Source organism: Streptomyces sp. NPDC004629, from assembly GCF_042873595.1.
GTDB lineage: Bacteria > Actinomycetota > Actinomycetes > Streptomycetales > Streptomycetaceae > Streptomyces.
Map to the genome: position 1 here is coordinate 1 of NZ_JBIALO010000011.1, position 55837 is coordinate 55837.

Here is a 55837-nt window from a genome sequence, read left to right on the forward strand (position 1 = left end):
CTCGATCTGCCACAGGAGCCGGAAGCCCACGTCCTCGGGCCGGACCCGGCATGCGTGACCGAGCCCCGACTCGAACTGGACCTGGCCGAGGCAGGTGTCACCTCGATCGTCTGGGCGACGGGTTTCGCCGCCGACTACGGCTGGTTGGAGGTCGACGCGTTCGACGAGAACGGCCGGCCCGAGCAGCGCAGAGGAGTGTCCTCCGAACCCGGGGTCTACTTCCTGGGCTTGCCCTGGCTGTCCCGCCGCGGGTCGAGCTTCATCTGGGGTGTGTGGCACGACGCCAGATACGTCGCCGACCACATCACGACCCGGCGGAGCTACCTCGCGTACGGCACCGAGGACCGGCCCGACGCCACACCGGCAGCGCAGAAGAACTGAGGAGCAGTCATGACCTCCACCAGCGAGGGCCGCCAGGTGAAGGACCCGATCGTCGCGGGCGGGCACACCAGGATCCGGCCGTTCAACACCCGCGACACCTATCCCGAGCAGAACCTCGCCAACGACCTCTGTCAGGCCGTCGTCGCGGGGAACACCGTGTATGTCCGGGGGCAGATCGGCCAGGACCTCGACGGGGAGCCTTCACCGGGGTGGACCTCGTGATGATGGTGCACCCGGCGCCGGTCGACGTCGCCGAGGCCCGCCCCTTCGCGGTCAGCCACTCCAAGATCTCCTACACCGGCAAGTCGGCGCACGCCGCGGCTTATCCGGAGACCGGAATCAACGCCGCCGACGCCTTCACCGTGGCCCAGGTCGCCATCGGCCTGCTGCGCCAGCAGTTGCCGGCCTCGGCCAGGGTGCACGGGGTGGTGACGCACGCCGGGGACGCCCCGAACGCCATCCCGGAGCGGTCGAGCGGCCGGTGGTACGTGCGGGCGGAGACGCTGGCCGAGCTGGCCGAGCTGGAGCCACGGGTCATGCGGGCCTTCGAGGCCGGTGCCCTGGCGACCGGCAGCGAGCTGGAGATCCAGCCGGAGAGCAAACCGTACGCGGAGTTCCGCGCGGACGAGACCGCCCTCGCGCACTACCGTGCGAACCCCCTCGCGCTGGGCCGGGAGTTCGCGCCGCCCGGCCAGGCCGCACGGATGAACCGTGCCTCCACCGACATGGGTAACGTCTCGCAGGTGGTACCGGCCATCCACCCCTACATCGGCATCGGTTCCCTGCCCGCCACCAACCACCAGCACGAGTTCGCCGCGCACTGTGTGGGCGGGACGGCGCAGCGGGCGCTGCTCGACGGGGCCCTCGCGCTGGCCTGGACCGGCGTGGACCGAAGCGTGTCGGGCCGGGGAGCGGTGACGTGACCGCGACAGCCGCCGCGTGGACCGGTCATGCGGTGCGGAAGCCGGCGGGCGCGTTCGCCGGCGAGGTGCCGAGGGAGCGCACGGGTGCGCGGGCGGTCTTCGGCGTTCCGGACATCCAGGCCCCCACCCGGATCCACACCCAGAGCACCAACGACGTGTATCCGACGGCGGTGAAGCCGGCGATCGAGGCGGCCCGGCGCTCAGCCCCGCGCTCGGTTACGAGGCCGCCCGCGCCTGCCCTCTGAGGGCCCGGCGCCGAGACATCCGTACAGCTCCGTTTTCCCCACCCATCCTCACCAGGAGGCGCGTATGCGCACCTTTGACAGCGGCGCCACGACAACCGAGGTCGAGGTGGCCACCGATGTGATCTCACTGCGCAGGAGCGTTGCTGCGGGAGCCGTGGGCGTGTTCGTGCACTGGTTCGACTGGGCTGCCTATGCCTACCTCGCGGGTACGGTCGCCACCGTGTTCTTCCCGGCCGAGGACAGTACGACGGGACTGCTCGCCGTGTTCGGGGTGTTCGCGGTGTCCTTCGGCATTCGGCCGGTCGGTGCGCTGGTGTTCGGCCCGCTCGGCGACCGGATCGGCCGCAAACGCACCCTGTCGCTGGTCATCTTCATGATGTCCGGCGCGACCCTGACCATCGGTCTGCTTCCCGGCTACGCGTCGATCGGTGTGGCCGCCCCGGTGCTCCTTGTGGTCCTCCGTCTGATCCAAGGCTTCGCGGCCGGCGGCGAGTTCGGCAGCGCGGCCAGCTTCCTCGCGGAGAGCGCACCCCGGCGCCGTCGCGGATTCGGCGTCAGCTGGCTGGAGGTCGGCTCCCTGCTGGGCTTCCTCGCAGGGTCGTTCGTCTTCCTGCTGCTGTCGACGGGGCTGGACAACGACCAGCTGACCTCCTGGGGCTGGCGCATCCCCTTCCTGATCGCCGCGCCGCTCGGCGTCATCGGCTTCATCATCCGCAACAAGATCGAGGACACCCCGGAGTACCGGGCCATGGAGGCGAACGACACCGTCCCGCGCAGTCCCGTGCGGGAGCTGCTGCGCTCCCACAAGAGACAGCTGCTCCAGGCGGCGGGTCTGATGGCGGCCATGCACGTGCCTTTCTATGCGGTGCTGACGTACCTCGTCACCTACGAGACCGACCACCTGGGGCACTCGGCCGACAGCGCCGCCCTGCTGTCCACCGTGATATCGCTCCTGGGGCTGGCGCTTGTGCCACTGTTCGGGCTGCTGTCCGACCGGGTGGGACGCAAGCCGGTGTTCGTCGGGGCGACAGCGGCCCTGCTGGTGCTCTCCACCCCGGCCTTCCTTCTGATGCGGACCGGACTCGCCGGGACCTGGGTCGCCGGTCTGCTGCTCGGTGTGATCCTGGCGGCGATCCTCGGCACGTACGCGGTGTGGTCGGCGGAAACCTTCCCGACCCGCACACGTCAGAGCGGCCTGTCCATCTCGTACAACGTCACCGCGGCCCTGTTCGCCGGCACGGTGCCGTACCTGATGACCGTGCTCATCTCCGCGACCGGCAGCACCTTGGTGCCCGGCCCGTACCTGATGGTGTTCGCCGCCGGTGGTCTCGTCGCCGCCCTGTCCCTGCCGGAGACCGCAGGTGCCGGCTTGCTGCGTACCGCGGACGTCTGCGACCTGCCTGCCGGAGCGCCCTCGGGCAACTCCGTCTAGGGTCGGGACAGGCACAGATCACCATGCGCAAGGGCCACGTATGACGTCACCGGTGGGCTTCACCCTCGTTCAGCTCCGTTACTTCCTCGTCGCCGCCGAGCACGGTTCGATGACGGAGGCGTCGGCGGAGCTGCACATTGCGCAGTCCGCCGTCTCCGCGGCCGTCTACAACCTGGAGCGGGACCTGCAGGTGCAGCTGTTCATCCGCCGACGGGGCCGGGGGCTGACCCTCACACCCGCCGGGGAAAGGCTCCAGCAGCAGGCGCGGGATCTGCTGGCGCGCGCCCGCGAGGTCGAACGGGAGGCAAGGGGAAACGGTGAGACCATCTGCGGACCGGTGGCCGTCGGCTGTTTCGTGACCCTGGTCCCCTTCTACCTGCCGCCCCTGTTCAGCGCGTGCACCCGCCGCTATCCGGGCATCGAGCTCGACGTGGTGGAGGCGGAGACGGACCAGCTCGTCCATGCCCTGGCGGCAGGACGCATCGACTTCGCCCTCACCTACGACCTCGGTCTGACAACCGAGCCTGCCCTGCGCGGCGAGACGATTGCCCGCGCCCCGGCCTATGTCATCGTGTCGGCCGACCACCCGCTGGCCGGTCAGGGCAGTGTGGAGCTGGCTGAACTGTCCACCGAACCGCTCGTTCTGCTGGACCTCCCGCACAGCCGTGACTACTTCCGCTCGCTGGTGGCTGCCACGGGCACTGCTCCCGATGTCCGCTACCGCACCCAGAGCTACGAGACCGTGCGCTCCCTGGTGGCCCGAGGACTCGGTTTCTCCGTGCTGAACCAGCGGCCGACCACCGGCCACACCTACGGCGGCGGCGAGATCGCGGAACTGAAGCTGCGGGACGTCAGTGCGCTCGAAGTGAAGCTCGCCTCCGTGGAGGGCATGACACAAAGCGCCCGGTCCCGGGCGGTGATGGAGTTGCTGCGGGAGATCGCTGCCCGCCCCACCGAGGTCTGAGCCGGCCTCCTCTGAGCGGTCGAAGGCACCCCGGGCAGATGGAGTGCTCTCTCGCTGCGGTCAGGAGCCGGTTCGGGGGACGCCTGCGATGGCGTCCAGACGTAGCGGCCTGCCGGAATTTTCCATCTCGTACAGCGTGGGGCAGATCCACCCTCCCTCAAGGTTCTCGTTCCAGGCGTAGATGAGCACGCAGTTGGCCGGGGTGTTCGCTGGGTGGGTGTTGCTCCAGCGGATCGCTTCGTGCAGGTGCGCTGCGATCTCGGCGGGCGTCGCCTGCTGGGTCCAGTTGTCCTTGTCTGCGAGGTAGTCCGCGGACGGCTGCGGCCCCCAGGGCGGCGGGTATTCATATCGGGGGCGTGCGTCCCAACCGGTTGTCACGGTCGGAATGACCTGCCCAGCCGCGGCCGCGTAGTCCGACCACAAGGTGGTTTCCGAGGCGGTGAGCGACGAATACGCCGCCCCGGACTGTGCTCCCGTCGCATAGCGGCTCACCGCGTCGGCCCCGGCTGTGGTCTTCGCGTCCGCCGCGCTCTGCGCGGTCCACCTCATGACCACGATGTACGGATCGGGCAGCCCCGCCTCGGCCGCCTGAGCCCGCATTTTGGTGACACGGGCAGCAGTGGCATTGGAGAAGAAGTAGACCAGAGGGCGACCGCCGAGCACCTTCTGATAGTTCGACTCGCCGAACCGCGTGATCAGTTCCGGGAATTTCGCGTCCTCTTCCGCGCTCCCGAACAATATTACGCACCATTTGACTTGATTCTTGTACGCGCTGGACAGGTACAAGTCCCTGGCTTGCCTCAGCTCGGGGTTCTCGTAGTAGTCGAAGGCCCAGTAGTCGATTCCTGCTGCTGCGGCGTACCGGATCTGCCGGTCCATTTCCTCCTGGCTGGTCTCGTCGCAATCGACCGACTCGGTCACCACGACGCTCACGTTGTCGACATAAAGATCGAGGGGCTTGCTCGGGTTGGTCTGGAAGGTGAGTCCGTCGAGCGTGGCGGGGGAACCGAGGAGCGGGAGGTGATACGCCTTGCGGACCCCGTCAACGAAGATGTCCACCCACGGCGTCGCCCCCGCGGGCGGGGCCGGATCGACGACGACTCTGATCGAGTACCAGGTGTTGTCGGCGATGGTCTGGAGGACCTGCCACGTACCGGAAGGGGTGCGGCACACAAGGTGCGTGCCGCCGGCATCCCGCAGGGTGGCGATGTCGACCACCGTGGTCGGTCCACCCACGACCAGCGCTCGGGCCCAGCCGCCGGCGGCTGTCTCCTTCCAGTCCCACCGCAGGGTGACGGCTCGCTCCTGGGCGGCGAAGGTGCGGCTCATGGATGCCATCCCGGTGGTGGACGTGTCGTGCAGGAGCACGCTCCTGCCCGCGCCGTCCGGCACCTGCACCACCGACACCTTTGTGCCGACGCCCGCCGACACCGTCCAGCCGGACGGGGCGGCACCGATTGTCTCCGAGTCGAAGTCCTGGTCGACCAGCACCGGTTGAGGAACGGTGATCTTGGAGTAGTACGGCATCCGGAAGTGATACTTCTCCGGAGACAACATGCGGTTCGTGCCCATGCCATGTCGGGTGTCCCGGCCCGTATAGGCATCCCAGCGGATCGCCCCGACCAACGTACGAGCGGCACGCGGCTGCCTACCGGCAGCCGTGGCCTCGATGGCGGTCGACAGGCCCAACGCGGCCCCGCCCGTCACCGCCGCGGCCACCTTGAGGACATCCCGGCGACTCGCGCCACCCCCACCTGGACCTGAATTCGACCTGTGGACAGACATAACTGGCCTCCACCAATCCGACACGGATGACACTCTGATCGCAGAACCGGTCACGGCTACGCACGACAGCGGCATGTAGCCCGGGTGAATTTCGTGTCAGGAATACTAAGCCGCGCACAATAACTGCGGCTGGGACCAGGTTGAGCGATAGTTGGACGATTGTGCCCTTCAGCGATGCGAAAGCGCGTTATCGTTCGGAGTGTGTCTCCGGTTGCCGGAGGCCGGCGGACTCAGACCGGCACTTGCCGCCGACGACGTCGCCCGAGCCGAAGAGGTTGACGCCTCCGTGAGACACCGCTGGGCGTCACTGAGACTTCGCCGCGGAGCCGGGGCTGGATCAGGTGCTCCCTGGAAGGTGCTTCCCTGGTCGAGAAAGTAGTATTTTTAGGTGATTAGGGGTGAATTCACCACTTGCTACCGTATGTACAGGATCGTGCTCCAGGAGTAAGCAGGAGACGAGTTGACACCTCCGCCAGCCAAAGCCGGGAGCCACCCCCAGCAGTCGGGACTGAGGTTCCCCTCGCCTGCGAATGACTCGCCTACGTCGGATACAGCGCTGCGAGGCGCGGAGACGCTGACGCTGGTTCTCAATGCCGTGGAGGGGCTGGGGGCCTTCCTGCACTGGTGCGATCCTGGTGATCGTCGGTTGCGCCTGGCCGCAGCCTGCGGATTGCCCGCGCACAGCACGGAGGCGTTGGCAAGCCTCTCCGATGAGCAGGACATGGCGCCGGTGCTCGCCATGCGGCGCGGTGACTATGCCTGGGTGGCCGGGGACAACCTGGGTGTCGGGGCCGCCGGCACGGCAGCGGTGCCGCTGCTCGGCGCCGATGGGCCAATCGGCGTGCTTTCCGTGATCACGGCAGAGCGCGAGCCGGGCGAGGTGCAGCGATCATTTCTGCGTTCTGCGGCCAGGTGGGTTGCCGCCCGGCTGCAGGACCTGCCCGGCGCCCCGGCCGTCCACGTGTCGGAGGCCGGCACCGAGCGGACGATCCTGATGGGCAGGCTGACCGCGGCGCTCGCCGAGGCCCTCACCTCCGAAGAGGTCGTGCAGGCCGTCGCGGCCCGCGTCCTGCCACCGTTCGGCGCCGACGGGCTCATCGTCTGGGTGATGGAAAGCGGCCGACAGCGTGTGGTCGGCTCCGCCGGATACACACAGGACTTCGCCGATCTGCTGGACGGGATCCCGATATACGACTACCCCGTCGCCGCCGACGTCCTGAAGGCTCGGGGCCCCTGGTTCGTCGAATCGGTCGCCGACTATTGCCGGCGCTATCCGATGCTGGCGGACATGGCGGCGGCGTCCCAGAAACAGTCGTGGGCGTTCCTGCCCATGATCGCTTCCGGGCACGCCGTCGGCGTGTGTGTCATTTCCTTCACCCGGCCACATTCCTTCGACGACGAGGAGCGCGCGCTGCTGACCGCTCTGTGCGGTCTGGTCGGACAAGCGCTGGAGCGGGCCCGGTTGTACGACGCGGAGCACGCCCGGGCACAGGAACTGCAGCGCAGCCTGCTTCCCCGGACGCTGCCCCGCCTGCCTGCCGCCAGTACCGCCGCCCGCTACCTGCCCGCGGGCAGGGGCGAGCAGATCGGCGGCGACTGGTACGACGTGATCCCGCTGTCCGCCGACAGGGTCGCCCTGGTGATCGGCGACGTCATGGGACACGGCATCCCCGAAGCGGCCACCATGGGCCAGCTGCGCACCGCGGTGCGCACCCTCGCCGACCTGGACATGCCGCCTGACGAACTGCTCAGCCGACTCAACGACCTGGTCAGCGACCTGGGCGAGGACTGGTACGCCACCTGTCTGTACTCCGTCTTCGACCCGATCACCCGGATGTGCTCGTTCGCCTCGGCCGGTCATCCTCCGCCGGTCGTCGTCCGTCCCGACGGCACCGTCGACATGCCCCATCTGGCCGCCGACCCGCCACTGGGGGCCGCCGAGCCACCGTTCGAAGTACACCAGTTGCTGCTGCCCGAGGAGAGCCTGCTGGTCCTGTGCACGGACGGTCTCGTCGAATCCCCAGCTCAGAGTCTCGACCGGGGAATGACCCTCCTGCAACGCATCCTCGCCCAGCGTGCCGCATCCGTCTTCACGGCGCGGGACGAGGCGGACACCATCCGACGCCTCGACGACCTGTGCGACACAGTGGTCTCGGCACTGCTGCCCCAGCACGGCCGGACGATCGACGACGCGGTGCTGCTGATCGCCCACACACGGGCCATGAACACCAGTGATGTCGCCACCTGCGTCCTACCGGAGGACCCCCGCGCAGCCGGCCAGGCCCGCGCATTCGTCCGCGAACGGCTGGACGCCTGGGGCCTGGACGAACTGACGATCACCACCGAATTGCTCGCCAGCGAGTTGGTCGGCAATGTGATCCGGCATGCCGAGGGCCCCATCCGCCTGCGCCTGCTGAACAGCCGCTCCCTGACCTGCGAGGTCTACGACGGCAGCCTCAGCACCCCGCGCATCCGGCACGCCGCCTATACCGATGAGGGCGGCCGCGGCCTGCAACTCGTCTCAGCCCTCTCCAGGCGCTGGGGCGCCCGCTATCTGCGCGACGGCAAATGCATCTGGACCGAGCAGGACATTCCGCACCGCGCCACATGAGAGCGCTTTGTCTCATGCCGGCGGCGGCATGGTGCTCGGGCTGCGTGGTGCGAGGCTGCGGTCGGCCGGTGTCAGAGGTGATCGCCGAGCAGGATGCGGCGCACATGGTGAAGGTGTTCGCGCATGGCGTCATGGGCGGCTTGCGGGTCTCGTTCACGGACGGCGGCGACGATCTGTTCGTGTTCGGTGCAGTAGCAGCGGTGGCGTTCGGGGTTGAAGCTGCGGCGCTTGAGCCCGCCCCAGATCGGCTGGCGTCGGGCGTCGACGAGCATCGAACTCACGTTGATCAGGACCGTGTTGTGCGTGGCGACGGCGAAGCTGTGGTGCAGGGCGGTGTCCCAGCGTTCGAACTCTTCGGAGTTGGACGCCTGCTCCCCGCCGCGCAGGCAGCGTTCCATCTCCTCAAGGTCCGCCCCGGTGGCGGAGGCGGCAGCGAGGGGCATCAGTTCCGGTTCCAGCACCAGGCGTGAGGCCATGATCTCGGCGGGGCTCGGCTGGTTCTCGGATGTCCCGGCATGGGTGGTCTCGTCCGGGGCGACGAAGGTGCCACGGCCGACGTGGCGCAGCACGATGCCACGGGACTCCAGGTTCTGCAGGGCGGCGCGGACCGCGGCGCGGCCGACCCCGGTGGCTGCGGCCAGGTCCCGTTCCGTGGGAAGGCGGTCGCCGGGCTTGAGACCGCCTGCGGTGATCACCTCTTCCACGTGCTTGAGCACGAGGGCGGCGGGCCCGACAGCGTGATCCATTTCCACTCCCTTCCAAACCAATGAGGACCAATACTAGCAGCGCCTTTGATCCATGCGCGAGAAACCCCCTATTGACCCCCTGGACATGCGAACCTACACTCACCGATACGAACCGATTCCTTCTATTGGTTCTCATTGGTTCAGGAGGTGTGGTGCGCTTCGCAAGGATTCACGGCAGGGACGGCGTGCGGGTGTGTGTCGTTGACGAGCACGGAACGGGTCGCGCCGTGCGCTTCAAGGACACCGGCGTACCTGTGAGCGACCTGCGGCAGATCATCGACGCGGGTCCCGGGGCGGTCGGACGTCTGACGGTCGCACGTCAGGCCGTGGCAGGGCGGTTGCTGGCCCCTCTGGTCCCGGCGCGCAACATCTTCTGCGTGGGGCGCAACTACTCAGAGCACGCGGCGGAGTTCGCCAAGAGCGGCTTCGACGCGACCGGCTCCCCGGATGGTCGCCACGTGCCGGAGCACCCGGTCGTCTTCACCAAGCCGGCTTCCTCCGTCATCGCCTCCGGTGACGTGATCGACCCGCACACCGACATCACCTCCGCGCTCGACTACGAGGGCGAGATCGGCGTCATCATCGGGCGGCGCGCCTCGAAGGTAAGCCGGGACGAGGCGATGGACTACGTGTGGGGCTACACCCTCATCAACGACGTCACCGCCCGCGACCTGCAGCGCGACCACAAGCAGTGGTTCATCGGCAAGTCCCTTGACACCTTCTGCCCCATGGGGCCATGGGCCGTGACCGCCGACGAGATCGACATCCACGACCTGCGCCTGCGGTCCCACGTCAACGGTGAGCTGCGCCAGGACACCCACACCTCCCAGCTGATCTTCGACGTGGCAGCCATCATCGAGACCCTCTCGGCCGGCATCACACTGGAACCCGGGGACGTCATCGCCACCGGCACCCCGGCCGGCGTCGGCATCGGCTTCGCCCCGCCCAAGTACCTCACCACCGGAGACCAGGTCGTCGTCTCCGCCCCGGGACTGGGCGAACTGGCCAACACCGTCGGCCCCGTGACCGGCCGCGACCCCCTGCGGTCCGCCGCCGGCGCCAAGCTGTTCGTGGAGAAGACCGGGCAGGGCTCACCCGTGGTCCTCATCCACGGGCTCGGCGGCGCCACCACCGTCTACGATCCGCAGGCCGCTGCCCTGGCCGAGCACCATACGGTGCTGCGCTACGACCTCTCCGGCCACGGCCGCTCGCCCGGCAACGCCACTCCCAGCATCACCGGCTGGGTCGAGGAACTGGCTGCTCTGCTGGATGCCGAGGGCATCGAGGAGACCGCCATCGTCGCCCACTCCATGGGCACCCTGGTCGCCGCCACCTTCGCCGCCGCCCATCCCGGCCGGGTCACCAAGCTGGCGCTCCTGGGCGCGGTCCGCGCCCAGAGCCCGCAGGCCAAGGAGGCCACACGTGCGCGCGCCCGCGCGGTGCGCGAGGGCGGCATGTCCGCAGTGGCCGACACCCTGGTGTCGGTCGCCACCTCCGAACAGACCCGCACCGAGCGCCCCCTGGCCGCCGCCCTCGTCCGTGAGCTGCTACTCGGCCAGGACCCGGACGGGTACGCCGCTGCCTGCGAGGCCCTGACCCTGGCAGAGGAGCCGGACTTCGCGAGCGTCAAGTCGCCCGTGCTGCTGCTCACCGGCAGCGACGACACCATCAGCTCACTGACCGTCAACGACGACATCTTCGCCCTGCTGCCCAACGCCAGGCTGCATGTCCTTGAGGGCATCGGCCACTGGCAGACCCTCGAAGCACCCGAAGACGTCACCCGTAAGCTCCGGGAGTTCCTCGCCCGGCCTTGATCGACAACCGAGTCTCCAATCAGCTCGATCAGTTCTGGTTGGTCACCACGATGGATGAAGGGACGCTGCATCGTCATGACTGAGACCACACTCGACCGCTACTTCGAGCACAACGCCAAGCTCCAGGACATCGCGATCCACACCGCGGAGCAGGAGTGGAAGCCGTTCTGCCCCGGCATCACCTTCAAGTTGCTGCGGGTGAGCGCGGAGACGGGCGCCTGGACCGTGCTCTTCCACTGCGAGGCCGGTTCCGGGTTCGACCGTCATCTGCACATCGGGGCTGCTGAGTACTACATGGTCTACGGCCGCATGGACATCCGCGGTGGCGACTCCGGTGGCGGGTTCACGGCCGTCGCCGGCGACTACGGCTACGAGGCCAACTCCATGCTGCACGACTGGACCAACTTCCCCGACGAGACGGTCTTCTTCTTCGTGTGTCAGGGTCCTCTGGGATTCCTGGACGAGAACGAGAAGATCAGCGCGATCCTCGACTGGGAGGGCGTCCGGGACATGTACCACAAGCCGGCCACGGTGGCGGCCTCTGCCTGACCTCGATCGCGCACGACGGTCCGTCGACGGAGTCGGCGGACCGTCGTGCCTTCGGCGGGTCGGTGCGCCGCTTCGGGCCGTGGTGGCCGGTCAGACGGCCGGTTCGAGGATCGCGTCGATGCTGGAGGCTCCGGAATCGGGCACCTTGGGCTGGCGCCATGCCTCCACGGAGAAGGCGACGGTCACCAGCGAGCAGAACAGCCACAGCAGGCGCTTGTCCGGTTCGGAGATGTCCTCCATCAAGACGTTCTCCAGGCGGGCCGTGCCCGACTTCAGCAGAGGGAAGGCGACGTCGTAGAACGCGTCCAGCTCGTCCATCGTGCTGCTGATCCGCTTGGCGTAGCGGGCCTTCTCCGTGGGGATCGCCCAGTCGACGAACGGCTCCAGGGCCTCGAAGCCCTCGGGGAATGCGCTGGCCATGATGGGGTCCTCCTCCTGTCAGGACGCTGCCGGGGCGCCGGACGTGCGCCGCTGGTGTGCGCGGACGTACTCCTCGGCCGAGCGGTGCAGGTGGCGCAGCAGCACCTCCTGGTCATTGAGGGGGAACCGGTCGACCGTGCCCGACTCCAGCATCGTCTGGGTCGCCTCCAGGGTGTTGCCGTCCTGGAGGCCGTACTCCTTGAACGAGACGGCGGCCAGCTCCTGCTGGAGCCGTTCGAAGGCGTTCTTCGGCGGGACGAAGTAGCACGTCCCCTCGAAGATGTGCGTGTGGTACGAGGTCGGCCAGTAGTGGTAGGTGAGGACCCAGTTCGGCCGCCAGATGAGCAGCATGAAGTTGGGGAAGAAGACGAAGGAGTCCATGCCCCAGCGCGGGTCGCGGGTCGGGTTGACGGCCGGCGGCAGTTCGTCCGTGGTCATGCCGATGTCCGGTGCGTCCCACGGTCCGAACAGGCCGCTGCGCAGCGCCGCCTCGATGGGCTTGACCATCTCGCGGTCGTGCGGCGGGGCGATGCCGCCCCAGGACGACACCATGCTGTGCGGGCCGTCGATGTCGTAGTGCAGCGCCTCGTACCCGTACTTGGCGATCCGGCGGGCCTGGTCGGGCATGTACTGGCCGGAGTGCAGGATCGGCGCGTGGTAGAACTCGGCGAACGCGTCGATGAACAGCTTCCAGTTGCTGCCGATCTCCGCGCGGAACTTGTGGACCTGGGTCAGCTTGTGGAACGGGTAGCCCTCGATGCCCTTGGCCAGCTCCCCCAGGTACTCCCGCAGCGGCGTGGCGTTCCCCGTGTCGAGGTTCACGAAGATGAACCCCTCCCAGACGTCGGCCCGGACCTGCCTGAGTCCGTAGTCCGACTTGTCGAGGTCGAAGAACTCGCCCTCCTGCTGGACGAAGGAGAGTTTGCCGTCGAGGTCGTAGCGCCAGGCGTGGTACTTACAGGTGAACTGGCGGCAGACGCCGCTGGTCTCCTCGCGCGGGAAGTCGTTCCACACGAGCTTGTTGCCGCGGTGTCGGCACACGTTGTGGAAGGCACGCACCTCACCGTCGGTGCCGCGCACCACGATGACGGAGGTGTGTGCGGCGTCCAGCTCCTTGGTGAAGTAGCTGCCCTTCCTCGGTACCTGCTCGACGCGCCCGACGTTGAGCCATGTGCGCTTGAAGATGGCCTCCCGCTCCAGCTCGTAGTGCTCGGGCGAGATGGAGTCCGCGTAGGAGACCGGCTCCGTGCCGACCTTGAGGTGCTCGGTCCAGCTGCCCTCTTCGGGCTTCTCGAAATGGGCCATGGGGTCGGTTCCTCCAGTTGGCGACACCACTCGTCCGATAACATCGGTCTCTATCTGCGAGAACGGTATTCTCGTTTTCGCGCAACCGTCAAGGGCGCTGTCGGACGACGGACGTCGGGCTCTGAAGCGGGCACACGCTGCCGCACGGCCGAACCGCGCAGTTCGGCCGTGCGGACGCAGCGGGAGCGCGGGCGGGCCCGTTCAGCCGTACCCCTGGAAGGCCGCCATCCGGCGCGGTGCCCGGGGGCGCCTCCCCCGGCCCCTCCAGGTGGCGGCCATGCGTGGACCGGGCGCGGAGGGCCGGGGCCCCGCTCGCGTGACGGTGTAGCTGACTACATCCCCTGCTTGCGCAGGACGGTCCTCGGGCGGAGCGCTTCGGCCATGGACTCCTCCCGCCACCGCCTCAGCAGGTCGTGGAAGGCGACCGCGCCGTGCGGGTAGGCGTTCGGACCGTTCGGCCGGCCGCGCCCTTCGGCGTTGTAGTAGCCGGGGGTGCATTCGGCGTGGAACCACTCGTGGTCGGGGGCACCCTCGGCCAGGACGGCGATCCACGCGTCCTCGATCTCGCGGGAGGGTTCGATCAGGGCTGACTCCGCCTCGGCGGCGGCGACGAGAGCCGCGGCATGGGCGGCGTGCTCGTCCAGCACATGCGTGTAGTTGACGCTGCTGGCATTTTGCGTAACGCCCAACTGGATGAGGTTCGGGAAGCCGTTGCTGGTGAAACCGTGCAGCGTACGCGGTCCCTGCTCCCGCCACGCGTCCTGCAACCGGACGCCCTGTCGCCCTCGGACGGGCAGCCGGCCCGAGTGGACGCCGGAGACGCCGACGGAGAAGCCGGTGGCGAAGACCAGGCAGTCGAGTGCGTACTCGGTGTCCCCGACGACGACCCCGCGCTCGGTCATCCGCTCGATGCCGTGGGTGTCCGCGGTGTCGACCAGGGTGACGTTGTCACGGTTGAACGCCTGGAGGTACAGGTCGGAGAAGGTGGGGCGCTTGCAGGCGTACCGGTACCAGGGCTTGAGCTTCTCCGCGGTTTCCGGATCCGTGACGATCTCCTCGACGCGGGCGCGGATCTCGTTCATCTTGGCGGCGTCCGCGGCCTCGTACGCCGCTTCGAAGGCCGCTCGGTCGCCCTGCCGGCGGAAGCTCGGCAGGAGCTTCTCCAGCAGGCCCGCCGACGCGGTCCACTGGTCCGCCACCATGTCCTCGTCGGTTGTCTCGCCCGAGACGATCCGCAGGAAGTTGTCGCGTCGTTCGCTCGCCCAGCCCGGGCGGTCGGCGCCCACGTCCTGCGCGGTGGTGCGGCGGTTGGCGCGCACGTCCACGGTGGAGGGGGTGCGCTGGAAGACGTAGAGGTGTGCCGCGTCCTCGGCCAGCTTCGGGACGACCTGGATACCGGTGGCGCCGGTGCCGACCACGCCCACGCGCTTGTCCGCGAGGCCCGTGAGCCCGCCGTCCGGGGTGCCGCCCGTGTAGCCGTAGTCCCAGCGTGACGTGTGGAAGGTGTGCCCCTTGAAGTCCTCGATGCCGGGGATGCCGGGGAGTTTCAGCTCGGACAGGGTGCCGGTGGCCGTGATGACGTACGTGGCCCGGAACTTGTCGCCCCGGTCGGTCGTGACGATCCATGCCTCGGATGTGTCGTCCCACGTCAGGGAGGTGACGGACGTGGAGAACAGGGCGTCCGCGTAGAGGTCGAACTTCTCCGCGATCCGCACCGCGTGCCGGCGGATCTCCTCACCGGGCGCGTACTTCCACTCCGGGACGTATCCGGTCTCGTCGAGCAGCGGCAGGTACACATGCGACTCGACGTCGCAGTGGATGCCGGGATACCGGTTCCAGTACCAGGTCCCCCCGAAGTCCCCTCCCGTCTCGATGACGCGGACACGCTCGACGCCCCGCCGGCGCAGCCGCGCTCCTGCGAGGATGCCACCGAATCCGCCACCGACGACGGCGACGTCCACCGTGTCGCGCACCGGCTCGCGTTCGGCCGCCTCCCCCGCGTACGGATCGGTGGCGTAGTAACCGAACTCGGCGTCGGCGCCGAGATACTGCCGGGCGCCGTCGGGGCGTACCCGTCGCTCCCGTTCGATCCGGTAACGCTCCCGCAGGTCGGCGAGTGCGTCGGCCGTCATCTCTTGTGAATTCGCCATGTGGGGGGTCCTCGTTCCTTCCGGTTCGCCGCGATGAAGTCTTCTCGCCCCTGAAGTGGGCGAGAAGTCATAGGACTTGAGCAGCCATGCACTACGGTAACAAGCTCCGGACAGCACTGTCCGGTTGGTGCGGAGATTGCTTCCGCATAGCTCCGACAGGAAGTGTGATTGACATGCGACGACTGACGATGCGCCCCTTCGCCGGGCTCACCGCGGCCGGCGTGCTGGCCCTCACGGGGTGCGGCACGCAGACCGGCGGTTCCACCGCGGACACGGCGGCCGGCGCCGCCGCGGACCGGACGATCCGCGCGCAGAAGGTGATGCGGCTGACGGAGGTGCACGAGCAGACCGGGATGACGCTGCTGGAGGGTCCGGCCTTCGACGAGGACGGCAAGCTGCTCGTCGTCGACGTCACCGCGCCCCCCGGCGAACCGAAGGTGCTGCGCGTGGACGTCCGGAAGAAGACCTCACGGGAGGTCCACACCGACGACCGCGGCACCTACACGTCGGCCCAGTTCAGCCCGTACGACGGGCGTATCTACCTGACCGACTTCTCCCACGGTGACATCGTGAGCCTGGCCCCTGACGGCGGTGACCCGCGGACCTTCTTCTCCGGTGAGGTCGACGGCGCGCGGATGAACCCCGACGACCTCGCCTTCGACCAGGAGGGCAACCTGTACATCAGCGACTCACGCGGCATGTCCGAGGGCGAGGCGAAGGGCCGCGTCGTACGGATCGACCGCGCGGGCAAGGACGCCACCGTTCTGGCGGACGGCCTGGCCGCGCCGAACGGCATCTCCTTCGACGCGGACTACCGCGGGCTGTGGTTCAGCGAGCTGACGCAGAACGGCATCTCCTACCTCCTCCTCGACGGCGAGGGCCGGGTCGCGTCCCGGCACACCGCCATCCGGGTCGACGGCGGGATCGCGCAGACCGACTCGATCGCCGTGGACGCGGACGGCAACCTCTACCAGGGCCTGCACGGCCGGCCCGCGATGGCGGTCTACGGCAAGAACGGTGAGCGGCTGGCGACCGTCGAGGTACCCGGCCGCGCCGCCGAAGGGCTCACGTCGGCGACCAACGTGGCCATCACGCCCGGCGGCACGAAGGCGTACATGACCGTCAGCGGGCCCGACGGCGGCTATCTGTACTCCTTCGACGCGCTCGCCGAGGGAATCCGCCAGTCCAACGGCGGCTGACGCCCCGCCGCCGCTCAGCCCTCGAAGGGCCGCACCGGCCCCACCTCGACACCGAGCAGCCGCCACGCCGCAAGTGCGCGGCGTTCCCGCTGCTCACGGGTGGGGCCGGTGACGGCACCTGAGACCATGCCGATGGCGATCATGAGGTCGTCGGGCTCCGCGGCGAGCCGGTGCCCGTCCGGCAGATGCCTGCGAAGGGCTCGCTCGACCCGCTGAGACAAGGCCAGGGCGTAGGCCGGGGTGCCGGAGTGGCTGCCCGTCCAGTCGGCGTGCAGGATTCCGATGAACGCCGTCGACTCCGTCTGGTGCCAGGTCAGGACACCGAGGACCTTGGCGATGTCCGTGCCGTCCGCTGCCGCCGCCTGCTCGATCTGCCCGACGTTCTCCTCCAGCACGGCGAGCGCCAGCGTGGCCCGGTCCGGGAAGTGCCGGTACAGCACGCCCTGGCCGACACCGGCCCGGCGCGCGATCGCGGAGAGCGGAGTGTCCAGCCCGTGCTCCGCGTAGATCGCCCGGGCGGCGGCGATGAGCGCGGCCCGGTTGCGCGCGGCGGCCTTCGGCCCGTCGTTCGCGGGCCGTCGCTCGTCAGGAAGGGAACGCCGTGTCACACCGGGAGGATATCGGCCGGGAGCAGGCACGGTTCAGGCCACCTCGCCGAGGCGGTCGGAGCGCACGGCGGCGATCCCCCGGCCGGACTCCGCCGGGACCGGCGCGGTGCCGAGCAGGTCCACCCGGAAGACGGCCGCGGCGGGGGCCCGGGCGCAAAGAGCCCTGCGGCGCAGGCGCCCTGGGTGACCGGTCCGAGTCCGCCAGCGGCACCCACGATGTCGCGGTCATCGGGCTGGGTGGCATGGGGAGGCCATCGGGTGACCTGGTCCGTCGTGGTCGCCTCACGGTCGTTCCCCACGCGGCAACCCCGGCCCGGCCGGCCTCACGCGCGCTGTTCCGGTCCGGGTCCGGACCGGAACGGCGCCGGGGTCAGTTCTGGGCCGCCGCGAGGGCCGCCTCCGCTTTTCTACGGTAGTTGGCCAGCTTCTCCGCCGGGGCGACGGCCACCTGCTTGCTGCGGGGCTTCACCGAGACATCGTGGCCCTCGGCCGCCTTGCGGAGCGCGCCCACCGTGGCCCGCTCGCGCGGGATGTGCGCGAACGGGTCGAAGGAGTACCAGCGCATCGCGTTCAGATGGGTCATCTTGTCGGTCTCGGTGTCCGGCACGTCGTTCGCCGTGAGGACACGGTGCAGCTCCTCGGGCGCGCCCGGCCACATGGAGTCGCTGTGCGGGTAGTCCGCCTCCCAGCAGATGTTGTCGACGCCGATGTCGTGGCGCAGCTTCACCCCTATGGGGTCGGAGATGAAACAGGTGAGGAAGTGCTCGCGGAAGATCTCGGACGGCAGCTTCCCGCCGAAGTCCTGGAGCGTCCAGGTGGCGTGCATCTCGAAGGTGCGGTCGATGCGGTCCAGGAAGTACGGGATCCAGCCGGTGCCGCCCTCGGACAGTGCGATCTTGACGGTCGGGTACTCCTTGAGGACACGAGACCAGATCAGGTCGGCCGCGGCCTGGACCAGGTTGATCGGCTGGAGGGTGATCATGACGTCCGGCGGGGCGTCGGGGGCGGTGATGGCGAGGCGTCCGGAGGAGCCGATGTGCAGGTTCATCACCGTGCCGCAGTCGGTCAGCGCCCGCCACACCGGGTCCCAGTACTCGGTGTGGAAGCTGGGATAGCCGAGCGGGACCGGGTTCTCCGGGAAGGTCAGCGAGTGGCAGCCCTTCTCGGCGACCCGCCGGATCTCCTGGGCGCACAGCTCGGCGTCCCAGATCGCGGGGAGTGCCATCGGGATGAACCGGCCGGGATGGGCTCCGCACCATTCGTCGATGTGCCAGTCGTTGTAGGCACGCACCAGGGCGAGGGAGAAGTCGGAGTCCTCGGTGGCGAACATCCGGGCCGAAAAGCCGGGGAAGGAGGGGAAGTTCATCTGGGCCAGGACACCGCCGGCGTTCATGTCGGCGACGCGCTCATCGACGTCGTAGCAGCCGGGCCTGATCTCGTCCAGGCCCTGCGGCTCCATGCCGTACTCCTCCTTGGGGCGCCCGGCGACCGCGTTGAGCGCCGCGTTGCCGACCGAGTTGTCCCGGAACTGCCAGACGTCGGTGCCGTCCTCGCGGTGGACCAGACGCGGTGCGTCCTTCTTGTAGCGGGCCGGCAGGTGGTTCGCGAAGATGTCGGGCGGTTCGATGATGTGGTCGTCGACGCTGATCAGGATCATGTCGTCGCGGTCCATGGGGACCCTCCTCGGGGCTCGGTCTCGGATCAGTCGGAGGCGGGCAGCGCCTTGGGCGCCTTGATGGTCAGTGGTTCGCCTGCGTAGGCGAGAGGGCCGGAGCCGGACGCGGTGCAGAGGAGTTCGATGGTGTCGGCGGCGTCGACGTACCGTTTGCCGATGAGGGTGCCCGGCGGGTCGCCGGCCGGGGCCGGGGCGGGGGCCTGGGTTGCGGGGACCATCGGGCGGCCGCCGCACTCGATCGGTCCTGCCGCCTGCTGCGGGGCCCGGATGACGATCACCCGTGTCGTGTCGGTGGCCGAGGCCAACTGGTCACCGGGGCGCGGGGTCGGTGTGGGGGACACCATGGTGCTGCTCTCCTTCCGTGAGAGGAGTCGTCGGGGGCGTCGTGGTCAGCCGCTCCCCCAGCAGTTCCAGGTCGTAGGAGCGGCGGGCCAGCCAGAAACGCAGGAAGCCGGTGAGCGAGTAGCGCAGGAAGAGGGCCGCCCCCACCACCGCGGCGGCGATGCCGCCCAGGCCGAGGGCGAGGGCGTCGCCCTGGGCGAGGGAGTCGTCCGTGCCGTGGGCGAGGGGGAAGGCGATCGCGCCGAGCACGAGTCCTACGGCCATCAGCAGTTGGCCGATGCGGAGCCACAGCGCGGCACGCGCGGCCGCGGGATCCGGGATCTTCAGCTCGGCCAGTTCGCGAGCGAACCGCTCCGCGCGTGGCTCCGGGGCGGGGCTGGACGTCATGGGGCGCTCCCCAGGTAGTAGGAGGAGAGTTCGGCGTGCAGGGAGTCGTCGGGGCGTCCCTGCCAGGGGATGCGGCCGCGGACGAGGACGGCGGCGTGGTCGGCGATCTTCAGTACGGCGGTGGCGAACTGCTCGACGACCAGGACCGCGACGCCCTCGCGGGCGATGTCCGCGACCCGCTCGTACAGATGTGCCACGACCAGCGGGGCCAGGCCCATGGAGAGTTCGTCAAGCAGCAGGACGGCGGGGTCGGTGGTGAGTCCGCGGGCGAGGGCGAGCATCTGCTGCTCGCCGCCGGAGAGGGTGCCGGCGGCCTGTGTGCGCCGGTCGGCGAGAACGGGGAAGCGGGCGTAGGCGGTGTCCTCGATCTCTGCCCGGGTGCGTCCGGTGAAGGTCATCATCCAGAGGTTGTCGCGCACCGAGAGATTGGGAAAGATTCCCCGTCCTTCGGGGATGAGGCACACCCCGGCGCGGGCGAGGTTCCCGGCGCGGGCGCCGGTGACGTCCCGGCCGCCGAGGAGGAGCCGGCCGCCGCTGGGCGGGTGGGCTCCGGCGGCGACCTTCAACGTCGTGGTCTTGCCCGTGCCGTTGGGGCCCAGCAGGGCCACGACCCGGCCGGCGTCGACGGCCAGGTCCACACCGTGCAGCACGGTGATGCCGTCGTACGCGGCGCGTACGCCGCTCAGTTCGAGGAGCGGTTCTCCGTCGGCGCCCATGGTCACTCCTCCCCCAGATAGGCCGCGAGTACGGTCTCGTCGTGGCGGATCCGCTCGGGCGGCCCGCTGGCGACGACGGCGCCCAGAGCGAGGACGTGGACCTCGTCGCAGACGGTCATCACCAGGCTCATGTCGTGTTCGACGAGGAGGACGGCGGTGCCCTCGTCGGCGAGGGAGCGCAGCAGGCCGGCGAAGCGCGCGGTCTCCTCCGCGTCCTGCCCGGCGGCGGGTTCGTCCAGGAGGAGGACCCTCGGTTGCAGGACGAGCGCGCGGGCGACCTCCACGAGCCGGGCCGCGCCGGTGGGCAGGGCGTCGGCGGGCGCGTCGGCCAGGTCCGTCAGTTCGAGGCGGGCCAGTACCCGGTCCGTCGTGACGGCCGCGTGCCGTCGCCTCGGGCCGAGTTCGGCGGCGACCATCAGGTTGTCGCGGACGGTGAGGCGGCCGAACAGCTCCAGGTGCTGGAAGGTGCGGGACAGGCCGCGCCGGGCCCGGCGGGCCGGGCCCTCGCGGGTGACGTCATGGTCGTCGAGCAGGACCCGGCCGGTCCGTGGCCGGCGCAGCCCGGAGACGACGTCGAACAGGGTGCTCTTCCCCGCTCCGTTCGGTCCGATGAGTCCGGTGACGCGGCCGGCCTCCGCGGCCAGGGACACCGTGTCCAGGGCGCGGCGGCCCCCGAAGGAGACGCTCACCTCCTCAGCGCGCAGCAGTGGCACGGTTCAGCACCTCCCCGTCCTCGGGCCGCCAGGGACGGCGGACGCCCCACCACTCCACCGGAACGTCGCGGTCCGTCTCCCGGCGCCTGGACGCGCGGGCGTTGCACACGAGGGCGGCGGCGAGGGCCGCGACGAGCGCCAGGCCGCCGCTGACCGCGCCGGTGGCGGCGAGCAGCCAGCACAGGGCGAGCACGCCGAGCAGGACGGGGAGCAGGGTGCGCTCGCGGACGAGCCGCTGCCACTCGGCATGCAGGCGGGGCACGACTCCGGCCGGACTGTGGGCGAGGCCCATGCCGGCGAGGGCGATGAGGAGCGCGGACAGGTCGTGTGCCCAGGAGCCGAGGTCCGCGAGGAGTTGGGTGGGGACGACGAAGGCGACTCCCGCGAACAGGCCGGTGCCGACGGCGCCGAGTCCTCCGACGACCGCGATGAGGAAGAGCGGCAGTCCGGCGACGAGGTTGAACTGCTCGGCGGTGACGGTCTGGAGCTGCATGCCGTACAGGGCGCCGCCGAGGCCCGCGAGGCCGGCCGACAGCGCGAAGACCGCGATCTTGGCTCCGAGCAGGCGCCCGCCGAGGGTGGCGAAGGCGGCCTCGCTGTCGCGCAGGGCGATCAGCCGGCGGCCGAAGCGGCCCCGGCGCAGCGCGGCCACGGCGAGCGAGGCCAGAGCGAGGAGGACGGCGGCGAGGAGCAGCAGTCGGGTGGGGGAGGTGAGGTGCAGGCCGAACAGGTTCGGGCCCGTGACCGCAACGGAGCCCTGGTCGAACAGGGATATGCGCACACCGAGCACGTCGAAGGCGGGGAGGGTGAAGATCCAGCGGTCGAGGATCACCGCGAACGCGGCGGTGCCGAGGGCCAGGTAGATGCCGGACAGGCGCAGGGCGGGCAGGGCCACGACCGCCCCGACGGCCGCCGCGATCAGCACGGCGGCGGGCAGCGCCCACAGTTCGCCGTGCGCGCCGAGGTGGCCCCACACGACCGCGCCGATCCCGGCGATGGACAGCTGGCACAGCGAGATCTGCCCGGTGTACCCGGCCAGCGGCACGTAGGACAGGGCGATGACGCCCAGGGAGAAGACCGTGCCGTAGGAGATCACCGCGTCTTCGGCGAGGACGCTGACCAGAACCAGCGCGAGGAGCAGGACGCTGCCCGCGAAGACGAGGCTGCCGCGCGCGGTGGGCAGCGGGACACGGACCAGCCGCCGGTCGCGTCCGCGCAGCCGGCGGTGCGGGAAGGCGAGCAGGGCGAGGAGGAGGAGCAGGGCGGGGGCGGCGAGGCGCAGGCCCGGCAGGTAGTCGTTCTGCGGCAGGTAACCGGCGAGGTAGGCCTCCAGCAGGCCGACGACGACCGCGCCGAGGAAGGTGAGGGGGAGGCTTCGCAGCCTGCCGAAGACGGCGGCGGTGTAGGCGCTGACGATGAGCAGGGAGAGCTGCTGGGCGTCGAGCGCGACGGTGGGGGCGATGAGGATGCCGCCGACGGCGGCGAGTTGGATACCGAGGACCCAGGCGAGGCGGCCGGCCCGCAGCGGGTCGGCGCCGGTGAGCCCGGCGAGGGCGCGGTCGTCGACCGAGGCGCGCATCTCCGTACCGGCCCGGGTGCGGTGGAGCAGCACCCACAGCACCGCGGCGACGGCGACCGCGACGGCCATGGTGACGGCCTGGTGCCAGGTGACGGAGGCCGGGCCCAGGCGGAGCGCGGAGCGGTCGGCGAAGAACGGGGACAGCGGCCGGGCGGTGTTGGGGTCCCAGACCCATCGGGCCAGGGCGATGCATCCGGTGAGCAGGGCGACCGTCATCACGAGGCGTTCGGCCTCGCCGAGCATCTGGACGGGGCGCATCAGCACCCGTTCCACGAACAGGCCGAAGGCGGGCGCGAGGACGAGCAGCACGGTGGCGAGGGCGAGCGGAACCGGCCACCCCCAGCCGACGGCGAGCTGCCAGTAGGAGAAGGCCGCGAGCATGCCGGCCGCGCCGTGGGCGAAGTTGAAGACACCTGCCGTGGTGTGGGTGAGTACCAGGCCGCTGCCGATCACGGCGTAGATCGCGGCGGTGCTCAGGCCCACCACCGTGAAGGCCAGGAACTGATCCATGTGTGGAAACTAGCTTCTCGGTATTGGAGAATCAACCATTCGTACACGATACTCATCGACGAGAATCCCGTTCTCGTCCGTGCGCACGACGAGAACGGGCAACGAGGGCGGACGACGAGAGAGGCGGTCCCTTGAGCCCTACCGACGACCTGGTGGAGATCGAGCAGCTACTCGCCCGTTACGCGGTCGCCATGACCCGTGGCGAGGTGGACAGGGTGCTCGGCGTGTTCACCGCTGACGGCGGCTACAGCGCGTTCGGGGACACCTACCCGCTCGACGAGTTCCCCGCGCTCATCTCCGCGGCGCCCAAGGGCCTGTTCCTGGTGGGCACGCCGGTGATCGAACTGGACGGCGACGCGGCCACCGGTACACAGCCGCTGTGCTTCGTGGAGCACTCCGAGCACGCGATGCGCATCGGCTACTACAACGACACCTATGTACGGACGGCCGAGGGGTGGCGGCTGCGCACCCGCGCCATGACCTTCATCCGTCGCAACGGCGACCACGACTCCGGCCGCCCGCATGCCTTCGAACGCTCGCGTTCATGAAAGTCGCCGACTTCAGGCGGGAGTTGAGGGACTGGCTCGACACCCATGACCTGTCACCCGGCGACGATCACGGCCTCGACGCCCAGGTGGCCCAGCTCGCTCGGGTGCGCCGGTCACTGTGGGAGGCGGGGTGGATGCGGCACGGCTGGCCGCCCGAGGTCACAGGACTCGGCGGGCCGAGCGTCCTGCGGGCGGTGCTCGGCGAGGAGGTCGCCTCCCGTGGCCTGGCCGAGCCCGGCATCTGGTCGATGGTCGAGGTCCTGGTGCCCACCCTGATCGACTACGCGCCGCCCGCGCTGGCCGCCGAGATGGTGCCCCGGCTGCTGAGCGGCCGGGAGCAGTGGTGCCAGGGTTTCTCCGAACCCGGCTCGGGCAGTGACCTGGCCTCCCTGTCCACCCGCGCGGTGCGCGACGGGGACGACTGGGTGGTGTCCGGGCAGAAGGTGTGGACGAGTCTCGCCCAGTACGCGGCCCGCTGTGTCCTGCTGGCCCGCACCGGCGATCCCGGCCACGCCGGCATCAGCGCGTTCCTGCTCGACATGGACACCCCCGGCATCTGTGTCCGTCCGCTGCGCACCCTGCACGGCGTCGACGAGTTCACCGAGGTCTTCCTCGACGACGTACGTGTCCCGGGTGAGCGCCTGCTCGGCGCGCCGGGCGACGGCTGGCGGCTGGCCATGGACCTGCTGCCGCACGAGCGGTCCACCTGCTTCTGGCACCGGATCGCGCATCTGCACAGCCGGCTCGACCGGCTGCTGGCCGACGGCTGCGAGCCGGACGCCGACTCCCTCGGCGCCGCCTGGCTCGACCTGCACACCGCGCGCTGCCGGTCCGCGCTCACCCAGCGGACGCTGGCCGAGGACGGCCGGCTGGGGCCGGAGACATCCGTGGACAAGATCCTCCTCGCCACCGCCGAACAGCGGCTGTACGACACCGCGCGCGACCTGCTGCCCGGGACCGTCGAGCTGACGGACGCGGGCGCATGGCGCACCGAGTACCTCTACTCGCGTGCGGCGACCATCTACGGCGGCACCGCGGAGATCCAGCGCAACATCGTCGCCCGCCGCCTGCTGGACCTCGGGAAGGAGTGAGCGCGCGTGGACGCCGACGAGCGCGACCTGCTGGAGCAGGTCCTGCGCAAGACGATGACGGCCGCCTCGGGCACAGCCGTGGACGCCTCGCTCGCCGGTCTCGGCTGGGCACAGATGCTGACCGAGGAGCCCGGCACGGCGATCCCGCTGGTGTTCCGTCTGCTCGGGGAGACGGGAGCGCACGCGTCGGTCCTCAACGACGTGGTCCTGCGGGAGGCGGGGAGCCCGCACGGCCGGACGCTCGCGTTGCCGTACACCGGCGGGACATGGCTGGAGTGGGCACGGGACGACAGCACGGACGGCTGTGCCCTCGACCCCGCACTGCCGTTGCGGCGCGTGGGGGCGGGCGGTCCCGTGCCCCTGGCCGACGGACGCCGGGCGCTCGGCTGGTGGCTGCTCGGAACCGGGCGGGCGATGCTCGCGCTGGCCCGCCGGCATGTCCTGGACCGGCACCAGTTCGGCCGCCCGCTCGCCTCCTTCCAGGCACTGCGGCACCGGCTGGCCGAGACGTACACCGCCCTGGAAGGCGCAGAGGCGGCCCTGACGGCCCCCGGGGACGACCACACCTCCGCCCTGCTGGCCAAGGCCGCCGCCGGCCGGGCCGCCCTCACCGCCGCCCGCCACTGCGGGCAGGCGCTCGGCGGGATCGGCTTCACCGCCGAACACGATCTGCACCGGCACGTCAAACGCGCCCTGGTCCTCGACGGACTGCTCGGCTCCGCCCGCGACCTGACGCGTGAGGCGGGCACGCTGCTGCTGCGCGAGGGCCGGACGCCGCGTCTCGTCGACCTGTGAGGAGAGCCGCGTGACCATCGACCTCTGGAACGATCTGCTCGACTGCCTCGATCTGACGGCCGTGGACGAGCACGTCTTCGAGGGCCGCTCCCAGCGGCTGGAGTACCGCCGCCTGTTCGGTGGACAGCTCCTGGCCCAGTTCGCCGGCGCGGCCTCCCGGTCCGTGACCGGCAAGGAACTCAAGTCCCTGCACGCCCAGTTCCTGCGCGAGGGCCGCACCGGGGAACCGGTGCGCTACGAGGCCGAGGTGCCGCAGCAGGGCCGCACGTTCGCGACCGTACGGCTCACCGCTCGGCAGCAGCACGGGGTGATCGCCGTGGCGAATGCCGGCCTGCACACATGGGAGGAGGGACCGGACCGCCAGACGGCCGGCACGCCCGCGGCCCTTCCCGGCCCGGAGCGCCGGGTGGACCTCGCGCTGCTGCCGTGGGAGTCCCGGGCGGCGAGCGACCTCGACACCGAGAAGGCCGAGCCGGCCGTCCACGAGCTGTGGACCCGCATCCCCGCGGCGCCCCGGGCCGCCGCGCCCGCCCTCCTGTCGTACGCCACCGATCTGACACCGATCGGTACCGCCCTGCGGCCGGTAGCGGGGGTGACACAGGCGGACGCGGGCACGGTGTTCGTGTCGGCCGTCACCGCGCACACGGTGTGGTTCCACCGGCCGTTCGCCACCGGTCGGTGGCTGCTGCTGCGCCAGCACAGTCCGCTGGCCGCGCACGGCCGGTGCTTCGGGCGCGGGGACGTACTCACCGAGGAGGGCGAACTGCTCGCGTCCTTCGCCCAGGAGGCGTTGCTGCGGTTCGTCTGAGCGCCACCGGGAGCCCCGGGCCTCCTGCTCCGGCCCGGGGCTCCCGCGTGGGTACGGTCAGGGCGCGGGCACCTCAAGCACCAGCGCCGACCCCATGCCGCCGCCCGCGCACATGGCGGCGACACCCACTCCCCCGCCCCTGCGGCGCAGTTCGTGGACCAGGGTGACGATCATGCGGGTGCCGGTCGCCGCGACCGGGTGGCCGAGGGAGCAGCCGCTGCCGTTGACGTTCACGGTGTCCGGGTCCAGGCCGAGACGGCGGACGGCGGCGACGGCCACCGACGCGAACGCCTCGTTGATCTCGAAGAGGTCGACGTCGGACACCGTCAGACCGGCCCGGTGCAGGGCCTTGGGGATGGCCTGGACCGGGGTCAGGCCGGTCTCGGCGGGGTCGACGGCGACCGAGGCCCAGGACCGTACGGTGGCCAGGGCGGGCAGGCCGAGACGTTCGTCCGCCACCGCGACCGCGGCCGCCGCGTCGTTGGCGCCGCAGGCGTTGCCGGCGGTGATGGAGAAACCCTCGATCTCCGGGTGCAGCGGCTTGAGCGCGGCGAGGCGTTCCGCGCTGGTGTCGCGGCGCGGGTGCTCGTCGGCCTCGAAGGGTCCGTACGGGGTGTCGACGGGCACGGTCTCGTCCTTGAAGCGTCCTTCGTCGAGCGCGCGGACGGCGTTGCGGTGCGAACGCAGCGCCCAGGCGTCCATCTCCTCGCGGGTGATCCCGGCACGCACCGCGGTGTTCCAGCCCACGGTGATCGACATGTCGAGGTTGGGCGCGTCGGCGCGATCCGGGTGGGACGGCGGTACCCAAGGACCGTCGACGCCCTGGAAGGACAGTTTCGGTGCGGTGGACGCGGAGTTGACGCCGCCGGCGAGCACCAGCCGGTCCATGCCGGCCCGGACCGTGGCGGCGGCGGTCTGCACCGCCGCCAGGCCGGCCGCGCAGTGCCGGTTCAGGGCGAGTCCTGGCACCTGTGGCAGTCCGGCGGTCAACGCGGCGTGCCGGGCGACGACTCCGCCGCCGTAGTGGGACTCGGCGAGGACCACGTCGTCCACGAGGCCGGGGTCGAGTCCGTCCGCGACCGCGGTGACGATGTGGTCGGCCAGTTCGTGGGCGGTGGTCTCGCGCAGGCTTCCTTTGAACGCGGTGCCGATGGGGGTGCGCAGGGCGGCGACGAGCACGGCTTCAGACATCGGCGGTCTCCTCCGGTTCGGCCGGGCCGACGGGTCCGGCCGGTTCGGCCGGCATGGCGGCTTCGGCCAGTTCGGCCAGTTCGGCCACGAGTGTGCGGCGCAAGAGCTTTCCCGTGGGGGTGCGGGGCAGTTCGGGGCGGAAGACTACGGTGTCCGGGGTCTTCGAGGAACGCAGGCGCCGTTTGGCGAAGGCGCGGATCTCGTCCGGGTTCCCGGCGCCCACCAGCACGGCGACCAGCCGCTGCCCCCACTCCGGGTCGGGCAGCCCGAGCACGGCGGCCTCTTCGACGCCCGGGTGCCGGAGCAGGACGTCCTCGATCTCGGCGGGCGCGATGTTCTCGCCGCCCCGGATGATCGTGTCGTCGGCGCGGCCGTCGAGGAACAGGTAGCCGTCCTCGTCCAGGCGGCCCCGGTCACGGGTGGCGAACCATCCGTCCCCGCCGCCGACGTCACCCGCGCCCTCGTACTCGCCCGAGATCTGCGCGCCGCGCACGAAGACGAGGCCCCTCTCCCCGGAGCCGAGCACCTTGCCGTCCTCGTCGCGGATCTCGACCTCGACGCCGGGCAGCGGGCGGCCCACCGAGCCCAGCCGCGCACGCACCGCCGGCTCTTCGGACGCGGCGGCCCGCCGGTGGTCGTCGGGGCCGAGCACGCAGACGGAGGAGGCGGTCTCGGTCAGCCCGTAGGCGTTGACGAAGCCGGTGTCCGGGAACTGCCGCAGGGCGCGCTCCACCACCGGGAGCGGGCAGCGCGCGCCACCGTAGGCGAGGTTGCGCAGCGTCGGTACGTCCGCCTGCGCGTCACCCAGCACGGCGGTCACACGTGCCAGCATGGTCGGTACCACCATGGCGTGGGTGACGCCCTCGCGGCGCACCGTCGCCAGCCAGTCGGCCGGTGCGAAGGTGCTCTGGTAGACGACGCGGCGGCCGGCATACAGGTTCGTGAGCAGGTTCATCAGCCCGGCGACGTGGTACGGCGGAAGCGCCACCAGGCTCGCGTCGCTCGGTTGCGCCGACCCGAAGTCCTGGGTGGTGAAGACGTAGGCGAGCAGGTGGCGGTGGCGGAGCAGGGCGGCCTTGGGGGCGGCGGTGGTGCCGCTGGTGTAGAGGACGACCGCGACGGCCTCCTGGTCCTGCGGCACGGGCTGCCACGCGGCTTCCCCTCTCGCGGTGAGCAGCCCGTGGAGATCGTCCGGGCGCAGCACCGCGGCTCCGGGGTGCCGGGCGATCAGTGCGCTCAACTGGTCCTCGCCGAGCCGGTAGTTGAGAGGGACGAAGGGGATACCGGCGAGTGCCGCGCCGAACAGGGCGACTGGGTAGGCCGGATGGTTCGGCCCCAGGTAGAGGACGACGGAACGGCCGCGGAAGCGGTCGGCGGCGTGACGCGCGAGGTGCTGGAGTTCGGCGGCCAAGAGCGTACGGCCGCCTTCGGTGACGGCCGGCCGGTCGTGAGCCGAAGCGGCCATTTCCAGGATCACGGCTATGTTCATGAGAATGCCATTCTCCTACACTCAGATCCTTACTCGCAAGAGAGGGGAACGACGATGCGCATCGATGGTTGCGCGGCCCTGGTGGTGGGCGGCGCCGGCGGACTGGGCGAGGCCACGGTCCGGCGGCTCGCCGCGGCGGGTGCCCGGGTCGTGGTCGCCGACCTCGCCGACGACAAGGGCAAGGCCCTGGAGGCGGAGCTGGGGGTGCGCTACGTCCGCACCGATGCCACCGACGAGGACTCCGTCCGGGCCGCGGTCGACGAGGCCGAACGGGCGGGCGCCTTCCGGATCGCGGTGGACTGTCACGGAGGGCCCGCGAGCGGCGGGCGGCTCGTCGGCAAGGACGGCGCTGCCCTGGCACTGGACGGTTTCCGCACGACCATCGACATCTATCTGACCGGAGTCTTCAACGTGCTGCGACTGGCCGCCGCGGCCATCGGCCGCACGGAGCCCGTCGACGGGGACGGCGGACGCGGGGTCGTCGTCACCACCTCGTCCATCGCGGCGTACGAAGGGCAGATCGGCCAACTGCCGTACGCGGCGGCGAAGGGCGGTGTCTCGGCGATGACCCTGGTCGCGGCCCGTGATCTGTCACCGCTCGGCATACGCGTGGTCACCGTCGCCCCGGGCACGGTCCTGACACCGGCGTACGGGAAGGCCGGGGACCGGCTGGAGGCGTACTGGGGCCCCCAGGTGCCGCACCCGCGGCGGATGGGGCGCCCCGACGAGTACGCCGCGCTGGTGCAGCATCTGTGCGAGAACGACTACCTCAACGGGGAAGTGGTGCGGCTGGACGGGGCGTTGCGCTTCCCCCCGAAGTAGCGGCCGGGTGAAGTCGGGGCCGGTACGTGACGGAAGGGCCTCGCGATCGGCGCGGCCGTCGCCCCGTCAGACGTGGTCGCCGTGTTCGCCGAGCCGCGGCGGCGGACCGTACTCCGGCTCGTATCCGGTGACCCGGAACGGACTGCCGACCATCCGGTGACCGCCCGCCTCCACCACCGCGTCGGGCGCGTCGGCGAGGGCCTCGGGCAAGGCGCGTACGGCGGCGGCGGGCACGAGCAGGGGCCGCAGCCGGGCCTCCCAGCCCGTCGCCGTGTCCGCGGCGAGGGCCTTCGTCACGGCGGCGACGACCTCGTGGCGACGGGCCGCCCGCTCGGGCATCGTGGTGAAGCCGTCGATGCCCGCCTCGGCGGCGAACGCACGCCAGAAGCCGTCATGGGTGATGAACAGGGCCAGGTGGCCCTCGGCGGTCGGGAAGAGCTGGGCGGGCACGTAGTAGGCGTGGGCGCCGCCGAGGCGCCGCGGGGCGGTGCCCTCGTTCAGCCAGGCGGAGGCGTGGTAGTTGAGCTGCGAGAGCATCACGTCCCGCAGGGAGACGTCGATCTGCCCGCCCCGCCCGGAGACCACCTGCGCCAGCAGGCCGAGCGCGGCGGCGAACCCGGCCGAGTTGTCGGCGGAGGAGTAGCCGGGCAGCTGGGGCGGGCCGTCGGATGCGCCGGTGAGCGCGGCGATCCCGGTGGCGGCCTGCACGACGTAGTCGAAGGCGGGCCGGTCGCCCGCGTCCATGCCCCAGCCGGTCAGGGCCACGCACACCAGTCGCTCGTTCCAGGCTCTGAGCGCCTTGTAGGTGAGGCCGTAGCGGTGGACGGCGGACGGTTTGAGATTGGCCAGGAGTGCGTCGGCATCCCGGACGAGTTCGTGCAGCCGTCCCTGGCCCTCCGGGGTGCCCAGGTCCAGGCGGATGGACCGCTTGCCCCGGTTGAGGCTGGCGAAGTAGGCGTCCGAGACCTGGCGTGACAGGTCCCCGCCGGGCGGTTCGATCTTGGTGACCTGCGCGCCGAGGTCGGCCAGCAGCATCGAGGCGTAGGGGCCGGCCAGAATGTGCCCGACTTCCAGGACGCGCAGCCCCGCCAGGGGGCCTGGCTCGCTCACCGGAGGTCCGCGGCGATCGCCGCCACCGCGTCGCGAGTGCGCAGCTTGGAGGCCACCAGTTCCTCCCGTCCGCCGCCGATGGGCAGCAGGCGGACGGACAGGTCGGTCACCCCGGCGTCCGCGAACCGCTCGAAGCGGGCCCGGATGGCGGCCTCGTCGCCGGCCGCGCACAGGTCGCCGACGTCGCGGGCGTCGCCGTACTCCAGCAGGCGCTGGTAGTTGGGCGACACCTCGGCCTCGCCGAGGATGCGGTTGGCGCGCTCGCGGGCGGCGTCCACCTCGTGAGGGCCGCACAGACACACCGGGATGCCGGCCACGATGCGCGGTGCCGCGCGGCCCGCCTCCCGCGCCGCCTTGGTGATCGTCGGGACGACGTGTTCGGCGACCGCCCGTTCGTCCGCCATCCACAGCACGGTCCCGTCGGTCAGCGCGCCCGCCGTGCGCAGCATCACCGGGCCGAGTGCGGCCAGCAGGACCGGCAGCGGCGAGACCGGGCCGAGGGTGAGCGGGTTGTGGACGCGGAAAACGTCGTTCTCGACGTCCACCGACGCCGCGCCGCCGACCGCGGTGTTCAGGACCTCCAGGTAGGCGCGGGTGTACGCGGCCGGCTTCGCGTAGGCGATGCCGAGCATGTCGCGCACGATCCAGTGGTGGGAGGCGCCGACGCCCAGGGCGAGACGTCCACCGGCCGCCGCATGCGCGGACAGCGCCTGACGGGCGAGGGCGACGGGGTGCTGGGCGTGCACCGGCACCACCGCCGTGCCCAGTTCGATCCGCGAGGTGGCCCGGCCCATCAGGGTGACGGCCGTCAGCGCGTCGAAGTCGGTGGGCACCTGTGGCACCCACACGGTGTCGAATCCGGCCGCCTCCGCCCAGCGGGCGTCGTCGACCATACGGTCCGCCTTGTACCCGGCATCGCCCCGTTCGGGGCCGCTCATCACTCCGACTCGCATGTCAGTCCTCGGGGATCGATAGGGCCTGGGAAGCGGCGGTCAGGGCCCGGATGTCCGCGACGATGGCGTCCAGTGCCGTGCCCGTGGGGAACACGGCGGCGGCCCCGGCCTCGTACAGCCGGTCCACGTCCGCGGCCGGGATGGTGCCGCCGACCACGACGGGGATGTCGTCGGCGCCGGCCGCGCGCAGCGCGTCCACCGTGCGGCGGGTCAGCGCGAGATGGGCGCCGGACAGGATGGACAGCCCGACCAAAGCGACGTCCTCCTGCACGGCGGTGGCGGCGATGTCGTCGACGCGGCGGCGGATGCCGGTGAACACCACCTCGAACCCGGCGTCCCGCAGTGCCCGCGCGACGAGTTTCGCCCCGCGGTCGTGCCCGTCGAGTCCGGGCTTGGCGACGAGGACCCGTACCGGCAAGGTCATCAGAACACCACCGGCTGCCGGAACTCGCCCCACACCTCGCGCAGGGCGCCGGCGATCTCGCCCACCGTGCAGTAGGCGGTGGCGCAGTCGATCAGGGGGGCCATGAGGTTGCTGTCTCCTTCGGCGGCTCGTTTCAGGTCGGCGAGGCGGGCGCGGACATCGGTGCCGCTGCGTTCGGCCTTGACCCGCGCGAGCCGCTTGAGCTGCCCCTCCCGTCCCTCGGCGTCGAGTTCGTACGTGGCGAGATCGGGTGGGGGCTCCTCGGCGGTGAAGCGGTTGACGCCGACGACCGGGCGCTGCCCGCTGTCGACCTCCTGGTGCAGCCGCCACGCCTCGTCGGCGATGAGGCTCTGGAGGTAGCCGTCCTCGATGCAGCGGACCATGCCGCCGTGCGCCTCCAGGTCGGCCATGATCCGCTCGATGCGCTCCTCGGTGGCGTCGGTGAGCGCCTCCACGAAGTACGAGCCGCCGAGCGGGTCGGCGACCCGGGTCACGCCCGTCTCGTGGGCGAGGATCTGCTGGGTGCGCAGGGCGAGCGTCGCCGACTCCTCGCTGGGCAGCGCGAACGGTTCGTCCCAGGCGGCGGTGAACATCGACTGCACACCGCCGAGGACGGAGGCGAGCGCCTCGTAGGCGACACGGACGGTGTTGTTGCGGGCCTGCGGCGCGTACAGCGAGGCCCCGCCGGCCACGCAGCCGAAGCGGAACATGCTCGCCCGATCGGTCGTCGCGCCGAACCGCTCGCGCACGATGGTGGCCCAGCGCCTGCGCCCGGCGCGGTATTTGGCGACCTCCTCGAAGAAATCGCCGTGCGTGTAGAAGAAGAAGGAGATCTGCGAGGCGAACTCATCGATGGTCATACGCCCGCGTGCGAGGACCGTCTCGCAGTACGTCACCCCGTCGGCCAGGGTGAACGCCATCTCCTGCACGGCGTTGGCGCCCGCGTCCCGGAAGTGCGCCCCGGCGACGGAGATGGCGTTGAAGCGGGGCACCTCGGCGGCGCAGAACTCGATGGTGTCCGCGATCAGACGCAGGGACGGCTCGGGTGGCCAGATCCAGGTGCCGCGGGAGGCGTACTCCTTGAGGACGTCGTTCTGGATGGTGCCGGTCAGTTTCGCGCGCGGGATGCCGCGTCTCTCGGCGGCGGCGACGTAGAAGGCGAGCAGGATCGCGGCCGTGCCGTTGATGGTGAAGCTGGTGCTGATCAGGTCCAGGGGGATGGAGTCGAAGAGGATCTCGGCGTCGGCGAGGGTGTCGAGGGCGACGCCGACGCGGCCGACCTCGTCGGCGTACTCCGGGTCGTCGGAGTCGTATCCGCACTGCGTGGGCAGGTCGAGCGCGACCGACAGGCCGGTGCCGCCCTGGTCGAGGAGGTAGCGGTAGCGGCGGTTGGACGCCTCGGGGGTGCCGAAGCCGGAGTACTGGCGCAGCGTCCAGGTGCGGCCCCGGTAGCCCGTGGGGAAGTTGCCACGGGTGAAGGGGAACACGCCCGGAGGTGGCGGGTCCGCGGGGCGGTCTGCGGGGCCGTAGACGGGCTTCAGCGGTAGTCCGGAGGCGGTGCGGAGGTCATCGGTCATGGCGGGGCGTCGTCCTTGGATGGATGGGGCGGCCTCGGGCTTGCGCCCGCGAGGTCGTCGGCCGTGTCGGGGGCGAGGTCGGCCCCGCGTTCGTTCAGGAAGCCGTGCGGCCGTCCGGCCGCGGCCGGTCAGCGCAGTCGGTCCTTCAGCACCTTGCCGGTCGCGGTGAGCGGCAGGCCGGCGCGGAACTCGACGTGGCGGGGCACCTTGAACCCGGCCATCCGTTCCTTGGCCCACGCGATCAGCTCGGACTCCGTCACCTCGCCTCGCCGCACCACGAACGCCTTGCCGACCTGGCCCATCCGTGCGTCGGGCACGCCGACGACGGCGACCTGGGCGACGGCCGGGTGCTTCAGCAGGAAGCCCTCGATCTCGGCAGGGTAGGCGTTGAAGCCCCCGACGATGAACATGTCCTTCTTGCGGCCGACGATCCTCAACCGGCCTTCCGCGTCCAGTTCCCCGAGGTCGCCGGTGTGCAGCCAGCCGTCCGCGTCGATGGCCTCGGCGGTGGCCTCGGGATCGTCGAGGTAGCCGCGCATCACGGAGTAGCCCCGTACCAGGACCTCCTGGTCGTCGGCGATACGCACCTCCAAGCCCTCGCAGGGCCGGCCGACGGTCGTGGCCACCGCTTCGTAGGGGTCACCGGGCCGGGACGCCGTCACGGTGCCGGCCTCGGTGAGGCCGTAACCGGTCATCAGGTGACTGAACGGCAGTTCCGTGGTGATCCGGCGTACCAGTTCCACGGGGATGTCGGCGGAGCCGGTCACCGCGACCCGCAGCGACGACAGGTCCCGTCCGCCGTCGGCCTCCAGCAGGCAGTGGTAGAGGGTCGGGGGGCCCGGCAGGACGGTCACCCGTTCCTTCTCGACCAGTTCCAGTACGCGGTCCACGTCGAACACCGCGAGCGGGAGCGCCGTCGCGCCCCGGATCAGGGAGGCTACAAGGCCCGCCTTGTAGCCGAAGATGTGGAAGAACGGGTTGACCATCAGATACCGGTCGCCCTGCCGGAGCCGGGCCAGGTCGCACCACTCCGTGTACAGCCTGAGGGTCTGCCCGTGCGTGGTCATCACGCCCTTGGGGCGGCCCGTCGTCCCGGAGGTGTAGACGATGTCGGCCAGGTCGTTCTCGCCCACCTCACGCTCCAGCGGCTTCCCGGAGGCGAGGAACCCGTCCTTGCCCAGGTCGATGACGGGCACGCCGGGCGGTGCGGTGAACTCCCGGTCCAGGAAGCCGTTCCGGACGAGCAGCGCCTTTGCTCCGCTGCGTACGACGATGTCGTGCGCCTCTTCCTCACGGAACCGGGTGTTCACCGGAACCAGTACCCCGCCGGCGGTCAACAGCCCGAAGGCGGCGACGATCCACTCGGCCGAGTTCGGCGCCCACAGTGCGACCCGGTCCCCCGGGCCGACGCCCGCCGAGGCGAACGCTCCCGCGGTGCGCCGGACCCGGTCGGCCAGCTCGGTGAAGGTCAGTCGCAGATCGCCGTCGACCACGGCCTCGGCGTCGCCGAACCGGTCGGCCGCGTCCCGGACCAGGTGCGGAATGCTGCGCCAGCGACCGGTGGGGGTCATGCGTCGATCAGCCGGGCCAGGTTGCCGCCCATCACCTTCGCCTTGTCCTCCTCGCTGAGCCGCGTGAGGTGGTCGACGTAGGTGACGGGGTCGGCGAGACCCTCCGGGTGGGGGTAGTCGGAGCCGAACAGGACGCGCTCGATGCCGATGAGGTCGCCGAGCCGGGCCATGTCCTCCTCCCAGAACGGGCTGATGTGGATGTTCCGCCGCAGGACCTGGACCGGGTCCTCCTGGAACTCGTGCGGCATCTTCTTGTGGACGTCGGCCAGCCGGCCGAGGACCGGCTCCACCCAGGAGGCGCCGTTCTCGATGACCGCGATCTTCAGCTCGGGGAAGCGGGACAGCGCCCCGTGGCAGATCAGGGAGGTGACCGCGTCCTCGATGGGCCGCCACTCGTGGACCTGACGGAAGGCGTTGGGCTTGAACGGCAGGAACTCGCGCCGCCTGCCCTCCCAGTCGTTGGCGTAGTTCGCGTAACCGGAGTCGGAGGAGTGCAGGGCGACCAGGACGCCGGTCTGGACGACCCGCTGCCAGAACGGGTCGAACTCCGGCAGCGCGAAGGACCTGGTGCCGCCGTAGCCGGGTACGGGGGCGGGCCGGACCAGGATGGCCCGCGCTCCTCGTTCGACCACCCAGTTCAGCTCGTCGACCGCCTGCTCGACGATCGGGAGGCTGATGACGGGGACCGTGAAGATGCGGTCCTTGTAGGTGAAGCCCCAGGTCTCGTGCAGCCACTGGTTGAGGGAGTGGACGACCGCGTGGATCAGCTCCGGGTCGTCCTTCATGCGTTCCTCGATGAGGCTCGCCAGTGTCGGGAACATCAGGCTGCGCTGCACCCCCAGCCGGTCCATCAGCTCCAGGCGCGGGCCCGGCTCGCGGAAGGCGGGGATGGAGTGCATCGGCTCGCCGAAGATCTCCCGGCGGGTCTTGCCGTCGGGGTTGCCGACCTTGAAGTACTCCTCCATGGCGCCGGGGCGGGCCACCACGTCGAAGGTGGGGTTGGGGATGTACTCGCTGATCCGTCCGCGTATCGCGATCTTGGTGCGGTCGCGGACCGTCACGTACTCGATGGCCCCGTCGTACTCCTTCGGGAGGTACTTGGTCAGCGCCTCCCTGGTCTCGTAGAGGTGGTTGTCCGCGTCGAAGAGCGGATACGTAAGCGCGCGAGACGGCATATAGATCCTCCTTCGCTAATTTAGAGAATCGTATTCTCACTAGGCGGGAGTAGCAATGTGGTTGCGGAGGACGAACTTCTTCACCTTGCCGCTGGGCGTGCGCGGGAAGTCGTCCACGGCGTGGACCCGCTCGGGCCACTTCTGCCGCGCCAGGCCGGCCCGTTCGAGATGCAGCCGCAGCTCGGCCAGGCTCGGAGTCCGCCACCCGTGCCGCATGCGCAGCACGGCGGCGGCGCGCTCGCCGAGCCCCGGATCGGGTACGGCGACCACGGCGGCCTCTGCCACCCCGGGCAGGCCGAGCAGGATCTCCTCGACCTCCAGGGCACTGATGTTCTCCCCGCCGCGGATGATCACGTCCGCCTTGCGGTCGGTGATCGTCAGCCAGCCATCGGCGTCGAGCGTGCCGATGTCACCGGTGCGGTACCAGCCGTCGGCGTCGAACGAGGCCCGGGTCAGGTCGGGATCGGTGTAGCCGAGGCACAGGTCGGGGCCGCGGGTGAGGATCTCGCCGTCCCCGTCGAGGCGCAGTTCGACGCCGGGCAAGGGGATGCCGTCGGTGTGCAGGCGCTTGCCGGCGGGACCGTCGTAGGGGGTGCAGGTGACGGACGGATGCTCGGTGGAGCCGTACGCGCGGAACACGCTGATCCCCAGCGACTCCAGCCGGGTGGTCACGGCCGAGGGCACGGCCGCCCCGCCGAGGCCCGCGTATCTGAGGCGGGCGATGTGCTCGGGGGTGCAGTCGGGGTGGTCGAGCAGGCTGGTCATGTAGTACGTCGCCCCGCCCCCGACGGTCAGTCCCGCGCCGCGCATGAGGGCGAGCGCCTGGGCGGGGTCCCAGGTGTCGCCCAGGTTGACGGGCGATCCGTCGAGGACGGGGATCAGGAAGGCGTTCACCATCCCGATGAAGTGCCCGACCGGGGCGACGGTGAACTGGCGCCCGCGGTCGGGCGGGTAGGAGGCGGCGAGCTGCCGCGTCTCGTAGCCGAGCGTGCGGTGGCTGTGCACCACGCCCTTCGGGTCCCGGGTGGTACCGGAGGTGAAGGCGATCAGCGCGGGCGCGCCCGGGTCGACCGGGAGCACCCCGGACATCGGCTCATCGGCGAGCAGGCCGTCGAAGTCACGGCCCACGACCCCGACGACCGGCACTCGTTCGCACAGGTCCGGGTGGAACTCCTGGCGTCCGAAGCGCTCGGCGGCGAAGAACGCCTTCGGGCGGGTCGCCTCGACTATGTAGGCGACCTCCTTCCTTCCGTAGAAGTGCACGACGGGGACCACCACGGCGCCGAGGAAGGCCGAGGCCCAGAACACGGCGGCGGCCTCCGTCCAGTTGGGCAGTTGCATGACCACCACGTCACCGGGTCCGACCCCGCGCTCGCGCAGCCCGGCGGCCAGCCGCCGGGCGGCCAGTTCCACCTCGGCGAACGTCCCGGACCACGGCCGGACAGCGGAGTGCACGCGGAATTCCACGTCCCCCGACTTGGCCAGTCCGCCCGCCAGCAGATCACCGAGGGTCTCGCGCGTCCACCAGCCGGCCTCCTCGTAGCGGGTGACCAGGTCGGACGGGACGGTCCGCAGTTGGGCGGAGGAAAACGTCGACATGCCTGGGGCACTCCTCTCCCACGCGATGAGCGTTACGAGAATTGCACTCTCCCATGACGAGAAGGTAAGTTCCATACATGGCACGCGACCACGGCTTCCATCCGGTACGGATCATCCGGGTCACCGACGAGGCGCCGGATGTGCGCACCTTCACCCTTGACGCCTCCTTCCCCTACCGCGCCGGGCAGTTCCTGACGTTCAAGGCCCGCGGAGCCCTGCGCAGCTACTCGATGTCGAGTTGCCCCGACAGCGACGGCGAGGTGTGCGTGACCGTCAAGCGGGTGCCGGGCGGGCTCGTCTCGGAGTGGATGCACAAGGAACTGAAGCCGGGCGACACCCTGTATGCGACCCGTCCCGCCGGAGCGTTCTGCCTGCGCGCGGAGGGCACGGGACGGGCGCTCGTCGCCTTCGCGGGCGGCAGCGGAATCACCCCCGTGTTCTCCCTCGTGAAGAGCGCGCTGGTCACCACCTCCCGGTCCGTCCGGATACTGACGGCCCATCAGAGCCGGGAGGCCGCCATCTTCTTCGCGGCCTTGAACGCGCTCGCCGTCCGGTACTCCGGGCGGTTCGAGGTGCGCCATCACCTGGACGACCGGGACGGACTGGTCACCGGGGACGAGATCCGCGCCCTGGCGGGCGAGCGGCCCCGGGACACCGACTTCTACGTGTGCGGCCCGGCCCCGTTCATGGATCTGGTGGAGCGGACGCTGACCGGGGCGGGGGTGAGCCCCGAGCAGATCATCGTCGAGCGCTTCACGCCGGCGGCGACCGCAGCTGCCACGCCGCTCACGGCCTCCCCGCCGGCCGGTACGCCCGCTCCCCCGCCGGGCACGGTCACGGTCGGCCTGCGCGGACAGCGCCGTACCGTTCCACAGCGGCCGGGCGAGACCCTGTTGCAGACCGCGCGCCGGGCGGGGTTCACGCCGCCCTTCTCCTGCGAGTCCGGCGACTGCGCCACCTGCATGGCCCGACTGACGGCCGGCGAGGCCAAGATGCGGGTGAACAACGCCCTGGACGCCGACGAGGTGGCGGAGGGCTGGGTGCTCACCTGCCAGGCCGAGCCGACCTCCGCCGAGGTGACCATGGTGTACGAGGACTGAACCGTCAAGCCCGACGACCGGAAGGCCGCGCATGGTTGAGCTGGAGCTTGAGGACGGCCTGGCCGTCGTCACGATCGACCGCCCGCACGCCCGCAACGCCCTCGGCCTCGACACCATGGGCGAGTTGGAAGAGGCGCTGGACGCGGCCGGCGGCGCGGCGGCGCTCGCGGTGACCGGATCGGGTGACCGGGCGTTCGTGTCCGGGGGTGACCTGAAGGAACTGTCCAAGCTCCGTACGGAGTCGGAGGCGTCCGGGATGGCGCTGCGGATGCGGGCGCTGTGCGACCGGATCGCCGCCTTCCCCGGCCCGGTGGTGGCCGCGCTGAACGGGCACGCGCTCGGCGGCGGGGCGGAGGTCGCGGTCGCGGCGGACCTCCGGGTGGCGGCCGACGACGTCCGCATCGGTTTCAACCAGACGAAGCTGGCGATCGTGCCGGCCTGGGGCGGGGCCGAGCGGCTGGCCCGGCTGGTGGGACCGGGGCGGGCCCTGCTGCTCGCGGGGACCGGCCGGGTGCTGGACGCCACCGAGGCGGAGCGGGTGGGCCTGGTCGATCTGGTGCTGCCGCGTGCGGAGTTCGACCGGGGCTGGCGGGAGGTGGCGCGGTCCCTCGCGACGCGCCAGGGGCGCGAGATCAAGGACCTGACGACGCGCGCCCGTTCGCCGCAGGAGGCCGCCGCGGCCTTCGCCCGGCTGTGGGTGTCGCAGGAACACTGGGAAGCGGCGGAGAAGGTGATGTCCCGTGGCAAGTGAAGTCCGTGTGGAGGAGGGGCCGTTCGGGCCGGAGGTACGGCCGGAGGGCGCCGCGGCCGAGCAGACCGTGCTGTACGTGCACGGCGATCCGCGGCTGGCGGGCACCCCGCAGGACGCGCTGCCGACCGCCCGGGAGCTTGCACGGCTCACCGGCCGGGCGGTGGTGTGCGCGCGGTACCGCCCTCGCTTCCCGCAGGCGCTTGAGGACGTGTACGCCGCCTGGGAGCACTGCCACGACCGGGGGCCGGTGGCGGTGGCCGGCAAACGGCTCGGCGGCGCTCTGGCGGCCGGGCTGCTGCTGCGCCTGCGGGACGCGGGCGCACCGCTTCCGACCTGCGCGGTGCTGACGTCCCCGGTGCTCGACTTCACCCTCGACGCGCCGAGTCTGCTTCTCAACGCGGTGGCCGACCGCGCGATGGACGCCGGGTCGCTCCCTGGGCGGGCGGCGGCGTACGCAGGAACCACCCCGCGCGACCATCCGCTGCTCAGCCCGCTCCACGGCAACCTGCACGGACTGCCCCCGCTGCAACTGCACGCGGCGGGCACGGAGGTGCTTCTGGACGACACCTTGTCGTTCGCCACCCGGGCGGCGCACTCCGGGGTCGCCGTGGACCTGCGCGTCTACGAGGACCTGTCGGCGCAGGGATGGAAGGCGCTGGGCGCCACGGTGGCGTTCCTGACGTCGTGGCGCAGGTCGGCGTCGTTCAGTTCGTCGGACGTCTGAGACCGCGGTGACGACGGCCGGCGGGGGCCCGCACGCCCCCGCCGTTCCTCATCGGTCACCGAGCAGGGACTCCGCGGCCCGCCAGGCCATCGCCATCACCGGCCCGTTGAGATTCCCCGCGACCATCACCGGCAGCACGGACGCGTCGACCACCCGCAGGTTGTCCACGCCCCGCACCCGCAGCTCCGGGTCGATCACGTCCTGCGGCGCGGAGCCCATCGCGCAGGTGCCGATGGCGTGGAAGCCGCAGTAGCCCCCGTCGAGGGCCGACCGCACGACGTCCTCCTCGGAGTCGGAGGCGACGGCCGCGCCGGGGAAGGTCTCGCGCCGGATGCGGGAGGCGATGGGGTCGGTGGCGAAAAAGTCGCGCAGCCGCCGGAACAGGTCGCCGGCCGCCTTCCGGTCGTGCGCCGAGGAGAAGTAGCCGGGGTCGATGTCCAAGGCGGCGTCGGGGTCGGCCGAGGTGATGGCCAAGGAGCCCTCCGAGGTGGGGCGCAGCACCATCGCACACGCCGACACCCCCGGCTCCCGCTCCACCTCCGCGGGCCTGCCCGGGTTCAGCGCGCTCAGGGACCAGGGTGCCAGCAGCACCTCGGCGTCGGGGCGTTCGGCGTCGGGACGGGACTTCAGGAAGGCCATCACGTCGTAGGCGGGCCTGGCCAGCGGTCCCTTGCGGGTGAGCAGATAGGCGGCACCGGTGCGGGCCTGGGCGAAGGAGCCGGCCAGCCGGCGGTTGGCGCCGAGCGGGGCGTTCAGGCGGAACCGCAGCGCCAGGCAGCGGTGCTCGCGCAGCCTGGCTCCCACCATCGCACGGTCGAGGCGTACGTCCACGCCCGCGGCGCGCAGCGCCTCGGCCGGACCGATGCCGGACAGCTGGAGCAGCTTGGGCGTGCCCAGGCTGCCGAGGCTGAGGATCACCTCGCGCCGGGCGCGGATCTCCTCACTCGACCCGTCGGCGGTGCGCACCCGTACGCCGGTCGCCTTGTCCCCGTCGAACAGCACACCGGTGACGACGGTGTGCGCGGCGATGACCAGGTTCCGGTGGGAGCGCGCGGGGCGGAGGAAGGCGCGGGCGGCGCTGAAGCGCTGACCGGCCTTGATGGTGGCCATCGCGTACCCGATGCGCTCACCGTCGTGCTCATTGACGTCGGGCACCGCCCGCAGCCCGAACGCCTCGCCGGTGGCGATCAGTTCGTCGCACAGCGGGTCCGGGTCGCGGACGGTGGAGACGTGCAGGGGGCCGCCGGTACCGCGGGTGGGCGAGGCGCCCAGAGCGTTGTTCTCGATGGCGCGGAAGGCGGGCAGGACCGAGTCCCAGCCCCATCCGGGGTTGCCCAGTGCCGCAAGGCCGTCCCAGTCGGCGCGGGTGCCCCGGTTGTAGACCATGCCGTTGACGGAGCTGGATCCGCCGAGCACCTTGCCACGCACCCACATGTCCGGGTTCCCGCCGGGCCGCACCGGGCGCGTGCGGTAGTGCCAGGAGTAGGACGGGTCACCGAAGAGCTTCCCGACGCCCTTGGGTATGCGCAGGTAAGGGTGGCGGCCGGGGCCGCCGGCCTCGACGAGCAGCACCCGGACGCCGGGGTCGCGCGAGAGCCGGTCGGCCAGCACACAGCCGGCCGACCCGGCGCCCGCGATCACGTAGTCGTACATCTCGTGGGACTCCTTCTCCGCGGCTCGGAGCGCCGGCGGGAACACCCGGTCGGTGCCGCAAGACGCGCACTTTGTGGGTCGGTCGGTGCCGGCATCGGTCCGGTCCCCGGGCCCCGCACCGCCGTGGGACGGGGTCGCGGCCGGCGCGCGGCCCCCGGCTCCCCGCGGCTCGGCCGGCCGGGTGGTCGTGGGGTCAGGGCACCGGTGTGTCGTCGCGGTACACCTGACCGCCCTTCATCACGAAGGTCACCCGCTCGGTGGCGGAGACGTCTGCCAGGGGGTCTCCGGCCACCGCGACGACGTCCGCGAGGAGGCCGGGTTCCAGGCGTCCCCGGTCATGGGCGTCGATCAGGTCGGCGGCGACCGTGGTCGCCGCCCGCAGCGCCTGCACGGGCCGCATGCCGCGGTCCACCAGGGCGCGCAACTCCAGCGCACCCCTGCCGTGCGGGATCGCGGGGGCGTCGGTGCCGAGGGCGACCTTCACACCGCGCCGGATCGCGCGGGCCGTGGACTCACGGGCGCGCGGGAAGACGTCGGCCGCCTTCGCCCTGAGGGCGGGATCGGCGTGTTCGATGTTCATCCCCTCGGTCAGGGAGGTGGTGGCGACCAGGAAGGTGCCGCGCTCCACCATCAGGTCGAGGGTGGCGTCGCTCGCCAGGAAGCCGTGCTCGATGCAGTCGATGCCGGCCTCCACGGCGGCCCGGATCGCCAAGTCGCCCATGCAGTGCGCGGCGACCTTCACACCCGCGCGGTGGGCCTCGTCCACGACGGCGCGCAGTTCCTCGTCCGAGTACTGCTGGGCGCCCGCCGGGCCGGTGTGCGACATGACCCCGTTGGACGCGCACACCTTGATGACCCGTGCGCCGTACTTGATCTGGTGGCGGACCGCCTTGCGCACCTCCGCCACGCCGTTGGCGATGCCCTCCTCCACGGTGAGCGGCAGCACGCCCGGGGCGAACGCCTGGAACATGGTCGGGTCGAGGTGTCCTCCGGTCGGGGCGATGGCGTGCCCGGCGGGCACCACGCGCGGGCCTTCGACCCAGCCGAGGTCGATGGCCTTCTTCAGCGCGACGTCGAGGAGGACGCCGCCGGTCTGCACGAACAGGCCGAGGTTGCGCACGGTGGTGTAGCCGCGCCTGAGGGTCCGGCGGGCGTTGGCCGCCGCGCGCAGGGTCCGCACGGCCGGGTCCTCCTGCACCGGGATGAGCGGGCTGCGGTGGTCGGGACCGCCGAGGAAGAGGTTGACCTCCATGTCCATCAGGCCGGGCATCAGGGTGACATCACCGAGGTCGCGTACCACCGTGTCCTCGGGGAGCCGGCTCGGCCGTCCCACCTCGGTGATGTGCTCGCCCGTCACCAGCAGCCCGCCCGGTTCGACGAGTTCGCCCTTGTCGATGTCGAGCAGCCGTGCCGCGCGCAGCAGTACGGGGGGCCGCCACGCCCTCTCCCGCGGCGCCATCAGGTGGCCGCCCCGTCGCGTGGTCCGGGTGGCGTGGGCGTGACGGTGAGGACAGGGGGCATGTGGGATCTCCGTGTCTGCTCGTGGGAGGGCACAGGACGCGGCGGGTAAACGATGATCTCTGTTATGGAGAATACCGTTTCCATCACCGTTCGGCGAGTGCCCGAGCGGACCCGGCGACCGAGCGCACACCGTGCAGGACGGTCAACCACCCTCGGACAGCAGCTCCTCCAGGCTCCGCACGGCGGGCTCCAGCGGCCCGAGCGAGAGACCCAGTTCCGCGGCGAGACCGGCGGCTACCGCGAGGTCCTTGCGCAGGAAGGCTCCGGCGCCGGCGGCCAGCCCGCTCACCCCGTCCCGGGCGGCGGCGGCCGTCGAGGCCCTGCTGGCCGCGCTGCCGTGCGACAGCGCTGCCAGCAGTGCGCCCTCCTCGACCCCGAGCCGCCGCCCGAGCCGCTCCGCCTGCGCGAGGAGCCCCAACTGGGCCGCGAACACCGCGTTGTTCAGCAGCTTGACGCTCTGCCCGGCGCCGAGCGGACCGACATGGAGCACCGGGTCGGCGTAGGCGCCGAGCGCGGGCCGCATCCGCTGCACCGCCCGCCCCTCTCCCCCGGCGAAGACCGTCAGTCGGCCGGCCTCGATGTCGTGCGGGCCGCCGCTGACCGGCACGTCCACGACGTCGGCGCCCAGGGCGGCGAGCGCCCGCACGGTCCTCGGGTCACCGGTGGTGTGCACGGCGAGGACCGCACCGGAAGGGAGTGCGGGGAGCAGTGCCTCGTCGAGGCACACCTCACGGACCTGGGCGTCCGTGAGGACGCAGACGAGGACGGCATCCGCGCCGCGTGCCGCGGCGGCGAGCGAGGTGACGGGCTCGGCACCGTCGCGGGCCAGCGCCTCGCGCACCTCCAAGCCGCGGGCGTACACGCGCACCCGATGCCCCGCCCGGACGAGACACCGCACCATGGGGCGGCCCATCCGTCCGGCACCGACGAAACCCAGCTCCATGACGACCTCCGTCTCCGTGCCCGGCAACGCGCCGGCACCTTTCGGAAATACCATTCTCCGATATCGTTAGCACAACTCTCTTCGATGGGAGTCACCTGGCCCTGCGGCCGGCCCGGCTCATCGAGGCGAGGCAGGACGACGGTGACGACGACCGGTGAGGAGTGGTGGATGTACGACGAGGAGCGGCAGGAGGCGGCGCGGACGGTGCGCCGGGAGGTGATCGGCGACGACGAGTCGCACGCCGGACTCCCCGCACCCGAGGGGTACCGCGACTACCTGACCGCCATGGCGTGGGGCGTGTGGGCGCGCGGCGGTCCGTTGACAACGCGCGACCGCAGCCTGCTGGTTCTGGCGATGACGGCCGCGACGGGCCGCATGGACCAGTTCCGGGTCCATCTGGATGCCGCCGCCCGCGCGGGCGTCAGCGACGCCGAGGTGGACGAACTCCTCTTCCAGATCACCGCCTACTGCGGTGCTCCGGCCGGGAGCGCCGCGCTGTCCGTGATCCGTACGGCGCGCGCCGCGCGGGAGACGGTGTGACCGGGCACGGGATCGTCGGGTTCGTGGGCCTGGGCACCATGGGCGGTGCGCTGGCGGCGAACCTCGTGGCGGACGGATTCGAGGTGGTGGCACACGACACCGCGGGATGCGCCCGTACCCCGACCGGCGCCCGCTGGGCGCCGGATCCGGGGGACGTGGCGCGTGCCGCCGACATCGTGGTGCTGAGCCTGCCCGACGGTACGGTCTGCGCGCAGGTCGTACGGCAACTGGCGGACGCCCGTGACGGACGGGTCACGCATGTCGTGGACACCTCCACCGTGGGCGTCTGGGCCGCCCGCGGGCTGGCCGCACTGGGACCGGCCTACGTGGACGCGCCCGTGTCCGGCGGAGTGGCCGGGGCCCGCCGGCGCAGTCTCATGGTGATGTACGCGGGGTCGGACGAGGACTGCGCGCGGGTGGAGCCCGTACTGGCCGGGCTCAGCGACCGCCGGCGCCGGGTCGGCGACCGGCCCGGCCAGGCACAGGCGCTCAAGCTGGCCAACAACTTCCTCTCCGCCACCGCACTGGCGGCGACCAGCGAGGCCGTCGCCTTCGGGCAGGCGGCGGGGCTGGACATGGCCATGATGCTGGACGTGCTCAACGCCTCCAGCGGACGCAGCGGGGCCACCGCCGAGAAGTTCCCCGACGAGGTGCTGACCGGCCGCTACGCCTCGGGGTTCAGCAACACGCTGATGGCCAAGGACGTGGGCCTGTATCTGCGGGAGACCGAGGCGCTGGGCGGCACGGCCGCGGTGGCGGCGGTCACCCAGGCGGTGTGGGAGGCATTCGCCGCCGCCGAGCCGGGGGCCGACTTCACCCGGGTCTACCCGTTCACGGCCGGAATCTGAGAGGGGGCGAACAGTCGGGAGGCGGCCGTCCCGCCGCCGGGCCTCACCGCCCCATCGCCTCCAGGGCGGAGCGGGCCGCTTCCCGCACCGGGTCCGGTCGCCGCTCGCCGCCCGGGACGGCGCTCTCGACGATGTCGGTGAAGAGCCGCACGTCCTTGGCCAGCAGCCCGCCCGCGTGCTCGGCGATGCGCCGCAGGGAGCCGCCCGCGTCGACGATCCGCTCCAGGGCGAAACTCGCCGCGCTGCCGCGGGGCAGGATCCGGCCCAGGGCCGCGGAGTCGAGACCCAGCCGGTCCCCGAGCGCGAAGGCGTCCGCCGCCAGCCCCAACTGTGCAGTGAACAGCACGTTGTTGAGGAGTTTGGCGACCTGGCCGGCGCCGGTCGGCCCGAGGTGCACGACGGGATCGCCGTACGTGGCGAACAGCGGTCGGCAGAAGGCGAAGACCTGGGGGTCGCCGCCCGCCATGACGAGCAGGGTCCCCCCTTCCGCGCCCCGGCCGCCGCCGCTGACCGGCGCGTCCAGGACGGAGACCCGCTGGACGCGGGCCCGCTCCTCCAGCCGGCGGCAGGTCTCGGGGTGGACGGTGGAGTGCACCACGAGCACTCCTCCCCGGCGCAGACCCGCAAGGACACCGTCCGGCCCGGTGGTCAGCTGTTCGACGTCGGCGTCGTCCACGACGCAGAGGCACACCACATCGCTCGCGGCGGCCAGTTCGACCGGCGACCCCGCGGTCTTCGCGGCGGTGTCCGCGAACGGGGCGAGCGTGCCGGACCGGCGCGCCCACAGGGTCGTCTCGTACCCCGCCTCGATGATCCGCCGTGCCATGGGCGCGCCCTGGCTGCCCAGTCCGATGAAACCGACCCGCATGTCACGTCGTCCTCTCACGTCGTCTCCCGTGGCCGCCAGAACGCGGCGAGCAGTCCGCCCGTCGCCGCCACGGCCACCGCGAGCACCAGGCCGGCGCCCGCCCATCCGGTCACGGCGAGGTCCGCCGCCGTGTCGAGCGCGTACTCCCCGGGTCCCAAGGCCCCGAGGGCCACCGCGAGCACGCCGAGGACGAGGACGTACTCGTAGCCCTCCTGGAAGACGAAGAAGCCGTGCGGGCGGTGGGCGAGCAGTCCGGCGACCAGCATCACCGACAGGACGGCGGCGCAGGCCAGCGGGGTGCACAGGCCCGCCGCCAGCAGCACTCCCGCGCCGATCTCCGTGACCACGCTGCACCAGGCCTGGAGGCGGGGGCGGCGCAGGCCGAGGCCGGCGAACCAGCGGGCCGTGCCGGCGATGCCGCCCCCGCCGCGCCAGTGGTTCCGGCCGTGGGCCACCATGACCGCGCCGAGGACGATCCGGACGACCAGCAGGGCGGCGTCCGCGGGCTCACCCATCGCGGTGGCCCCTCTCCGACGACAGGGCGGGCACGCCGAGCGCGCACTCCTCGACGAAGGCCAGAACGTGCAGGTGGTAGGCGAGGGCGGTACGGCTGACGCTGGTGTTGTGGCCGGCGCCCGCCTGCTCGTGCAGCACCAGGCGGGGCGATCCGGTGAACATGGAGGCGAGGTCGGCCAGTCCCTCCGGGCCGTTCGTCCACACCTGCTCGTACTCGGCGAGGGTGATGTGGACGGGGACCGGCACGCGCGCGGCGAGCCGGGCGAACTCGTCGTGCCAGTCCGCCCGGCGTCCCTCGTACGACGGCGAGGTGGCGCCGATGCCGTGTCCGCCGTAGACGTCGGGCGGGTAGGCGTGCGGCGGGTCCCACAGCGCGCTACGCAGGTCGGGCCGGGTGCGGCCGGGATCGCGGCGCCACTCCTCCATCGCGGTGAGCACCTTGGGGTGGTGGGTGCGGCCCATGCCGGCGAGTTCCACGCCGAGCAGGCCGGCGCCGCGCGGGTCGCTCGCCATCCGGACGGTCAGTTCGCAGCCCGCCGAGTGCGCCCAGAGGAACACACCGAGGCCGCCGTCCCGGTCCCCGAGGAGGGTGTCGACGGCGGCGAAGGCGAAGTCGGTGCGCTGTTCGGCGGTCTGAAGGTGCTCGTCGTGTCCGGCCGAACTGCCGTAGCCGGGACGGTCGAGGGCGATGACGGTGAAGCCGGCCGCGGAGGCGGTGCGCAGCAGGGAGAGCCGGGGATGGCCGGGGTGGTCGAAGTAGGTGGAGGTGGTGGCGCCGCCGTGCAGGGCCACGATCACGGCCCGGGGGCGGGCGGCCTCGGCGACCAGTGCGGAGGCGGGGACGCCGTGCACGTCCGCCACCTCCCGGTGGACGCCGGTGGCGAGTTCGGGTTCGGTCGAGGTCATCCGTCCGTCCTGAGCAGGAGTACGCCGCTGGGGGTGAGTCCGCCGCTGGAGACCACCGCCGTCCGCGCGCCCGGCACCTGGCGGGCGTCCGCCTCGCCGCGCACCTGGACGACGGCCTCGTGGAGCAGCCCCATGCCGTGGGTGCGGCCGTGGGAGAGCTGTCCGCCGTGCGGGTTGAGCGGGAGGATCCCGTCCCGGGCGATGTTCTTGCCGCCGTCCAGGAAGTCGCGGGCCTCGCCGATGCCGCAGAAGCCGAGCGCCTCGATCCAGGACAGGCAGTTGAAGGTGAAGCCGTCGTACAGCAGCGCCACGTCCACGTCGGCGGGGCGCAGGTCGGTGCGGGTCCACAGGTGCGCGGCCTGGCCGAGCACCTGGGGTTCGTGGGTGAGCGTCGCCTGGTCCCACTCGGGGCGTTCGAGGATCTGCGTCCCGACGGCCTCGACGCGAACCGGGGCTCTGCGCAGGTCGGGTGCGGTCTCGGCGGCGGAGACGACGACGGCGGTGGCGGCGTCGCAGGGGACGTCGCAGTCGTAGAGGCCGAAGGGCGTGCTGATGGTGCGCGCCGACAGGTAGTCGTCCATGGTCAGCGGGTCCCGGTAGATCGCGTCCGGATGGCGGGCGGCGCCGGCGCGCTGGTTGAGGGCGATCCAGCCAAGTGTCTCCCGCGTGGTGCCGTAGCGGTGCATGTGCCGCTGGGCGTTCATCGCCAGCATGATCGCGGGCGAGACGGCTCCGAACGGCTTGAACCAGCCGTCGGCGGCGCCTCCTTCGGGTGGTCGGAGCTTTCCCCGGCGGATGAGTTCGGCGTACGTCGCCTCCCACACGGTGCGATAGCACAGCACGTGCCGGGCGAGGCCGCCGGCCACCGCGAGCATGGCGGCGATCACCGAGCCGCCGGGTCCGAAGGTCTCGCCCGCCCCGTTGTGCCAGACGGGGCGGATGCCGAGCGCCGACTCCAGCGCGGTGACGCCTCCCTCGGCGAAGCCGCCGTACGCGCCGCCGCCCGGGTAGGTCGACAGGCCGTCGATGTCGTCGAGGGTGAGCCCGGCGTCGGCGACGGCCTTCTCGCAGGCCTGCACGGTCAGGTGCAGGGGCGGGACCATGAGGCGGCGGCCGATGCGGGAGGCCCCGGCGCCGCTGATGACGGCACGGTCCTCGAACTTGCGGTGCACCGGTGTGCGGCGGACGTGGTCCCGCAGGTGTTCGGGGGGCGGGTCGTCGGGCGGAAGCGGAGCCGGGTCCGGCCGGTCGGCGGCGGGGCGGAACAGCGGCAGCCAGGTGTCGCCGACCTGTTCGAAGGTGACCTCCATGAGCATGCCGAGGCGCAGTTCCCCGGGCGCGCAGCCGACGACGTTCGTGGTGAGGCGGACCCGGGTGTCCTCCTCGATCGCGACCTGCGCGACGACGAACGGCGTGGGCAGTCCGGGGTGGGGGAAGCGGTGGTTGACGGTGAAGCCGATCAGGGTCGCCCGGCCGGAGACCTCGCGGATCGCGGTGTTGTGGCCGCGGCAGTGGCGGCACACCGGCTGGGGCGGATGGATCAGGGCGGAACAGGCGGTGCAGGAGCGGAAACGGAGCCGCCCGTCGCGGCCGGAGGCCCAGAAGAACTCGGTCTCCTGGTCCGGTTGTGGCTGCGGTCGGGCGGCCCCGTGGTGGGGCGCGGTCAACGGACCTTCGCCTTCGCCTTGCGCACCGTCACGGGCTCGGCCAGTCCCTGTTCGTCGCACGCCCGCTGGAGGGCATCCAGCGTCTCGTCCAGACCGGGGCCCAGGCGCGGGCCAGGTGTGAACGTGGCGGGCAGGTGACGCATGCCCTGGATGACCCCGATGGTCTCGTAGTGCACGGTGCCCTCGGGGTCGCAGACGAAGTCCGGGATGCGGTCGAGCACCTGGAGCAGCATGCGCTTGAAGACGGTGCGGGCCACGTTGGAGCCGATGCAGCGGTGGATGCCGAGGCCGAAGGCGGTGTGGCGGTTGCCGCCGCGTTCGAGGTCGACGCGGTCGGGGTCGGGGAAGACGGCCGGGTCGCGGTTGGCCATGGCCCACGACAGCCAGAGGCGGTCGCCCTCCTTGAACTCCTTGCCGGCGATCTCGCAGTCCTCCGCGACCGTCCGCGCGTCGCCCGGCGCCGGGGTGAAGTAGCGCAGAAATTCCTCGGTGGCCGTGTCGAGGAGGGTGTCGCGCTCCCGGCTCAGCCGGGCGCGTTCGGCGGGGTGCTCGGACAGCCACTCCAAGGCGTGTGCGGTCAGGGCGGTGGTGGTGTCGAAACCACCGCCTATGAGCAGGGTGAGGGAACCGATCAGGTCCGCCTCCAAAGGGGGTTCGCCGTCCGTCTCCATGCGGGCGAGCGCGTTGACGAGGCCGGGGCGCGGGTGGGCGCGGACCTCGTGCAGGGCGGCGCCGATGTCCTTGATCATGGCCATGTGTGCCTCGACCACACGCGCCATGTCCGGGGACTGGGGTGGCGTGTACACGCCGGCGTGGGCCGGCTCGCTGTACAGCTGCCACTTCGCGAGCGGGATGCCCATCATGGCGAGGGTGAAGACGGCCGGGACGATGTTGGCGAGGTCGTCGACGAAGTCGATCCGGCCGGACTCGATCCGCTCGTCGAGGCAGGCGCGGACGACCTCGTCGATGAACGGGATCCAGCGGGTGACGGCCGCCGGGGAGAGGTAGGGGTTGAGGGCGTTGCGGTAGGCACGCTGTTCGGGCGGGTCCATCTCCAGGAAGCCGCCGCGGATGCCCCTGCCGCGTTGTGGCGCGGGAATGCTGATGCCCTGGTAGCCGCGGCGCTCCCCGTGCACGTCGTGGTCGTTGGAGAGCCGCTGCCCGGCGCGGGCGAAGGCGAGCAGTTCGCGGTTGCCGGCGGCGACCCAGTGTCCGCCGTAGGTGTCGGACCAGGCGAGCGGGCAGCCCGCGTGGAAGGCGCGGGTCTGTGCCTCGAACTGGTCGCGGTACGTCGGGGCGTGCCGGTCGAAGTGCACGCGGGGCTGTGTGCGGCTGTCGTCGTGCGGCTCGGGTGCGGTCATGGTGTGTGCCTTCTCCTCGTGTCGGCCGCGCCCCTCACAAGACGCTGATCGCTCGCTCGGGGCAGGACCGCACGGCCTCCACCACCTGGTTCTGCTGGTCGTCGGGGACCTCCTCGCCGATCGGGGAGGAGTGGCCGTCGATCTCGCTCAGTTCGAATACCTTCGGGGCGCGCATGGCGCACAGGGTGTGCCCCTGGCAGCGCTCGGGGTCGACGCGTACCTTCACGTCACTCAACTCCCGTTCAGGTCAGGTCAGGTCGGACAGGGACTTGCCCACGGAGGCGAGGGTGGCGGGTGTGCCGTAGTCGCCCTTGTACTTGTAGACGGGGCCGTCGCAGCGGAACGCGCCCCGGTCGGGCTCGAAGTCCGCCGGCTGCCAGCCCTTGGGGGTGGCTTCCACGACCGAGTAGCACCTGGTCGGTTCCTTCGAGTTCAGGTCGAAGGGGGCTTGCAGACCGCCCGCGGTCCAGTCGGTGATCCTCCTGGCGTTGTCGTACACGCAGGCGCGGGTCAGGGTGTCGCAGTCGCGGGCGGCGGTGGCGAACAGCAGCCAGGCCGAGAAGGCACGCAGTACGCCGTAGGACACCTCCTTTCCGGGCGCGTACTTCTCGAACAGGTCGAGGACCTGCTGGGTGGCGGGGTTATCGGCCGCGCTCTCCAACGGTGCGGTCGCGAACAGTTCGGCGTAGTTGTGCTGCTTGGCCAGTGCCGTGCCCGCCACTTGCGGGAAGGCGGGGCCGTAGGCGTTGGAGTTGGCGTCGATCCAGTCGGGCGCGTAGCCGATGGCGGTGAGGGCCTGCTCCAGTTTCGCCAGGCTTGCGAAGTCACCGAGGAAGACGAGTCCCTTGACCCCTTCCTTCTTGATCGACTGCGCGTACGGTGTCCAGTCGGAGACACCGGACGCCGGATACAGGTCGGTGGAGGAGACCTTGCCGCCGAGGCCGGCCACCGCCTCCTCGAACTGGGCCGACATCACCTTGGTGACGGGCGAGTCACCCGCGATGACGCCGACCTTGCGCGCGGAGCCCGGGTACTTCTCCTTCAGCAGCCAGCTGTAGTAGCCGGGGTACTGGAAGTATCCGGCAGTCGGTTGTGACGCGACCACCTGGAGGTCGGAGCCGATGGCGCCGATCTGGCTGGTCTGGGCGGGGAAGTTGGGCAGCAGGCACGTCAGCCGGTCCTTGACGCCCAGGCTGTCCAGGGCGGCTCCGCCGCCGACCAGCGCGAAGTCCTCCTTGCATGCCTCCAGGGTCCGCTGCCGGACCTCGGTGAGCCGTGTGTCCCGGCCGACCGGTTCGATCGCGCGGCCGTTGATGCCGCCCGCGTCGTTGCACCAGGAGGTGAAGACCTTCGCCGCGTCCACGAACTCGGACCTCTTGGTGAATCCGACATCGGAGAGGACGCCGACCTGGATCGCGTCGCCGGTGACGCCCTGGACGGACGACTTCCCGGCGGTGCCGGGGCCGCACACGTCCTTGAGCGTGCCGAAGTCGGACGACGTGGCCTGTGTCGCCTGCGCGGTGGGACTGTTCTGCCGCGCGGAATCGGTGCCGGCGCCGGACCGGGTGGAGCAGCCGGCGGCCAGGAGCACCGCGACCGCGGTGACACCGCCGGTGAGCAGCCTGCGCATGGTGCCTCCTCGGGGAGCCCGGACACCGTCGTCCGGGGGAGGTGACGGGAAGAGCGGGTCAGGTGACCGCCCCGCTCGCTTTGAGGGCGAGGATGCGGTCCCAGTCGTAGCCGAGCTCGGTGAGGATCTCCTCCGTCTGCGCGGCGAACTCCGGAGCGGGGCCGAGGGTGGTGTCCTCGACGTCGAACTGAACCGGGCTGGCGACGAGTTCGAGGTCGCCGGCCTGCCCGATGTAGCCGTTGGCGCGTACCTGGGCGTCCGCTGCGGCCTGGAGGGTGTCCTGCACGGGTGCCCAGGGGCCGTCCAGCGCGGCGAACCGCTCGGACCACTCGGCGAGCGGCCGGGTGGCGATCACCTCGCGCAGGATCTTCACCGCGTCGCCGGTGTGCGCGGCGATGGATTCGGCGGTGGCGAAACGGGGGTCGTCCGCGAGGTCGGGGCGGCCGACGCAGTGGCACACGTTGGCCCAGAACTTCGCGGGCTGGAGCATGACGAAGGAGATGTACCGGTCGTCGGAGGTGCGGTAGAGGCCGGTCAGCGGATTGGCGGGCGAGGCGTGTGTGCTGGGGGTGACGCCCTGCCACGCGCGGTCCAGGTGCAGGGACAGGCCGATGGAGTGACCGAGCGCCCACAGGCCGCTGCCGAGCAGGGAGACGTCGACCACGGACGGCTCGCCGGTGCGTTCCCGGCGCAGCAGCGCCGCCGCGATGCCGCCGGCCAGGTTGGTGCCCGATACGGTGTCGCCGTAGGCCGGTCCGGGCGGGCTGATCATGCCCTGTGTACCGGGCGGGGTGATACTGGCGGCCGTGCCGGCCCGGGCCCAGAACGCGGTCATGTCGTAGCCGCCCCGGTCGGACTCGGCTCCGCGGGGGCCGAGGGCGCTGCCGCGGGCGTAGACGATCCGCGGGTTGACGGCGCGGATGTCGCCGATGTCGATGCCGAGCCGGGTGCGGGAGGCGGGCAGGAAGCTGGTGAGGAAGACATCGGCGTCCCGGGCCAGTTCGTGCAGCACCTCACGGCCCTTGGGGGTGGCCATGTCGAGGCCGATGGAGCGTTTGCCGCGGTTGGCGTGGGCGACGTTGGGGTTGGGGTCGCCCTCCACCGTGAAGGCGCCGGTCTGACGCAGTCCGCGTTGCGGGTCGCCGGTGACCGCGTGCTCGACCTTGACCACGTCGGCGCCCCAGTCCGCGAGGACGGCACCGGCCGAGGGCACGAAGCCGTACATCGCGACTTCCAGGACGCGGATACCCTCCAGCGGCCTCATGCCCGCTCCTCGGGCAGGACCACCCGGCCGAACGCCTTGGTCTCCAGGAACTCCTCAAAGCCGGCCCGTCCGCTCTCCCGGCCGATGCCCGACTGCTTGTAGCCGCCGAAGGGCACGTCGGGGGCGAAGTAGTTGCCGCCGTTGATGGAGAAGGTGCCGGTGCGGATGCGCCGGGCGATCCGGATCGCCCGCTCCTCGTCGCCGCCGTGCACCGCGCCGGACAGGCCGTACCTGCTGTTGTTGGCGATGCGGACGGCGTCCTCCTCGTCGTCGTAGGGGATCACGGCGAGCACCGGGCCGAAGACCTCCTCCTGGGCGATCTCGCTGTCCGGGTCGACCTGGCCGAGCAGGGTGGGCGCGTAGAAGAAGCCCGGGTCGATGCGCCTGCCGCCGCGGACCAGGACGGCTCCGTCGGCGACGGCCCGGCGCACCATGCCGTCGACCTTGTCGCGCTGCTCCTCGCTGATGAGCGGGCCCATGGTCGTCTGCGGGTCGGTGGGGTCGCCGACCCGGACGCGGTCCAGTGCAGCCGCGACCGTCTGCACGATCTCGTCGTGCCGGGCGCGCGGTACGAGGAGCCGGGAGGTGAGGGCGCAGCCCTGACCCGAGTGGGAGCAGATGGTGAAGGCGGCGAACAGGGCGGCCTTGGTGATGTCGGCGTCGTCCAGAATGATCATGGCCGACTTGCCGCCGAGTTCGAGGAAGACCCGTTTCACCGATCCGGAGGCGGCGGCCATGATGCGCCGGCCCGTGGCGGTGGCGCCGGTGAAGGTGACCGCGTCGACGCCGCGGTGGGTGGTGAGCACCACGCCGACCTCGGGGGTCGAGGAGCTGAGGACGTTGACGACGCCGGGCGGTATGTCGGTGTGCTCGGCGATCAGTTCGCCGAGGGCGAGGGTGGTGAGCGGGGTCTGCGGGGCGCCCTTGAGGACGACGGTGCAGCCGGCGGCGAGCGCCGGGGCCAGCTTGGCAAGGGCGAGCTGGTTGGGGAAGTTGTACGGCAGGATCGCGGCGACGACGCCGGCGGCCTCCTTCTCCACCCAGCGGTGGTGGCGCAGGCCGCGGGAGTCCGTCACGCCCAGGTCCTCGGTGAACTCGTAGCTCTCCAGCAGGTCCGCGTAGTACTTCACGATGCCGATCGGCTCGTCGAGCTGCGGGCCGTGGGTGAGCTGGCGGGGGGCGCCGACCTCGGCGATGGTCAGTTCGCGCAGTTCCTCGCGGTGCTCGTCGAGGGCCCGGTGGAGCCGGCGCAGGCAGCGCAGCCGCAGGGCGCGGTCGGTGGGCCAGTCGGTGGTGTCGAAGGCGCGGCGGGCGGCGGCGACGGCCGCCTCGGCGTCC

52 protein-coding genes and 1 pseudogene (1 of these 53 cut by a window edge) are annotated in these 55837 nt (G+C 71.4%); 20 read left to right on the forward strand and 33 right to left on the reverse strand.

From position 1 onward, the window contains the following. The 6 genes and pseudogenes from ACFYTE_RS18210 to ACFYTE_RS18235 all read left to right on the forward strand — a co-directional run. A pseudogene (locus tag ACFYTE_RS18210) lies at positions 1 to 381 on the forward strand (FAD-dependent oxidoreductase); the annotation flags it as partial. 9 nt (positions 382 to 390) lie between these two features. Next, positions 391 to 603, forward strand: a complete 213-nt coding sequence (locus tag ACFYTE_RS18215; RefSeq protein ID WP_388710838.1) for a RidA family protein — start codon at positions 391 to 393, stop codon at positions 601 to 603. Further along, the gene (locus ACFYTE_RS18220; RefSeq protein ID WP_388710840.1) at positions 591 to 1304 is read left to right on the forward strand and encodes a peptidase dimerization domain-containing protein; all 714 of its coding nucleotides are present in this window, start codon (positions 591 to 593) and stop codon (positions 1302 to 1304) included. The genes ACFYTE_RS18215 and ACFYTE_RS18220 overlap by 13 nt, the downstream gene beginning before the upstream one ends. Further along, the gene (locus ACFYTE_RS18225; RefSeq protein ID WP_388710843.1) at positions 1301 to 1549 is read left to right on the forward strand and encodes a hypothetical protein; all 249 of its coding nucleotides are present in this window, start codon (positions 1301 to 1303) and stop codon (positions 1547 to 1549) included. The genes ACFYTE_RS18220 and ACFYTE_RS18225 overlap by 4 nt, the downstream gene beginning before the upstream one ends. Positions 1550 to 1613: 64 nt before the next feature. Further along, positions 1614 to 2981 (forward strand): MFS transporter, encoded by a 1368-nt coding sequence (locus ACFYTE_RS18230; protein WP_388710846.1) that lies wholly within the window; start codon positions 1614 to 1616, stop codon positions 2979 to 2981. A 40-nt stretch (positions 2982 to 3021) separates the two neighbouring features. Further along, the gene (locus ACFYTE_RS18235; RefSeq protein ID WP_388710849.1) at positions 3022 to 3945 is read left to right on the forward strand and encodes a LysR family transcriptional regulator; all 924 of its coding nucleotides are present in this window, start codon (positions 3022 to 3024) and stop codon (positions 3943 to 3945) included. A 60-nt stretch (positions 3946 to 4005) separates the two neighbouring features. Here the strand turns inward: ACFYTE_RS18235 and ACFYTE_RS18240 are convergent, their stop codons facing one another. Beyond that, a complete protein-coding gene (locus tag ACFYTE_RS18240; protein ID WP_388710851.1) occupies positions 4006 to 5664 on the reverse strand; it encodes a hypothetical protein in 1659 nt (552 codons plus the stop codon). Between the two features lie 760 nt (positions 5665 to 6424). Here ACFYTE_RS18240 and ACFYTE_RS18245 point away from each other — a divergent pair. Further along, complete coding sequence (locus ACFYTE_RS18245) at positions 6425 to 8341, forward strand: SpoIIE family protein phosphatase (protein ID WP_388710854.1); 1917 nt, start codon at positions 6425 to 6427, stop codon at positions 8339 to 8341. 71 nt (positions 8342 to 8412) lie between these two features. On the opposite strand, the gene ACFYTE_RS18250 is transcribed toward ACFYTE_RS18245, so the two are convergent. Next, positions 8413 to 9087 (reverse strand): FadR/GntR family transcriptional regulator, encoded by a 675-nt coding sequence (locus ACFYTE_RS18250; RefSeq protein WP_388710857.1) that lies wholly within the window; start codon positions 9085 to 9087, stop codon positions 8413 to 8415. 254 nt (positions 9088 to 9341) lie between these two features. Here ACFYTE_RS18250 and ACFYTE_RS18255 point away from each other — a divergent pair, with 254 nt between their 5' ends. Together ACFYTE_RS18255 and ACFYTE_RS18260 are read left to right on the forward strand one after the other, a co-directional pair. Continuing rightward, positions 9342 to 10901, forward strand: a complete 1560-nt coding sequence (locus tag ACFYTE_RS18255; RefSeq protein ID WP_388710860.1) for an alpha/beta fold hydrolase — start codon at positions 9342 to 9344, stop codon at positions 10899 to 10901. Positions 10902 to 10976: 75 nt separating this feature from the next. Next, a complete protein-coding gene (locus tag ACFYTE_RS18260; RefSeq protein ID WP_388710863.1) occupies positions 10977 to 11450 on the forward strand; it encodes a 2,4'-dihydroxyacetophenone dioxygenase family protein in 474 nt (157 codons plus the stop codon). A gap of 90 nt (positions 11451 to 11540) precedes the next feature. Here ACFYTE_RS18260 and ACFYTE_RS18265 read toward each other — a convergent pair whose 3' ends face one another. From ACFYTE_RS18265 to ACFYTE_RS18275, 3 genes are all read right to left on the reverse strand, one after another. Next, entirely contained in the window at positions 11541 to 11870 is a 330-nt protein-coding gene (locus ACFYTE_RS18265) for a hypothetical protein (protein WP_388710866.1), read from the reverse strand. Positions 11871 to 11888: 18 nt separating this feature from the next. Beyond that, positions 11889 to 13175, reverse strand: coding sequence for an SRPBCC family protein (locus ACFYTE_RS18270; RefSeq protein WP_388710869.1), 1287 nt, complete (start codon positions 13173 to 13175; stop codon positions 11889 to 11891). Positions 13176 to 13507: 332 nt separating this feature from the next. Continuing rightward, positions 13508 to 15325: a flavin-containing monooxygenase gene (locus ACFYTE_RS18275; protein WP_388710872.1), complete on the reverse strand. Its 1818-nt coding sequence runs from the start codon at positions 15323 to 15325 to the stop codon at positions 13508 to 13510. A gap of 173 nt (positions 15326 to 15498) precedes the next feature. On the opposite strand from ACFYTE_RS18275, the gene ACFYTE_RS18280 reads away from it, so the two are divergent. Further along, positions 15499 to 16524 (forward strand): SMP-30/gluconolactonase/LRE family protein, encoded by a 1026-nt coding sequence (locus tag ACFYTE_RS18280; protein ID WP_388710875.1) that lies wholly within the window; start codon positions 15499 to 15501, stop codon positions 16522 to 16524. A 14-nt stretch (positions 16525 to 16538) separates the two neighbouring features. Here ACFYTE_RS18280 and ACFYTE_RS18285 read toward each other — a convergent pair whose 3' ends face one another. The 7 genes from ACFYTE_RS18285 to ACFYTE_RS18315 all read right to left on the reverse strand — a co-directional run bounded on the left by ACFYTE_RS18285 (position 16539) and on the right by ACFYTE_RS18315 (position 23054). Beyond that, positions 16539 to 17132: a TetR/AcrR family transcriptional regulator gene (locus ACFYTE_RS18285; protein WP_388710877.1), complete on the reverse strand. Its 594-nt coding sequence runs from the start codon at positions 17130 to 17132 to the stop codon at positions 16539 to 16541. A gap of 370 nt (positions 17133 to 17502) precedes the next feature. Continuing rightward, positions 17503 to 18804, reverse strand: a complete 1302-nt coding sequence (locus tag ACFYTE_RS18290) for an amidohydrolase family protein (protein ID WP_388710880.1) — start codon at positions 18802 to 18804, stop codon at positions 17503 to 17505. Between the two features lie 29 nt (positions 18805 to 18833). Next, on the reverse strand, positions 18834 to 19151 hold the full coding sequence (locus tag ACFYTE_RS18295) for a hypothetical protein (protein WP_388710883.1): 318 nt from the start codon (positions 19149 to 19151) through the stop codon (positions 18834 to 18836). After that, positions 19117 to 19536: a hypothetical protein gene (locus ACFYTE_RS18300; RefSeq protein ID WP_388710885.1), complete on the reverse strand. Its 420-nt coding sequence runs from the start codon at positions 19534 to 19536 to the stop codon at positions 19117 to 19119. Before ACFYTE_RS18300 ends, ACFYTE_RS18295 begins: the two co-directional genes overlap by 35 nt. After that, positions 19533 to 20252 carry an ABC transporter ATP-binding protein gene (locus ACFYTE_RS18305; protein WP_388710888.1) on the reverse strand — a complete coding sequence of 240 codons (720 nt, stop codon included), beginning with the start codon at positions 20250 to 20252 and terminating at the stop codon, positions 19533 to 19535. The genes ACFYTE_RS18300 and ACFYTE_RS18305 overlap by 4 nt, the downstream gene beginning before the upstream one ends. 2 nt (positions 20253 to 20254) lie before the next feature. Then, on the reverse strand, positions 20255 to 20965 hold the full coding sequence (locus tag ACFYTE_RS18310; protein WP_388710891.1) for an ABC transporter ATP-binding protein: 711 nt from the start codon (positions 20963 to 20965) through the stop codon (positions 20255 to 20257). Beyond that, entirely contained in the window at positions 20946 to 23054 is a 2109-nt protein-coding gene (locus tag ACFYTE_RS18315) for an ABC transporter permease (protein ID WP_388710894.1), read from the reverse strand. Before ACFYTE_RS18315 ends, ACFYTE_RS18310 begins: the two co-directional genes overlap by 20 nt. Positions 23055 to 23185: 131 nt before the next feature. On the opposite strand from ACFYTE_RS18315, the gene ACFYTE_RS18320 reads away from it, so the two are divergent. The 4 genes from ACFYTE_RS18320 to ACFYTE_RS18335 are packed head-to-tail and all read left to right on the forward strand — an operon-like array spanning position 23186 to position 26296. After that, positions 23186 to 23602 (forward strand): nuclear transport factor 2 family protein, encoded by a 417-nt coding sequence (locus ACFYTE_RS18320; RefSeq protein ID WP_388710897.1) that lies wholly within the window; start codon positions 23186 to 23188, stop codon positions 23600 to 23602. Further along, positions 23599 to 24693 carry an acyl-CoA dehydrogenase family protein gene (locus tag ACFYTE_RS18325; protein WP_388710900.1) on the forward strand — a complete coding sequence of 365 codons (1095 nt, stop codon included), beginning with the start codon at positions 23599 to 23601 and terminating at the stop codon, positions 24691 to 24693. The genes ACFYTE_RS18320 and ACFYTE_RS18325 overlap by 4 nt, the downstream gene beginning before the upstream one ends. Positions 24694 to 24699: 6 nt before the next feature. Continuing rightward, entirely contained in the window at positions 24700 to 25488 is a 789-nt protein-coding gene (locus tag ACFYTE_RS18330) for an acyl-CoA dehydrogenase family protein (protein WP_388710903.1), read from the forward strand. Between the two features lie 10 nt (positions 25489 to 25498). After that, on the forward strand, positions 25499 to 26296 hold the full coding sequence (locus ACFYTE_RS18335) for an acyl-CoA thioesterase (protein WP_388710906.1): 798 nt from the start codon (positions 25499 to 25501) through the stop codon (positions 26294 to 26296). Between the two features lie 57 nt (positions 26297 to 26353). Here the strand turns inward: ACFYTE_RS18335 and ACFYTE_RS18340 are convergent, their stop codons facing one another. Continuing rightward, complete coding sequence (locus tag ACFYTE_RS18340) at positions 26354 to 27487, reverse strand: thiolase family protein (protein ID WP_388710909.1); 1134 nt, start codon at positions 27485 to 27487, stop codon at positions 26354 to 26356. Next, complete coding sequence (locus ACFYTE_RS18345; protein WP_388710912.1) at positions 27480 to 28976, reverse strand: class I adenylate-forming enzyme family protein; 1497 nt, start codon at positions 28974 to 28976, stop codon at positions 27480 to 27482. Before ACFYTE_RS18345 ends, ACFYTE_RS18340 begins: the two co-directional genes overlap by 8 nt. Before the next feature lie 54 nt (positions 28977 to 29030). Here ACFYTE_RS18345 and ACFYTE_RS18350 point away from each other — a divergent pair, with 54 nt between their 5' ends. Continuing rightward, the gene (locus ACFYTE_RS18350; protein ID WP_388710915.1) at positions 29031 to 29798 is read left to right on the forward strand and encodes an SDR family oxidoreductase; all 768 of its coding nucleotides are present in this window, start codon (positions 29031 to 29033) and stop codon (positions 29796 to 29798) included. 66 nt (positions 29799 to 29864) lie between these two features. Here the strand turns inward: ACFYTE_RS18350 and ACFYTE_RS18355 are convergent, their stop codons facing one another. The 7 genes from ACFYTE_RS18355 to ACFYTE_RS18385 form a co-directional block, all read right to left on the reverse strand. After that, entirely contained in the window at positions 29865 to 30908 is a 1044-nt protein-coding gene (locus tag ACFYTE_RS18355; RefSeq protein WP_388710918.1) for a CaiB/BaiF CoA transferase family protein, read from the reverse strand. Then, positions 30905 to 31861 carry a TIGR03564 family F420-dependent LLM class oxidoreductase gene (locus ACFYTE_RS18360; RefSeq protein ID WP_388710920.1) on the reverse strand — a complete coding sequence of 319 codons (957 nt, stop codon included), beginning with the start codon at positions 31859 to 31861 and terminating at the stop codon, positions 30905 to 30907. The genes ACFYTE_RS18355 and ACFYTE_RS18360 overlap by 4 nt, the downstream gene beginning before the upstream one ends. A 1-nt stretch (position 31862) precedes the next feature. Next, a complete protein-coding gene (locus tag ACFYTE_RS18365) occupies positions 31863 to 32285 on the reverse strand; it encodes a cobalamin B12-binding domain-containing protein (RefSeq protein WP_388710923.1) in 423 nt (140 codons plus the stop codon). Beyond that, a complete protein-coding gene (locus tag ACFYTE_RS18370; protein WP_388710926.1) occupies positions 32285 to 33862 on the reverse strand; it encodes a methylmalonyl-CoA mutase family protein in 1578 nt (525 codons plus the stop codon). The genes ACFYTE_RS18365 and ACFYTE_RS18370 overlap by 1 nt, the downstream gene beginning before the upstream one ends. A gap of 128 nt (positions 33863 to 33990) precedes the next feature. After that, complete coding sequence (locus ACFYTE_RS18375; protein ID WP_388710929.1) at positions 33991 to 35433, reverse strand: FadD3 family acyl-CoA ligase; 1443 nt, start codon at positions 35431 to 35433, stop codon at positions 33991 to 33993. Next, the gene (locus ACFYTE_RS18380) at positions 35430 to 36608 is read right to left on the reverse strand and encodes an amidohydrolase family protein (RefSeq protein WP_388710931.1); all 1179 of its coding nucleotides are present in this window, start codon (positions 36606 to 36608) and stop codon (positions 35430 to 35432) included. Before ACFYTE_RS18380 ends, ACFYTE_RS18375 begins: the two co-directional genes overlap by 4 nt. Before the next feature lie 39 nt (positions 36609 to 36647). Then, the gene (locus ACFYTE_RS18385; protein WP_388710933.1) at positions 36648 to 38207 is read right to left on the reverse strand and encodes an AMP-binding protein; all 1560 of its coding nucleotides are present in this window, start codon (positions 38205 to 38207) and stop codon (positions 36648 to 36650) included. Positions 38208 to 38284: 77 nt separating this feature from the next. On the opposite strand from ACFYTE_RS18385, the gene ACFYTE_RS18390 reads away from it, so the two are divergent. Genes ACFYTE_RS18390 through ACFYTE_RS18400 form a run of 3 tightly spaced genes read left to right on the forward strand, consistent with a single transcriptional unit; the run spans position 38285 to position 40782 of the window. Next, positions 38285 to 39307 carry a 2Fe-2S iron-sulfur cluster-binding protein gene (locus ACFYTE_RS18390; RefSeq protein ID WP_388710936.1) on the forward strand — a complete coding sequence of 341 codons (1023 nt, stop codon included), beginning with the start codon at positions 38285 to 38287 and terminating at the stop codon, positions 39305 to 39307. 31 nt (positions 39308 to 39338) lie between these two features. Next, the gene (locus ACFYTE_RS18395) at positions 39339 to 40058 is read left to right on the forward strand and encodes an enoyl-CoA hydratase/isomerase family protein (RefSeq protein WP_388710939.1); all 720 of its coding nucleotides are present in this window, start codon (positions 39339 to 39341) and stop codon (positions 40056 to 40058) included. Further along, positions 40048 to 40782 carry an alpha/beta hydrolase fold domain-containing protein gene (locus tag ACFYTE_RS18400; protein WP_388710942.1) on the forward strand — a complete coding sequence of 245 codons (735 nt, stop codon included), beginning with the start codon at positions 40048 to 40050 and terminating at the stop codon, positions 40780 to 40782. The genes ACFYTE_RS18395 and ACFYTE_RS18400 overlap by 11 nt, the downstream gene beginning before the upstream one ends. Positions 40783 to 40830: 48 nt before the next feature. Here the strand turns inward: ACFYTE_RS18400 and ACFYTE_RS18405 are convergent, their stop codons facing one another. The 3 genes from ACFYTE_RS18405 to ACFYTE_RS18415 form a co-directional block, all read right to left on the reverse strand. Beyond that, positions 40831 to 42435, reverse strand: coding sequence for a GMC family oxidoreductase (locus ACFYTE_RS18405; RefSeq protein WP_388710945.1), 1605 nt, complete (start codon positions 42433 to 42435; stop codon positions 40831 to 40833). A 193-nt stretch (positions 42436 to 42628) separates the two neighbouring features. Beyond that, entirely contained in the window at positions 42629 to 43894 is a 1266-nt protein-coding gene (locus ACFYTE_RS18410) for an amidohydrolase family protein (RefSeq protein WP_388710948.1), read from the reverse strand. A gap of 204 nt (positions 43895 to 44098) precedes the next feature. Then, positions 44099 to 44926, reverse strand: coding sequence for an NAD(P)-dependent oxidoreductase (locus ACFYTE_RS18415; protein WP_388710951.1), 828 nt, complete (start codon positions 44924 to 44926; stop codon positions 44099 to 44101). A 114-nt stretch (positions 44927 to 45040) separates the two neighbouring features. Here ACFYTE_RS18415 and ACFYTE_RS18420 point away from each other — a divergent pair, with 114 nt between their 5' ends. Both ACFYTE_RS18420 and ACFYTE_RS18425 read left to right on the forward strand, forming a co-directional pair. After that, a complete protein-coding gene (locus ACFYTE_RS18420) occupies positions 45041 to 45439 on the forward strand; it encodes a carboxymuconolactone decarboxylase family protein (protein WP_388710954.1) in 399 nt (132 codons plus the stop codon). Continuing rightward, entirely contained in the window at positions 45436 to 46287 is an 852-nt protein-coding gene (locus ACFYTE_RS18425) for an NAD(P)-dependent oxidoreductase (protein ID WP_388710956.1), read from the forward strand. Before ACFYTE_RS18420 ends, ACFYTE_RS18425 begins: the two co-directional genes overlap by 4 nt. Before the next feature lie 43 nt (positions 46288 to 46330). Here the strand turns inward: ACFYTE_RS18425 and ACFYTE_RS18430 are convergent, their stop codons facing one another. The 9 genes in view from ACFYTE_RS18430 to ACFYTE_RS18470 are tightly spaced (at most 58 nt apart) and all read right to left on the reverse strand, a layout consistent with a single transcriptional unit that may run on beyond the window. After that, the gene (locus ACFYTE_RS18430) at positions 46331 to 47173 is read right to left on the reverse strand and encodes an NAD(P)-dependent oxidoreductase (protein WP_388710959.1); all 843 of its coding nucleotides are present in this window, start codon (positions 47171 to 47173) and stop codon (positions 46331 to 46333) included. Then, complete coding sequence (locus ACFYTE_RS18435; protein ID WP_388710961.1) at positions 47170 to 47670, reverse strand: DoxX family protein; 501 nt, start codon at positions 47668 to 47670, stop codon at positions 47170 to 47172. Before ACFYTE_RS18435 ends, ACFYTE_RS18430 begins: the two co-directional genes overlap by 4 nt. Continuing rightward, on the reverse strand, positions 47663 to 48577 hold the full coding sequence (locus ACFYTE_RS18440) for an alpha/beta hydrolase (protein ID WP_388710964.1): 915 nt from the start codon (positions 48575 to 48577) through the stop codon (positions 47663 to 47665). Before ACFYTE_RS18440 ends, ACFYTE_RS18435 begins: the two co-directional genes overlap by 8 nt. After that, positions 48574 to 50244 carry an OB-fold domain-containing protein gene (locus ACFYTE_RS18445; RefSeq protein ID WP_388710967.1) on the reverse strand — a complete coding sequence of 557 codons (1671 nt, stop codon included), beginning with the start codon at positions 50242 to 50244 and terminating at the stop codon, positions 48574 to 48576. The genes ACFYTE_RS18440 and ACFYTE_RS18445 overlap by 4 nt, the downstream gene beginning before the upstream one ends. Beyond that, entirely contained in the window at positions 50241 to 51605 is a 1365-nt protein-coding gene (locus ACFYTE_RS18450) for a cytochrome P450 (protein ID WP_388710970.1), read from the reverse strand. The genes ACFYTE_RS18445 and ACFYTE_RS18450 overlap by 4 nt, the downstream gene beginning before the upstream one ends. A 34-nt stretch (positions 51606 to 51639) precedes the next feature. Next, positions 51640 to 51831 (reverse strand): ferredoxin, encoded by a 192-nt coding sequence (locus tag ACFYTE_RS18455; RefSeq protein ID WP_388710973.1) that lies wholly within the window; start codon positions 51829 to 51831, stop codon positions 51640 to 51642. Between the two features lie 21 nt (positions 51832 to 51852). Then, a complete protein-coding gene (locus ACFYTE_RS18460) occupies positions 51853 to 53235 on the reverse strand; it encodes an ABC transporter substrate-binding protein (protein WP_388710976.1) in 1383 nt (460 codons plus the stop codon). 58 nt (positions 53236 to 53293) lie between these two features. Continuing rightward, positions 53294 to 54499 carry a CaiB/BaiF CoA transferase family protein gene (locus tag ACFYTE_RS18465; RefSeq protein ID WP_388710979.1) on the reverse strand — a complete coding sequence of 402 codons (1206 nt, stop codon included), beginning with the start codon at positions 54497 to 54499 and terminating at the stop codon, positions 53294 to 53296. Then, positions 54496 to 55837: the 3' portion of an aldehyde dehydrogenase family protein gene (locus ACFYTE_RS18470; RefSeq protein ID WP_388710982.1), read on the reverse strand. It continues 122 nt past the right edge of the window; the window shows 1342 of its 1464 coding nt (coding positions 123-1464); its start codon lies off the right edge, out of view — the gene reads right to left on this strand; it ends in the stop codon at positions 54496 to 54498. Before ACFYTE_RS18470 ends, ACFYTE_RS18465 begins: the two co-directional genes overlap by 4 nt.

Bases quoted from the DNA above. Each gene is read 5' to 3' on its own strand.
- ACFYTE_RS18215 (WP_388710838.1), top strand. From the start codon at position 391: ATGACCTCCACCAGCGAGGGCCGCCAGGTGAAGGACCCGATCGTCGCG.
- ACFYTE_RS18230 (WP_388710846.1), top strand. From the start codon at position 1,614: ATGCGCACCTTTGACAGCGGCGCCACGACAACCGAGGTCGAGGTGGCC.
- ACFYTE_RS18235 (WP_388710849.1), top strand. From the start codon at position 3,022: ATGACGTCACCGGTGGGCTTCACCCTCGTTCAGCTCCGTTACTTCCTC.
- ACFYTE_RS18250 (WP_388710857.1), bottom strand. From the start codon at position 9,087: ATGGATCACGCTGTCGGGCCCGCCGCCCTCGTGCTCAAGCACGTGGAA.
- ACFYTE_RS18260 (WP_388710863.1), top strand. From the start codon at position 10,977: ATGACTGAGACCACACTCGACCGCTACTTCGAGCACAACGCCAAGCTC.
- ACFYTE_RS18265 (WP_388710866.1), bottom strand. From the start codon at position 11,870: ATGGCCAGCGCATTCCCCGAGGGCTTCGAGGCCCTGGAGCCGTTCGTC.
- ACFYTE_RS18270 (WP_388710869.1), bottom strand. From the start codon at position 13,175: ATGGCCCATTTCGAGAAGCCCGAAGAGGGCAGCTGGACCGAGCACCTC.
- ACFYTE_RS18275 (WP_388710872.1), bottom strand. From the start codon at position 15,325: ATGGCGAATTCACAAGAGATGACGGCCGACGCACTCGCCGACCTGCGG.
- ACFYTE_RS18280 (WP_388710875.1), top strand. From the start codon at position 15,499: ATGCGACGACTGACGATGCGCCCCTTCGCCGGGCTCACCGCGGCCGGC.
- ACFYTE_RS18290 (WP_388710880.1), bottom strand. From the start codon at position 18,804: ATGGACCGCGACGACATGATCCTGATCAGCGTCGACGACCACATCATC.
- ACFYTE_RS18295 (WP_388710883.1), bottom strand. From the start codon at position 19,151: ATGGTGTCCCCCACACCGACCCCGCGCCCCGGTGACCAGTTGGCCTCG.
- ACFYTE_RS18300 (WP_388710885.1), bottom strand. From the start codon at position 19,536: ATGACGTCCAGCCCCGCCCCGGAGCCACGCGCGGAGCGGTTCGCTCGC.
- ACFYTE_RS18305 (WP_388710888.1), bottom strand. From the start codon at position 20,252: ATGGGCGCCGACGGAGAACCGCTCCTCGAACTGAGCGGCGTACGCGCC.
- ACFYTE_RS18315 (WP_388710894.1), bottom strand. From the start codon at position 23,054: ATGGATCAGTTCCTGGCCTTCACGGTGGTGGGCCTGAGCACCGCCGCG.
- ACFYTE_RS18325 (WP_388710900.1), top strand. From the start codon at position 23,599: ATGAAAGTCGCCGACTTCAGGCGGGAGTTGAGGGACTGGCTCGACACC.
- ACFYTE_RS18340 (WP_388710909.1), bottom strand. From the start codon at position 27,487: ATGTCTGAAGCCGTGCTCGTCGCCGCCCTGCGCACCCCCATCGGCACC.
- ACFYTE_RS18345 (WP_388710912.1), bottom strand. From the start codon at position 28,976: ATGAACATAGCCGTGATCCTGGAAATGGCCGCTTCGGCTCACGACCGG.
- ACFYTE_RS18350 (WP_388710915.1), top strand. From the start codon at position 29,031: ATGCGCATCGATGGTTGCGCGGCCCTGGTGGTGGGCGGCGCCGGCGGA.
- ACFYTE_RS18360 (WP_388710920.1), bottom strand. From the start codon at position 31,861: ATGCGAGTCGGAGTGATGAGCGGCCCCGAACGGGGCGATGCCGGGTAC.
- ACFYTE_RS18365 (WP_388710923.1), bottom strand. From the start codon at position 32,285: ATGACCTTGCCGGTACGGGTCCTCGTCGCCAAGCCCGGACTCGACGGG.
- ACFYTE_RS18370 (WP_388710926.1), bottom strand. From the start codon at position 33,862: ATGACCGATGACCTCCGCACCGCCTCCGGACTACCGCTGAAGCCCGTC.
- ACFYTE_RS18375 (WP_388710929.1), bottom strand. From the start codon at position 35,433: ATGACCCCCACCGGTCGCTGGCGCAGCATTCCGCACCTGGTCCGGGAC.
- ACFYTE_RS18380 (WP_388710931.1), bottom strand. From the start codon at position 36,608: ATGCCGTCTCGCGCGCTTACGTATCCGCTCTTCGACGCGGACAACCAC.
- ACFYTE_RS18385 (WP_388710933.1), bottom strand. From the start codon at position 38,207: ATGTCGACGTTTTCCTCCGCCCAACTGCGGACCGTCCCGTCCGACCTG.
- ACFYTE_RS18390 (WP_388710936.1), top strand. From the start codon at position 38,285: ATGGCACGCGACCACGGCTTCCATCCGGTACGGATCATCCGGGTCACC.
- ACFYTE_RS18395 (WP_388710939.1), top strand. From the start codon at position 39,339: ATGGTTGAGCTGGAGCTTGAGGACGGCCTGGCCGTCGTCACGATCGAC.
- ACFYTE_RS18405 (WP_388710945.1), bottom strand. From the start codon at position 42,435: ATGTACGACTACGTGATCGCGGGCGCCGGGTCGGCCGGCTGTGTGCTG.
- ACFYTE_RS18410 (WP_388710948.1), bottom strand. From the start codon at position 43,894: ATGGCGCCGCGGGAGAGGGCGTGGCGGCCCCCCGTACTGCTGCGCGCG.
- ACFYTE_RS18435 (WP_388710961.1), bottom strand. From the start codon at position 47,670: ATGGGTGAGCCCGCGGACGCCGCCCTGCTGGTCGTCCGGATCGTCCTC.
- ACFYTE_RS18440 (WP_388710964.1), bottom strand. From the start codon at position 48,577: ATGACCTCGACCGAACCCGAACTCGCCACCGGCGTCCACCGGGAGGTG.
- ACFYTE_RS18450 (WP_388710970.1), bottom strand. From the start codon at position 51,605: ATGACCGCACCCGAGCCGCACGACGACAGCCGCACACAGCCCCGCGTG.
- ACFYTE_RS18460 (WP_388710976.1), bottom strand. From the start codon at position 53,235: ATGCGCAGGCTGCTCACCGGCGGTGTCACCGCGGTCGCGGTGCTCCTG.
- ACFYTE_RS18465 (WP_388710979.1), bottom strand. From the start codon at position 54,499: ATGAGGCCGCTGGAGGGTATCCGCGTCCTGGAAGTCGCGATGTACGGC.